This is a genomic window from Prosthecobacter sp., from assembly GCF_046154365.1.
GTDB lineage: Bacteria > Verrucomicrobiota > Verrucomicrobiia > Verrucomicrobiales > Verrucomicrobiaceae > Prosthecobacter.
The window spans coordinates 1-56,347 of sequence record NZ_JBJXFV010000026.1 but is presented as its reverse complement, the minus strand read 5'-3'; the positions used below and the strand labels follow the sequence as shown (position 1 = coordinate 56,347).

Below are 56,347 nucleotides of genomic sequence, written 5' to 3'. Positions count from 1 at the left end.
CTCCACTGTTGATGATGAGAACACTCACTTCTCCACAAAGCATCGGCACGTGGCGCATCGACCGATCACGACAGTCCAGCAGCAAGGCGTGCCCTGCTTTGGCAAAAGTCACCGCAAACTGATCCATGATGCCACAGGGCACCCGGGCAAACTCGTGCTCCGCGCGCTGGCACAGCAAAGCTTTATCCTCAAAGGCCAACGACCTCCCGCAAAGTGTCTCAATCAGAGTCGCTATTGCCAACTCAAGCGCTGCACTGCTGCTCAAGCCACCACCGCTCGGCAACGTGGCCGAAATCAATGCATCAAATCCGGGGATCTCCCAGCCGAGTCGTTGATATCCCGCCAGCACGCCCGCCGGATAGCAGGCCCAGTCCTTGCCCCCAGTAACAAGCACTCGACTCAGATCGAAAGTCACCGCATCGCTTGCACACTCGGATTGCAATACGGCCAGCCGATCCTGTCTCGGGCTCACAGTGATCTGAATGCTCAGATCAATCGCCATCGGCAGCACCAAGCCGTCATTATAGTCCGTGTGCTCACCAATCAGATTCACACGGCCCGGTGCCACCACGGTGAATCCCGTGGCGCGGCTGGTTGATGCTGGTGATGTGTCGCGCTGAAGTAACATGAGCATTGTTGGATGACTGTTCATTGAACGTCTTTACAGCGTAAAACCAAGGAGGTATCCGGGCAACTTTGGAAGAAATCCGGTCGAAGGGTTCCAATGATGTGCGAGGCTGGAATCTAAACCATGCCGAAGCCCCGCAAGCCCAAATCAATCCCCGCCGGCAGTCCGCCGCATGTCGCCTTGCTCGTCGAGACCTCCCTCGCCAGCGGACGCGACATCCTACAAGGTATTGCCCGCTATGTGCGAGAGAACGGGCCGTGGCTGCTCTATCACCAAGTCCGCAGCCTTGAAGACAAGCCGCCAGCGTGGCTCAAGGGCTGGAAAGGCCACGGTATCATCGCACGAGTGCAAACCCGCGCCATGGCCCGCGCCATCGCGCAGACCGGGCTGCCCGTCGTCGATGTGCTCGGCGTCATCGAAGACAACGGCTTTCCGCTCGTGCACGTGGACAACGAAGCCATCGGCACCCTAGCCGCCAACCATTTGCTGGAGCGCGGCCTGCGCCACTTCGCCTATCTCGGCATTCGCGGAGAAAACTGGTCCGAAGCCCGCCAGCAGGCCTTCAGCCAAGCCGTGTCAAAGCACGGCTGCACCGTCACCGTTCGCAACGAACCGCGCCATGAACTGGACGATGAATCATGGGAGGCGCATCAAACCAAACTTGCACACTGGCTCTCCAGCTTGCCGCGTCCCACCGGCATCATGGTGTGCAGCGACCAGCGCGGCAGCCAGCTCCTTGATGCCTGCCGCCGAGCCAATCTCCGCGTGCCCGAAGAAGTCGCCGTCATCGGCGTCGATAACGACGAACCGCTGTGCAACGTCTGCAACCCGCCGCTGACCAGTGTCCTGCCCGGCCACACACAAACCGGCTATGCCGCCGCCGCATTGTTGGACCGCCTCATGCGCGGAGCCAAAGTTCCGCAGAAGCCCACGCTCGTCCCACCCGTGAAGATCATCACCCGCCACTCCACCGACACCATCGCCGTCGAGGATGAGGCCGTCGGCCGCACCCTGTGCATCATCCGCGAGCACGCCAGCAATCGCATGCGCATCGACGACATCGCCGCTAAAATCGGCATCTCCCGCAGCGTCCTCCAGCGGCGCTTCCTCGCCTCACTGGGTCGCACCATCAACGAAGAACTCATTCATCATCGACTCAAAGTCGCGCAGCATCTCCTGCTCGAAACCAAACTATCCCTCCCCGAAATCGCCGAACGCGCCGGATTTCAACACGCCGAATACATGGCCAGCGTCTTCCGTTCCCGTCTCAGCCTCTCTCCCGCTGGATTCAGGCGGCAAAACAAGTAGTCGAGCCTGCTCATTTGATCATTTTGGATTCAAAGACCTCCAGTGGCACAACTCGCGGTGAGCCCAGGCTTCACGGACGTCGGGTTTGGATTTGCCGATGGATTCCCGGCTGATGCCACGCTCACGGGCCAGGGTGGACGTTGCTCAAACCCATCGCTTCCCGGAGTTCCTGCTAGCGCCTCGGCAGCCGCTCGCGGATGCGCTCGGCGTTGTCGTGGCGTCGTGGTTGTCCGGCGCGGTGGGCATGAGAGAGGCAGCTTGATTCGTTCATTTCATCGCCACCTTTGCGCTGAGCGGCACGAAGTATTCGAAGTAGCCGAGCATCATTTCATCGACGGTTTGGCTGCCCCATTTGACGAGCTTCGTCGAGTCGGAGTTGGCTTTGTTTTCGGCGCTGTTGTCATAGACAGCGGTGATGGTGAGGGTGCTGCCGCGTGGGATGAGCTTGGGCTGTTTGTAGTCGTAGCGGAGCTGCCAGTTGAAGTCGTAGCGCGGGATGTCGAGCAGGGTTTCGGTTTTGCCGTCGGCGTAGGTGACTTCGTATTTGAAGGCCTTCCCACGAATGTGCATGTGCGCCATGTAGCCGGTGATGGGGATGTCGAAGGGCACGCGGCGGGTCGATGTCTCGACGTGGTGCGAGGCTCCGGGCGGGATGGAGATTTTAGGGTTCGAGAGGGCGAGCGTCTTCACTTCATACTGCGGCGCGGTCTTGGCAAAGACGAGACCCATGCGCAGGCGTTCCTTTTTGGCCTTGCCGCTTGGCGTGTAGTGAATCTGGAAGCTGACGCGTGCTCCGGCGGGGATTTTGCGGGCGAAACCTTCGGGATACACACAAGCGCCGTTGCCGGGTACATAGATGGCCCAATAACCGCCTGCGCCTTCCTCGCGGTCGCGGGCATCGCTGCCTTTTTCATGCACCTGGACGATGACGTGATGCACCACGTCTCGAGCACTCGGCAGGATTTCATACGCGGCGACCCATTTGTCCTCGGCGATGTCGGTTTCGACGACATCGAAGGCGTAAGGCATGAAACCGTCGGCCTTGATGTCGTAGGCACGGCTCAGCGGGATGATGAAGTCGGGCGTGCCGATGCTCCATTCGGCGGGGTAAGTGCGTTTCGCGGGTGCCTCGGCCACGTTGCCAAGCGGTCGGTCGCTGGACTCGATCCACGCGAGCAGATCGGTTTTGTCCTTGGCGGAGAGGGAGCAATCATTGGCCCAGGGATTCGTCGTGGCGTCTTTGTCCAACGCAGCGAACCACGGCGGCATGGTGCCTTCGGAAATGACGCGCTTGATGACCTTGGCGCGGTCTTTGACTTCCTCAATGTCGTCGAGCGCGAAGGGCGCGATGCCGCCGTCGCGATGGCAGGTGACGCAGTTCTGCTGAAGGATGCGGGCGACATCGCGATGATAGGTCACGGGGGATGCGGAGGCGGATTTGGCAGCGTCGCCGAGATCGAGTTCGCAACCCGGCGCGGCAGTCGCGGCGATGTGCGACGACTCGTTCTTCACGAACGCGGCGATGGCATCATGCAGGTAGCGATGCTTTGGCGCGTCGAGGTTGTAGTTGATGCCATACTGATCATCGAAGGCACCGCGATATATAAGTGTGCGGGCGGCATCGAGCAGGAAGACTTCCGTGGTGGTGCGAGCCTGAAGCGCGGCGGTGAGGGTCTTTTCTTTGTCATGGATGTAAGGCGAGGTGAGGCCGTGCTCGGCGAGCTGCGCTTTGATTTCATCCGCTGTCTCGCTAGCAAACGGATTCACCAGCAGCAGCGCGAGGCCTTTGCCCGCGAGTTCCTTTTCCAGCTTCGCCACGCTGGGGATGTAGCGCTTGCTCACCGGGCAGGTGGCGCTGGTCATGATGATGACGATGCCTTTGCTGGTCTTCAACTCGCTCAAGCGATGCGCCTTGCCCGCGAGATCCGTGAACGGCGCATCCACAATCATGCGCCCGATGCCGACATCGCCCGCTTTGAGGATTTCCGGGCCGCTGGTGACTTTCTTCATGTCCTCCGGCGAGATCGCTGGTGCCGCCGCAGGCATCCCGCGACCACCGCCCGCGCCGCCGCGTGCCACGATCTTCTTTACCATCGCCAGCTCTTCCGCGTCGATCACGCCATCGGCATTCGAGTCCACACGATTGAACCACTGCGCCCCGGCGGATTCCTCGCGCGTGATTTTGCCGTCCGCATTCACGTCGAACTGCTTCACCATCGCGTCGATCTGACTGACAGCGGGTGAAGGCGGCGGAGTGGTGCCCGGAGTCGTGGTCGGCGCAGTTTTGCCGGAGACCTTGTTGTATTCCTCCAGCGAGATCGCTCCGTCCTTGTCGAGATCGAAACGGGCAAAAGCCTGCGGGCTAGCCAGCTCATCGGTGGTCACTTTGCTGTCGCTGTTCTTGTCGTAGCCGGAGAAAACCGCGTCAGCGGGCGCCGTGGTGGCTGGTTTAGTGCCAGAAGGTGTTTCACCAGGCTTGGCTGGCGTGGTGGGAATTGTCGTTGGCTTCATGCCGCCCGCAACTTGCGTGTATTCCTCCAAAGTGATCGCGCCATCCTTGTTCACGTCGAATCGCTCAAAGGCCTGCGCGTTTGGCAGTTCCTCCGAAGTGACTTTGCCATCGGTGTTCTTGTCAAAGCGCTGAAAGACGCCGCCGCTGGGCGATTGAGCAGAGGCGATAGAGAAGCCCGCAAAGGCGAGGAGGAGAGTGAGGGACGTTTTCATTGCTTGGCTGGAGTGTTGGAGTTCGCAGCGCGGCGGCTGACGCGTTCTTGATTGGTCTGGCGGATGATTTCGCGCTGCTCGGGTGTGAGCTGCTTCCACATGTCGAGGCCGTGGCGCTTGAAGGCATCCGTCACCTTTTGCGCGGACTCCTGCTGGATGGCGTTGAAGTCGGAAAGCAGACGGTCGTAGCTTTGGCGGAGAGCGGCTTGCTGCTCGGGCGTGGCATCGATTCGTGCAAAGTCCTGCGCCATGCGATGCTCGATCCAGCGTCGGGTCCATTCCTCGCTGCGCGTCCATGCGGGACGACCTGAGTTCACGCGGGCGGACATGGCGTAGCCGCAGAGGCCGCCGAGGCCGAAGAGCACGATGAGGCTGACGATGATTTGGGTGAGGAGTTTCGTTTTCATGGTGCGTCAGGGAGATGGGTTTCAATCATGAGTTGGGCGAGGAAGGCAGGTTCTGACTCCGCATCGACATCGGCGGCGAACTCCTCCCGCTGCGGCCACACGAGCCACGAGGCGGTGATCAAACCGACTGCGAGCGCGGCAAAGGAAGCCCGAGCCCAGAGCCGAAGCGCGAAGATCGACGGCTCCTCTCCGCGAGCTTCACCCGGAGCGAAGAGGGTGAACCAACTCGCGGCCCACGCACGCATCTGCGCCACGAACGATGGCTGCGGCGTGCGCACGATCACCGATGATGCCGCGAGAGACTGCGGCAAAGCCGCATCGAGAAACCAATCACGCCGCAAGGCCCCCCGCGCCTCCGGTTGGGCGAGTGCAGCAGTCAAAGCACGCATTTCCTCGGTGGTGAGCGAGTCTTCGCGCCAGCGGTGTAGCAAGTTTTGGAGTTCAGGATTCATGAGATCAGATCGTTTGGGAAAGTTTGCGCTCCACGCAGTCGGTGAGGGCCTGCCGCAGGCGGTAGAGCGACTTCGTCACCGCATCGAAGGACTGGCCGGTGGTCCGAGCGACCTCCTCGACTGATTTTCGTCCTTCGTAGCGCAGCGAAAGCATGTGGCGTGACTTCTCCGGCAGCGCGGCCACGCAATCATCCAGCGCCTGCTGCCGTCGCTGCCATTCGTCATCCGCGTCTTGGTCCGCTTCCGAGAATGCCGTCTCCACCTGCGCCAGAAACGCCTCCATCACCTCGCTATCGGCCACGACCTTCGCTGTCTGCTGCGTGCGCCAGTGCTTCAAAATCAGATTCCGGGCCACACCGCGACACCACGCAGGCTGATTCTCGATGGCGGTGCCCTTTTCCACCTCCACCGCCAACCGCACCCACACCTCCTGAATCACATCCTCCGCCGCATGCGCATCCCGCAACAGCCCGCTCACAAACGCGCCGAGCCGATGCCGGTCATGGATAAACTCGGCAGCCGCACGCTGGATGATTTCGGATTCACGGGACATTCAAAGGGATGTTCCATGAACCCGCGAAAGGTGGACAAAGTTTTTTTCGGAGATGTGGTCGGTCGCCACCAAGGGTGCATGATTGAAGGACTATAACTCCCAACGAAAGGAAAAGCTCCCTTCAGGGCAGAAGAGCTCGTTTTCACGCGGACAAGCAAATGTGAGTGTCCCGAAGGCCGCGCAGGGCTTCGGTGCGTTTGGGCAGTTCGGCGAGGTTTCCGTCTTTCAGGGACTCGGTGAACGCGTTGAACAGGCTCCAGACGCTACGGGCCTCAAAGCCATCACGACGAGGTTCTCGCCATTTATGAGGCACCTCCATTATCAAACGGTTGGAGCACAGGTTTTCCTCCGAACCCGTGCCCCCGCGTGGCCGGTGACGGAGGCTGGGCAAGTCCTCGTGGAAAGGCGGGGAGGAACTGGCCCAGCCTCCGGCATCGGTGACGCGGCCAAGGCTGGCCGGGGCAACGGCTGGTCTGCCATTCGGACGACGCAGGAGCCGATGCCAGACGGGCCGTTGGCGGTGGGGGAGGATTAACGTGCATGGGTGAACGCTGCCAGTGCGGGGTGAGAGGCGGAGCCTGTGGTGGGCTGGCAGCGTTCACTGATGCACCTCGGAGAGAGGCGGAGTGAGCCGGATTGAAGATCGAGCGAACTGGGGAAGGTCGAAAGTGAGGGGCGTTGCGGGGAAACCTCCCCGCTCGAAGGGGTAGCGGCGCTCAGTAGCCGTGGGGGGAAGGCTTGCCCCGCCTACTTGACGAGTTTGAATGTGGTGCCCGTGTTCGACTCGATCATTCCATTTTGGGTGAACTGGAAGATGAACTCAGTGCCAACCAATGCAGCCGCGCTTCGCTCACACAGACGAACAAATGCCGGGGTGCCCATGGTTCTATGCCAGCCTTGGGAGCCGACATAGATGCGAGCACCCTGCCGGTTGGGAAGCACGCCTCCATTGCCTTCATAGATGGCACGGCAAACATTAAGGACTTTCCCATCTGGTGAGAGTTCACGATACGTCCGATGCCAGGTGACGGCTCCTGCGAAACTGATCTGATCGGTGAACTCGATTTGTCCGAGGTCCTTGGCACGAGTGACTGCAACGAAGCAAGGCTTGGGAACGCTGATTGGCACGGCCTGTGGTTGCTGCACGGCACCCGCAGCCGGAGCCTTCGGTGGCTGCTTGCTGTTCGTCACATCATAGACCTTGGCCCGTTGCGACATGATGGAGAGCGTTTTTTCAGCCTCTTTCAGCCGCAGCGTCAGGTCTGCATGCCCCTTGTGCCATTCACCAGCTCCGTTCTCGTTGTAGAACTCGATCGTGTATTCCGCCTGCCAAAGTCCGCCTGCTTGGACGATTCGGATCTCACCAACGATCTTTTCGCTGCCGACCGGCCACTTGGCTCGATGCGCTTGCTCGTCGGCACCTATCGCATCTCTCGTCAGCAAGCCCTTGTCGAGGAAGTCCACCACCGTTTCATAGTCTGCGATCATGCCTTGAAGATCGCCTTTTGAGGCTTTGGCATGATGCTCAGAGACAAACGCCTTCACATCACTTGCCGAGATGGCTGGGGGAGGAGGCGGCGCGGGAGGCTGAGGTGGCGGTGCGACCTCTGTCACTTTCTGAGGAGGGGGCGCGTGAGGCTTCTCGATGGCCTTGGTCACAACCATCACCGAAGTGCCTTGGGTTAAGTCCAAAAGTTGCGGAGTATGAAGTTCGGGAAGTTTGTCCGGGAGCGGTGAGCTTGCCGGTTTGATCGTGGCCCACCATTGACGCGTGCTGTCAGGTTTCCACTCGGACATCTTGCCCGGTTCCCAATAGTGAAGGCTTGAGGCCACATCACTTGGCTGGACGTTGCCATCGTGGGTCTGAACGACGAAAACACCCCGGCGTCCTTTCCATTCCAGCAAGCGGACGAGCGCACGCAAATGATCGTAGTCCGGCCCCACGACTCGATCATTGAGCGGATTTTTCAGGGGGGCGTAGATCATCAGACAGAGCTGCTTTTCTTTGACTTGAGTGCTCCACCCCGTGTTTTCAATCTCATCGACTGGCAAAGGCATCTCCACCTCAAACACGAGGTCAGGGCAGGTTGTTAGCTTCATGAAAGTCACGTCGATCTTTCCATTCATGAGGCGCATCAGCTTCGATCCATCATTTGAGCAAAGAATTTTGTCACCTTCATCCACGCCGAAAGACTTGAGACCAAAGGCGAGGGGCAGGCTGGGGTGAGTGAAGGCACAGACGCTCTGGCCGGACAACTGCCAGGGGCCGTCCGGTTCGCGGCGCGACGGCGGAACCGCCGATGTGATCAGGGTGCGCACTCCGAGCTTCCAATGTGTCTGTCCCGGCCAAGGCTCCCTCGGGCCTTCCTTCCAAAGCCTTTTGCTGATGTCGTCGAGCTTCTTGTATCCCGCCGACTCTTCTAATGGCTGCAGCACGAGCTTGTCGAGATCGAAAACCAGAGGGGCTTCATCATCAGGGAAAAAGGCGAGTTCTCCATCCTGCCACCAGTGGAGATCACCTCCCGGCATGTCTCTTCCAGGCGGACGCGGTAACTCGATGGCCTTGCTTTCGCCAATGCGCACAATCCACACACGGCGCGACTTTCCTTCGCCAATGGTGCAGGCGATGGATTTTTGGTCTGGAGCCCAGGCTAGATTCCCATGTGGAAATGAAGGAACCGGAATGGAAGCAGTTTTGGTGAATCGATGAAGGTCGAAAATGCCTATCGCAGGCTGCGATCCAGCCGCATCTCCAAAGGCGAGCATCACGTCGTCCGGCGAGAGGGCAACGGGGCAATCCCTCTGAACTTGAGGGATGACTTTGGTGAAGTCCGGTTGGATTTCGCCGATCTTGGCGGACTTGATGTCTTTGGGCGGATCATAACGAAACGGCGGAGGGGCAGGTGGAGGTGGAGCGATGGAAGGTGCTGCGACCACAGGAGGCGGGTCAATCACCGGTGCTCGACCAAGGAATGAGATGGGAGACGCCAAAAGGAGGGCCGCCAGTCCGGTGACGCCCACTTTGACCCATCGCAGCCAGGGAAAGGTAGCTGGCACCTCATCAGCTGAAGCCGTCGCCCAATTCTTGAGCGCCACCTGACCGCCGATCAATCCTCCGACAAAGCCACACAGCACGCTCGGAAGCAGGGATGCGAGGCTGACTGCAAAGACAAGCCACATGCGCGACCGTAGCGCTCGATCCAGCGCGGCGCAGCTCGCCCCGCTGGCGTCCCACGTTGCCAACGAGGTAAGGACGGCTCCAGCCCAGAGCGCGCAGAAGACACCCGCCTGAATGCCGAGACGGCCCGCCTCGCCCGGTGCGTGAAATCGCGACGTGAACTACTTTCGGGCAAGAATCACGGTCACCAGCGCCGAGATCACCGACAGCGCCAATATCAAAACGAGTTGAAGCTGAGTGCCGGCTATGAACTCTGGTATGGTCACGATGAAACTTCTCCAGAGCGCCACCGAAAGCCCAGTGACTGCACCCGTGATGAGTGCAATCAGAGAGGCTTTGTCCGTGATGAGAGAGGGGCCTGAATCCTTCGCGGGTCGATGACTATCACACGGCTGCCAGTCCGACAACCGGAGTGTCAGCCACCAGTTGCTGCACTTTTGCGAGCATGGCCGGGGAAGGTTCCGCCACGCCGTGCTCCCATTCGCGGACATCTTTAGCGATGACCTGAATCCTCCGGCCAAAAGCAAACTGGCTCAACCCCATGATCCTCCGGGCCATCAAGACTTGGTCAGCCGGGGTCTGAACCGCACCTGGATACGAGCCAAGGAAACCGATGAGGCGGGGCCAAAAGGAGGCTGTCGGAGCTACCTCGTCACGTTCCCAGCGTTCATAATGTTCGCGCAAAGTGTTCAATCGTTCAGCGGTCTGCGCTTGGGTCAAATTCAAGACCAGCCTTCGAGACCGCAAATGCTGCCCCAAGGTTACCGGCCTGATTTTGAACCCCTTCTGCACAAGCTTTCGCAACCTGACGGCCATTCTGGAGGCCTTGAGGGTGAAGTAGCAAAATGGCAAAATAGGGTGATACTTACTTCGCGTAAAGTCGCGCGCTCGTATCCTTTTTGAGAAAGGCTGAAACAGGCTGTAAAAAGCCTGGGAGGATCAATTCAGGCCGGATGTCTGCCAACGGTCGCATGACAAAGTTGCGCAGATGCATGCGTGGATGCGGTAGGATCAGATCGGGGTTGGTGCTGATGACTTCATCCGCATAGAGCAGATCGAGATCAAGCGTGCGCGGTGAGTTGCGTTCACGTTGCGCCGGGCGTCCTAAGGCGAGTTCGACGGCCTTGAGATGCGCGTGAAGCTCACTGGGAGTGCAGGCGGCTTCGACTTCGATGACGTTGTTCAAGAACGCCTGCGTGCCGGGGGCGCAATCGACGGGATCGGTTTCGTAGATCGGGGAGCTGGCGGCGAGTTTGATGCCAGGAACGCTGGCGAGCAGCAACTCAATGCCGCGTTGCATATTCGCGGCGCGATCACCGAGATTCGAACCGAGAGCGATGCCGAAACGCATGGCGATGCGGTTATTTCAAACCGAGCACGTCCTGCATGTCATAGAGACCTGCGGGTTTGCCGACGAGCCAGCGGGCGGCACGGACGGAACCGTTGGCGAAGGTGTCGCGGGAGCTGGCTTTGTGAGTGAGTTCGACGCGTTCGCCGACGTTGGCGAAGATGACGGTGTGATCACCCACGACATCGCCGCCGCGAATGGCGTGAACGCCGATTTCCTTCGGCGTGCGGGCTCCTACGTCGCCGAAGCGGCCGTGGCGGCAGTCCTGGTCGTATTCGAGGCCGCGCACGTCGGCGAGGATTTCGACGAGTGTGCGGGCGGTGCCGCTGGGGGAGTCTTTCTTCATGCGGTGATGCATTTCGATGACTTCGAGGTCGAAATCGGGGCCGAGCAACTCGGTGGCCTTGCGGGTGAGCCAGAACAAGGTGTTCACACCGACGCTGTAGTTGGAGGCGAAGACGATGGGCAGTGTTTTCGATGCTGCGCGGATGGCGGCGAGTTGGTCGTTGGTGTGGCCGGTGGTGCCGATGATCATGCTTTTCTGCTGCTTGAGGCATTCGCCGAGCAGTTCATCGCAAAAATGGTGCGAGGTGAAGTCGATGACGGTGTCGCACTTGGCGAGGGCATCAGGCAGCGTGTCGCCCAGGTCGATGCTGGCACCCACGGCGACGCCTTGCGTTTCGGCGGCACGCAGGATGGCCTGGCCCATGCGGCCTTTGCTGCCGGTGATAAGAAGTTTGAGTTCGGACATGCGCTGGCGATAAAACGGGAGCGGGGATTATGCAAGCTGGGGCTGGACGCTGTGCAGCGGATCGAGCAGCAGCATTTCATCGAAGGTTTTGTTCGGCGAACGCGCTGCCGGGGGCCAGAACTGGCCGTTGCGGATGCGTTTCACGGCTTCGGCGGCGCAATTGAGGGCGGACTCGATCAGCGCTTCATCAAAGCCGTTCCATTCGAGAATGGCGGTGTCCTGGATGCTCTTGGGCAGCGCGAAGTAGGCGACGCGGCTCACGTTTTGGCCGCGCTGGCGCATGGCGGCGGCGTACAGCGGCAGTTGCAGGTCCAGCCACAGGGCACGCTTGCCTTCTGGCAGGTCGAAACACTTCCATTCATCGGCTTCGGTGAGCTTGGTGCGCGCTGTGATGGCCTTGAAGTGAGTTTTGTGCGGTTCATTCGCTTTGTCGGAGCTTTTGAAATCGACAATGCGCAGACTGCCGTCGGCGTGGCGCTCAACGCGGTCGATGCGGCCCGACAAACGAGCTTCGGCGATGAGGAATGGCGTGGAATCATCCTTTGTGCCGATTTGCAGCTCAGCTTCGATGCTTTGCCAGCCTTGCTGGCGATTGGTGGCCTCAATCGTCGCTGCATGACGCAGGCGCTGAAGAATGCTGTCCAATTGCAGCGTGATCAGCGGAGCCGGGCGCTGGCCGAACTGCGCGTGAACATAGTCGCGTGCTGCGGCTTCGAGGAAGTCGGCGATCTTTGCCGGATGCGTGCTGTCGCGCATGTCGGAGTCCTGAAACAGGCGATGAAACGCGTGGTGGATGATCTGGCCGAACTCGGCGGCATCCAGTTCACGCTTTTGAGTTTCGACGGCACTCATGCGTTTGGCATGCGTGAGATAGTAGCGGAACGGGCAGCTCAAGTAGTCGCGCAGGCGTGACGGCGAGATGGTTTCGAGCGGCTTGGTGAGCCAGTCGGGCTTCAAGGTCCAGGCGAGTGTGCGTGGTGGCTCAGCCTCGGACTGCTGGTCTTCTTCTTTGGGGAACAGATGTGCGACACGTTGCGGCAATGTCTTGTCGTCGCAGAGAAATAAGAGCCGTGAAGGACGCAGGGCGTCGCCATCTTCGCTCCACTGGCCGCAGAGAAGCTGCAGGCTGTCGTTGCGGCGTTGATGCGAAAGCGCGGCGAGGATGAAGGCATCACGCGCGAAGCGGGTGTTTTGGCACGGGAGGTTTAAAGCCTCACGCAAACCGTCGGGCAGAAACGGATGGCTGATGAAAATGCCGGGCACGTTTTCTTCATTCAAACCCGTGACGATGAGATTGGGCGACTTTTCCCAGAGCAGTTCGAGCCAGCCTTGCAGCACGAGGTCGATGTCGCCACGCGGCTCGGCGAGTCGGCTTTGCGACAGGCATTCGAGCGAGAGCGTGAAGGCGTCCTCGGCTTTGGGCTGCAAACCGAAGCGTTTGGCCTCGCTTTCGAGTTCTTCGGTGATGCGCAGCCATTCGGCGGCGAGTTCGGTGCGTTCGCGATGTCCGGGGGCTTCGGGAAGGAAGGTGCGTTCGCCGAGCAGCTTCAAGATGAGCGTGCGGGCCGCTTTGGCAGGCGGCAGGCGACGCAGTTGGTTCAACAGGTCGAGCGTGGTCTTGATGACGGCATGCAGGACGGGAAAATCAACGAGCGGCAGTTCCTGGGCATGCGCGAGCGTGACGGGAAGGTGATTGCTGGCGAAGTCATCGGCCTCCCGCAGCAAGGCGGCGGTGCTTTCATTCTTGGGAGCGATGGCGTTACGAAATTCTTCGATGCGCAGCAGTGCGGCGAAGGCACGCCATGAGCCGGAGCCGAGCAGAACGCGGAAACAATCGAGGACATGCCACAAGCCTTCGCGTTGAACCGGAATGCCGCCGGGTTCAAAGCTGCGCGTGTCTTCGAGCGTGAGTTTTTCCAATATGAGACTCCCGACTTCAGCATCGCACACACCGAGGGCGGTTTTACCCTGTGGCACGAGTGCGCGCATGAGATCGAGCGCTTTGGCTGCTTGCGACGAAGGATCGCGGGTGACGTGGATTTGCGGGTTTTCGATGGGCAGGCTGACATCCGCGTCTTCACCCCAAGACGAGGGCAGGGGACGCCCGCAATGGTCAAAGGTGTGCGCCATCGACTGCGGCGCATGAACGGCGATGGTGACCTGCAAGTCGTGTTCGGCACAACCCATGATCCAATGGTCGAGCAGCGGCGGCAAATCGGGTGAGGCGAGCACGACGATCCGCTGCACGCCTTCGGGCAGCACCGGTGCGCGGGCATGGCGGCGTTTGAGCGCCTGAGCATCGGCGATCTTGGCTTGCGCGAGTTCATCGAAATACGCGCGCTCGATTTTCGCCAGATCGTGCCAGCGTGCGGCATCGCGTTGAATCGCGGGCAGGGTGGCGGTGTCGGCGAAGGTGAGGCCGCCGGTGCCGAGCAGCATTTTCAATTCGGCGAGCATGCGCGCCGTTTCGGCCTGCCAGGACCAACCGCGTTCGGCAGGCAGCGTGGGAAACAAAGCCTGGAGTGAATCGAGCGCGACGCGTTCGAGCGCACGCTGCCAAGCCATCTGTGATTGCAGCGGTGTGGCGGCTTCAAAACGGCGGCTTTGCGGCAGCAGGGCTTGTTCGGGCAGCCAAAGATGCGGCACGATGGCAGCGGTGCCGCTGGTGTTGGTCGTTTGCGCCAGCGCTTCGCGCAAACGACGGCCCGCTTCGCCGTTGGGAACGAGAATGAGCGTGTCGCTGAGGTCGAGGGCGCGGGTTTGATCCCAACCCTGGCACAGAAAGTCCACAGCTCGTTCAAGGACCGGAGCGTCCCAGTTCCAGAAGAGGCGTTGGATGGTGTTGCTCATGCGCTTTCGAGTTTGATCAGGATGTCGGCGACGATCTGCTCGGGCGATTGATCAATGGAGACGCGGATCACATCCGGCGTCGGGTCCAAAGTCGCGAGCTGGCTCGTTAGCAGGCTCGGTGGCATGAAGTGGCCTTTGCGTGCGGCTAGGCGTGAGGCGATGAGTTCGTGGGTGCCGTCGAGCAGCACGAAGCGCAGCGTTGGATCGGCATCGTGAGCGCGAAGTTTGTCGCGGTAGATGGGTTTGAGGGCGGAACAGGCGAGAACGTAGATCGGCGTGAGGTGGCGCATGTCCTCGATGCGCTGGCGCAGCGTGGCATACCAGGGCCAGCGGTCATCGTCGGTGAGCGGGGTGCCGGTGGACATCTTGGCTTTGTTGGAAAGCGGGTGGAAATCGTCGCCATCCTCGAAGACGCCGTCGAGTTTCGCCGCGAGCAGATTGCCGATGAGCGACTTGCCGGAACCGGAGACGCCCATGACGATGATGGTTTTTAAATCAGAGTTCAGCATGATGCGGGAGAGGGGTGGTGAGGCTTGACGTGTTCCAATCGTTCATGGAGGATGCACGGCACCACTATGAAACGCCTGATCTTGCCCGCAGTCCTGCTGTTTGGAGTCGCTTTTGCCGCTGATGAAGTTAAACCGGCCGCAGAGGCGCCGAAGGAGATCGTGCTGTTCAACGGCAAGTCGCTCGACGACTGGGAGAGCGTCGATGTCGGCGGCAGTGGGGTGGTGGAGTTGGAGGGCGGGCTGATGATCATCAATCAGGGGGAGAACGTGAGCGGTGCCATTTACAAGAAGGCTGCCGCCTTGCCAATGACCAACTACGAGATCACGCTGGAAGCGAAGCGGCTGCAGGGCGTCGATTTCTTCGTCGGCCTCACGTTCCCCGTCGGTGATCTCAAACACTGCGCCACGCTCATTTGCGGCGGCTGGGGTGGCAGCGTGACGGGTATTTCATCCATCGACGGCTTCGACGCCTCCGACAACAACACCTCCAGCTATCAGCGTTACAAGGATGACGAGTGGTATGCCTTCAAACTGCGCGTGACGCCGAAAAACCTCAGCGTCTGGCTGGGGGACAAGCAGATCATTGATGAAGACATCGAGGGCAAAAAGATCGCCGTGCGCCCCGGCCCCATGGAAAGCTACCTGCCGCTCTCGCTGACGACTTTCAACACCACCGCTGCGATCCGTAACATCAAGCTCACTCCCATCACGGAGAAGAAGTGAGCATGCGATCACATGCCGGGTCACTGCGGTTCACGCTATGCCCAGCGTTGCATTCTTCGCGGCAGCGTCCTGGAGTGCTCCAGCCCTCTGGAGCTTTGCGCAGGCCTGTGGACGCTCAAAAGCGCCGGAGGGCCGGCGCACTCCAAGACGCTGCCGCGTTCAGCGTACTCGAATCGTGGCTTCGCCTGCTGGCTGTCGTGGCCTGCGGTGCCTTGATGTCGTGCAGTTCGGTGCTGCGCACGCAGGTTTCACGCGAGGAGACCGTCCTGACCGAACGCGAGAAGCGGCACATGGCCGGGCTGCTGGATGACATGGCCGCCGGCTGGGATGGCATGCAGCGGGGCAGGATCGCCGAACGGCGGCAGGCGGAGGATCGTTATGAGCACGCACTCACGGCGTTCCTGCGTGAGTGGGACCATCATCAAAGTCCGCGCTACTGGCAGACCGGCACCGTGTTTGCCTCGAAGCAGCAGAGTTTCCAAATTGATTTCGATCCGGTGGCGAACCAGCAGCGCGAAGTGCCGCCGGCACAGATCGACCAGCTCATTCTGCCGACGCGGTTGAAGCTGCAAATAGGCAATACGCAAGCCGGGCGTCCTGGCATTGGCGTGCCGCTTGTCGGTCACATCCGCCGCACCAGTGCGGTTAAAAAGGAGCAGCCGTTTCTGCCGCCGAACGGCGGCAATCTCACGCTCACCGCCGTGATGGAGTTGGACGAGCGTTCCGGCGGCGCTCCACGGCGCTGTCGGCTGCATCTTCACAACACGTTGAACGTTGCCACCGTGCAGGTGCGTCATGATGAGCGCCAGTTGGCCGCAAACTTCACCGCGTCCAAGCAGCTCGCTCTCTCCCGGGCCACACTCCTCCCGTTCACCCTCCTCGGCATGTTCTACCCCGAATGCATCCAAGGCACCAGCCAGCTCTACTGCATGGACGTGTATGATCCGCAGCGCATTCCGGTCGTGTTTGTGCATGGCCTGCTGTCCAATCCCCACATCTGGTTGAACGCCGTCAATGCCATCAACGCCGATCCTGAGCTGCGGGCCGCGTATCAGCCCTGGTATTTCCTGTATCCCACCGCCATCGACGTGACGCAGACGGCCACACGTTTGCGCAGTTCGTTGCAGCAGGCGCGTGATCACTTCGATCCTGATCACGACGATCCCGGCATGAACCGCATGGTGCTCGTCGGTCACAGCATGGGCGGACTACTCAGCCGCATGCAGACGATCGATCCCGGCGATAAGCTGTGGGACGCCATGTTCAGCAAACCGCCGCAGGCACTGAATGTCTCCGACGCGGTGCGTGAGCGTCTTGTCAGCACGCTGAAGTTCAAACCACAGCCGGAGGTGAAGCGCCTCATTTTCGTCTCCACGCCGCATCGCGGCAGCAATCTCGCCAGCAAAGGCATTGTGCGTCGTCTGGCCTCGCTCATTCGTCTGCCGTTCGATACGCTGCTCATGACGCGGCAGTTGATCACCGGCAATACAGACGCGCTCTCACCGCAGATCCGCGACTGGGGCTTTTACGCTTTCCTCAGCCTCGGCATGCTGTCAGAAAAGCATCCCTTCTATCAAGGCTTGAACGCCGTGCCGATTCCAGTGCCGCATCATTCCATCATCGGTCAGCTTGGCAGTAGCAGATGGTTCGGCAACTCCGATGGCGTGGTGCCCTACTCGAGTTCGCACCTCAACAGCGCGGCTTCTGAGAAGATCGTGCCCTGCTGGCATGGCGCCGTGGAGCGTCCCGAGGTCGTGCAGGAGATCGTGCGGGTGTTGCGCGAGCATCTGAGGGGGAAGGGAAGCCCACTGCGGTAAGTAACCATGACTGCATGCCGCCCAGGATTTTCTCGAATTCTGGCATCTTTTTCAAAACACCAAACCGAATCTGCCTGGCATTATTTCCAAATACCCAGACAGTATAATAGCGCTGTTGCGACGGCAAAGAAGCCCCAAGCAATATTCATTAACAAAACTGAGGTGGTGTGTTTTTGCTGTCCCCAATACTCATTCTGAATTGTCCGTGCTGCATTCCATAGAATCCAAAACAGAAAAACTGCGAGTAGATTGTGGAACCACCATTTTGAGTCATCGTTAGTTAAGGTGCCAAAGCTTTTTGGAGCCGTTGCAGGAGGTTTACAATCACCGCAGAACCAGATTTGTATTCCTTGGCTTGCTGGGGCTGTCTTATTTAATGAATACATGCATGAATGAACGGCATCTCGGTTGCAAAGGGCACACAAATGTCCCGTTGGAGATGCGGCTTTCCTAGATTCCAAAAGGGCTTCCTCCATGCGCAAGCTCGTTTGAAAAGGGCCATTGGGTGTAAAAAAGGGAAGTAACGAAATAATGATCGCCGCCCAAATCAGAAGAGAGAATGTTTTTCCAATAGTCATAATGCTGGTCAGAGCGTTGCATTAGCCTTACCTGCTCCATATGAACGTAAATGGTCAGTGTCGTCTTGTTTATTTGAGTCCTGAAACTTGTGAGAGTCAGATGAATCTGACGTGAAGGTGCGTTCTTATTGGAATACCCACATGAATCACCTCCCCTACCTCCTCCTCTGTGTTGTTTTGCCTATTTACGCCGCTGATTCCTGGATCTCCACGCAAGTTCCCGCCGAGTTCGCCGGTCAGTTCTCGCCGGGAAAGTCACCACTCACGTTCAATGATGGCAGCAAGGTGAAGAACGCCGCCGACTGGCAGCGCCGTCGTGCGGAAATCCTCGCTGACTGGCATGCCATCATGGGCGCTTGGCCTGCGGTGATCGAAAAGCCGAAAATCGAAGTGCTGGAGTCAAAATCTCGCGGTGAAGGCATCAGTCAGCAAAAAGTGCGTGTAGAGATCGCCCCCGGTCAGACCGGCGATGGTTATCTGCTGCTGCCATCAGGCCGTGCGCCGCATCCCGCTGTGTTCGTGCCTTACTACGATCCCGAAACGAGTGCTGGTTTGAGCGAGAAACTGCTGCGTGACTTCGCTTGGCAGCTCGCACGGCGTGGTTTTGTCACGCTGTCGATTGGATCACCCGGTGGTGATGCACGCCTGCCCGTGTTGAGTGCCGGTGCAAAGTGTCAGCCGCTGTCCTACCTCGGTTACATCAGCGCGAACATGTGGCAGGCGCTCGCCTCGTTGTCAGACGTGGATTCGAAACGCATCGGCATCGTCGGTCACTCGTATGGCGGCAAGTGGTCGCTGTTTGGCTCCTGCCTGTTCGAAAAATATGCCTGCGCCGTGTGGAGCGATCCCGGCATCGTCTTTGATGAGGCACGCGGCAGCATCAACTACCAGGAACCCTGGTATCTCGGCCTCGATCCCGCGCTCACACGCAAACCCGGCCTCGTCAGCGCCGACTGCCCACGCACTGGTGCCTACAAGGTGCTCATCGAACAAGGCCACGATCTTCAAGAACTCCACGCCCTCATGGCTCCGCGGCCCTTCCTCGTCTCCGGCGGTGCCGAAGACCCGCCGAAGCGCTGGGCTGCGCTGAATCACACCATCGCCGTGAATCAGCTTCTCGGCGTCACCGGCCGCGTGGCGATGACAAATCGTGAGAAGCACGATCCCAATGAGGAATCCAACGAGCAGATCTACCGTTTCTTCGAGTACTGGCTGCAGCGTGAGCAAAAATAAGGCGGAGGCAGCCGCGCGGGCTACCTCCGCCTGGAAGTGGAGATTGAATCACTGATTGTACGCCGCCTCGCCGTGCTCGGCGAGGTCGAGGCCCTGGTTTTCCTCCTCAGGCGTGACGCGCAGGCCGATGGTGAGGTCGATCACCTTCAGGATCGCGAAGCTGGCGATGCCGGACAGCAGGATCGTGTACACCGAGGCCAGACTCTGTGTCACAAGCTGTGAGCCGATGCTGAAATCGCCCAGGCCACCGGCGAAGGCCGTCGTGCCGAAGACCGCGACGAGGATGGTGCCGACGAAGCCGCCCACGCCATGCACGCCGAAGACATCGAGCGAATCATCGTAGCGGAACTTCTTCTTCAGCTTGGAGCAGGCCAGCCAGCACAGCAGGGCCGAGACGCTGCCGATGCAAATTGCCCCAATCGGCCCCACTTTGCCCGAAGCGGGCGTGATGGCGGCCAGACCGGCGATGGAGCCAGTAGCGATGCCGAGGGCGCTTGGCTTGCCGTTACGAATCCACTCGATGAGCATCCACACCACCGACGCTGCGCAGGCGGAGAGATGCGTCACGACGAGCGTCATGGCTGCCGCTCCATTGGCGGCGAGCTGGCTGCCCGCGTTGAAGCCAAACCAGCCCACCCACAGCATGCCCGCGCCCGTGATGGTCAGCGGCAGGTTGTGCGGCATCAATTGGGCACCGGGGAAGCCTTTGCGCGGCCCCACCATCACGCAGGCCACCAGCGCCGCCACACCAGCGGTGATGTGGACGACAATGCCGCCCGCGAGATCGATCACGCCCGTCAGGCCAAAGAACGCGCCCGCTTTGTGCCACACGCCGTAGCAGCAGGGCACATAGACGACGAGGCTCCAGACGATGCTGAAGACCAGGATGGCCTTGAACTTCATGCGCTCCGCGAACGCGCCGATGAACAGGCCCGGCGTGATGAGGAAGAACATCATCTGGTAGGCGAAGTGCAGCAGCTCCGGGATCGTCGGGCAGTCGGCGCGCACCGAGGTCGTCGTCACGCCGCTGAGGAACATCTTGCCGAAGCGGCCGATCACCGGGCAGCCGTCGGAAAAGGCCAGCGAGTAGCCCACCGCCAGCCAGACCAGGCTCAGCACGGCGGTCAGCGCAAAGCACTGCATCAGGATGGAGAGGATGTTCTTCGCCCGCACTAGGCCGGCGTAGAACAGCGCCAGTCCGGGGATCATCATAAACAGCACCAGCGCCGTCGAGACGAGCAGCCAGGCGGTGTCCCCGCTGTTGATGGTGCTGCCGTCGGCGGCATGGGCGGAGGTGGTGGCGAGAACGAGCGCGGCCATCACGGAATAGCTCCGCGAGGCCCCGCTCCCGATGCGTTTCAGCAGGGGATGGGTCATGGTTGGTTGGGCGGCTGGTAGGTTGGGAGCCGCCGATGCTAGGCGGCGCTGTTCCGCCGGCAACTGGCAAGATGGGGTGTTGCTCGCGTGCAGGCGGTCAAGGCTCGAGAAACAAACTGCCAGCCTGTTTCACGTTCCCAACAGCTCCCCATACGAGAAGTCCGACACGCGCATGCGCACGCGGACTTTGGCTCCTTCGTGCAGCGGAAAATCAGGAATGCCTTTGCCGATGAAGCCCCAGATTTCTTTGCCGTTGGGCAGGAGGGCGTGGCAATTGCGGGCGTCGATCACTTGGCGAATGGTGGCGACGGTTTCGACTTGGTCGGGGATCTCGATCACTTCGTCACGGGGATGGCACGGCGTGCGGTGGGTTCGCTGCTGGCGGGTGCTTTGCGGTTCCAGTCGATCTTGGCGGACTGGAATAAAGTACGCGTGGTGATGAGATCGACGGCACGTTGCAGCACGGTGTCGGCGGGCTTGGGTTCGTCCTCGGGCAGCGATTTACCGGCAGAACGGCGGATGTAGGAGTCGAGTTCGGGATTCTGACTGGCGACGAGCGCCGCTTCGTTGAAACGGGCGCGGGGCTGGTCGGTGATGGTGCTTTTGACGCCTTTGTCATCCGTGGCTTCAAAGGCCTGGCGTTTGGTGGTGGTGAGGAGGGTGACGGGGAAGTCGGGTTGCAGGCCTTTCTTGAAGACGGAGCTGTCATCGGCCAGCAGCACCTCGGCGCGGGCGAAACGCAGCGACCATTCGGCATCGACGGGCACGGTTTCATAACGCACGGCACCGCCGCGTGTCGCTGCGCCGATTAAGAGCGCCTGTTTCCGCTGCCGCAGCACGGCGGCGATGGTTTCGCCGAGGTTGTTCGTCTCGTCATCGACGAGGACGAGCAGCGATGGCGACCACACCGGTTCACGCGCATTCGTTTCAGTCTCGGCGGCGGTCTGGTTCATCTGCTTCATTTTGAAGAGCGCTTCGTTCTTCGGCACAAACAGGCTCAACATGTCCGCTGCGTCATCAAAATCACCGGGCGGGGCAGGGGAGCGCAGGTCGAGGATGAGATGCGCGGCCTTGGCCGCCACAAACGCCCGCAGGTGCTTCTCCATCTCCGCCGTTTCGCGTGCAGTAAAGTCACGCGGGCGCAGATACGCGATCTGCGGCGTGATCAGCTCGCCCTGCACGCCGGTGAGTGCGCCAGATTTGGCCTCACTGATGCGTGGCACGAGTTCGGCACCAAAGTCGAGGCGTTCGAGCAGGCCGGCGAGGGCGGCGCGGTTCAAAACATCGAAGGTGAGGTCGCTGCTGCGGATGTACTCCTTTTGCAGCAGGCGAAACGCCGTCTGGATGCCCGTCTGGCTGATGTCCTTCGGCTCCGTGGCACGGGCGGCGCACACGGCGGTGGTGAAGGTCAGGATGAATGCGAGTCGTCTCATGCGCCGGTCTGTTGCAGATGATTGAGAGCATGAACGCGGCCTGCGCCAGCACTTTGCCACACGAAATGCTGCGCGATGGCCCGGCTGACGAACTGTTTGGCCTGCGCCACGGCTTGGTTCAGCGCAAGACCATGCGCGAGGCCGGTGGCGATGGCGGCGGAGAAGGTGCAGCCCGTGCCATGCGTATGAACGCCCGCTGTGCGCGGTGCAGTGTGCCAGGAGAGTTCACCCTGATGGCAGAGCACGTCGGCGGCATCGCCGCGCAGATGGCCGCCTTTGACGAGTACAGCGGTGCCAAAGCGGGCGCTGAGATCACGCGCGCAGGCGGCCATGTCGTCGAGACTCACAACCTCGCGTTCCCACAACACGCGGGCTTCATCCATGTTCGGCGTGATGAGTGTGGCGAGCGGCAGCAGTTCGGTGGTGAGTGTGCGCACGGCTTCGTCTTCGAGCAATTTGCCGCCGCTGGTGGCGACCATGACCGGATCGACCACGAGCGGGATGCGGCCATGCGCGAGTTTTTGCCATGTTTTAGCCACAGCATGCACCTGAGCGCTGCCGCCGAGCATGCCGGTCTTCGCGGCGGCAATCGGGAAGCCGCCAAACAGCACGCGCATCTGATCCACGATGAATTCGGCGTCCAGCAACCGCACCTGCGAGACGATGCCGGGCGTTTCCGAGACCACGCTCGTCAGCGCATTCAAAGCGTAGCCGCCGAGGGCCGAGATGGCCTTCAAATCAGCCTGCACGCCCGCTCCGCAGGAGGAATCGGAGCCTGCGATGGTGAGAACGACGGGAGGGCTGGTCATGGTGGGGTTTGGCGATGGTACGAGCCGGGCAACGTTTTGCAAACTGCCTGTAGCCACCTTCGCCAGAAGATGGAGCGGCGCTGCGCGAAGACGCCGGGCGTCCATGCTCTGGCGAGCATGGCTACGGGATTTTCCAAACCCTAGCTTGTGACAAACCATGCATGAACTAAACTGCGCTCATGAATTTCGACACCCTGCCAGGACTCACGGTCACGGTGGACAGCATCGCCTACGATCCCACGCGGCCTGCTCCTCCGGACCGGCCGCACCCGTTTGTGTATCATCTTTCGATCCACAACGACTCCACCGACATCGTGCGCATTTTTGGTCGCAAGTGGATCGTGCGTGACACCGATGGCGACACGATGGTGGTCGAAGGCGACGGTGTGGTCGGCCAGTTCCCGAATCTCTCGCCGGGGGAGGCGTTCAGCTACAACTCTTATCATGTCATCAAGTCGGAGAGCACCGCGACAGGTTCGTTCTTCGGCACCACGCCCGATGGCCGACGCGTCTGCACACGCATTCCGCCGTTTGAGATGCAGCCGCCGCTGATTGGTTGATGGCGGATAGTTGATAGCCAGAGCGGAGATGAACCGATGGCAGATGGTCAGTATCAGGCCATCAACCATCAACTCAAGACCATCAACCACCCTCATTCCTTCTCGCACATGATGCGGAAGCCAACGCTGTCGAGATGGATGTCGTAAGGGTCGGGGCCGCGGAACGAGGCCATGAGACGTTTTTCACCGCCGGTGCGAAAAGCACCGCCGCGTACGATGCGCAGCGTGTTGTTTGGCGGATCATACCAGCCATCAACCCACTCCCAGACATTGCCAGCGAAGTCGAAGAGGCCGTTCACATCCGCCGGATAACTGCCGACGGGCGCGGTGTCGGCGAAGCCATCGTCGATCTCCAGCCATTTAGCGTCATAGGTGGCGCGATATTTTTTACCGAAAGCTTCGTCGCAGAAGTTGCCAACGCTGTTGGACAGCGGCGCGATGCCCCAGTGATAGATGCCGGTGCTTGCAGGCTGCTGTTTCGGGGCCACAGCGGTGTTCTCCTTCAATCCAGCGAGCACGCTCCATTCAGCGTCAGTGAGCAGGCGATATTTGCGGCCTTCTTTTTTGCCCAGCCACTCGCAGAAGGCCTGTGCCTCGGTGAAACTTAGATTGATGGCCGGATGATCGGGCGTCTGCGGAAAGCCAGGCTTCTTCCATTCGGTATTCGTCGCGCTGGCGAAGGATTGGTAGTCCTTCACCCGCGTTTCATAACGGCAGACCAGTGCGTTGATGCTCCCGACACGCACAAACGGCATCTCCAGGCTGTTGGTGAATGCTGTTTCGACTTTGGGCGTCTGCGCATACGCGCTTAGCGCCAGCAGCAACGTGAAGATGGGAAACGCAGGCTTCATGGCTTATTTCTTCGCAGGTGCGGGTTTCCATTCCCAGCTCTCGCCGAAGAATCCGGCATCACTGATGCCACCAGGAGCTTGGCTGGTTTTGGGTTTGGTGAGATCGATCACGGCCCAGTCCGGCAGCTTTGCCACCTGGCGGGCGTTGTTGAGGTAATCGTATTCGCGGTAGGTGAAGCCGCTGTTGATGACGACATACTTCGCCGGATTGAGCGGGTTCGGATAGATCAGCACGGGAGCGTTGGTCGCGGCGTCATAGGTCTTGCCGTTGGCGATGAGTTTGTCCTTGGACCACTGGATCGGCAGCTTGTCGGCGATCTTCGCGAGGACCGCGTTGCTTTGCGGATCGCCCCAGAGCACGAGGTTGTTGGCGGCGATGTCCGCATCGCTGATGGCGGCATCGTCTTTAGTCGGTGCGTCGCCACGGAACTGCCGCCGCCATTCAAACTGCGCGCGTTCGAGTTCCGCTTTGGCCCAGGCATCGACTTTCTCGCTGAAGCCTGCTTTCGTCGGTTTCACGAAGAGGAACGTGTCCATGAAAGCGTCGTCGATCGGGCCTTCGAGGCCGTGCTTCTTCACCAGCTTATCCGCATCCTCGATGCCGAGCGACTGTGACCACTTGCTGTCCTTGAGTTGAAAATGTACGAGCCAGGAGCGGTCGAGTTTTGGGCGCGTGACTTCGAGCACCTGGCCGTCGATGACCACCGTTGGCTTGTAGAGCAGCGACAGCGGGCAATGACCGGAGGGCATGTCGAGCGTGAAGGCGCTGATGTTTTGCAGCTTGATCGTTACTTCGGATGAGCCGGTGATGCGTGCGTGGATGCGACCGCGCACCCAGTGTTCCTGCAAGGCATCGACCGTGACCCAGAACATGCGGTTGTAGCGCAGGAACCAGGTGGAGAGATGCACTTCCTTTGGCGCACGGTCACGGCCGATGGCGGCGATGTTCGCAAGGCGCTTCTCGATTTCGATCAGTGAGTCGGGATGAATCTTGTGCCCCGTCTGTGGACCGATGATGTGCAGTAGATCGACGTTCTCACCACGCAGTGTCCGCTCCATGATGTCGGCGGCCTGCTTCTGTTTGTCGATCTCGCCGCTGTAGGCCACGGTGGGGCAGTTTTCGAGGTTCAGGGCGTTGTCGGTCGCGTTGTACCAATGCCAGAGCTTCTGCTGATACCACGGCGCACCGCTCACATCTTCGTTTTGGAAGCCGCCGAGGAATTCCGGTGTTTCGGAGAAGCCTGCGCCTGGATTTGCGGCACACCACTTGTCCGCGTAATTCACCGCGAACTGCCACGCAGCAGCACCGCCCATGCTGAAGCCGCGCACGATGACGCGGTCTTCGTCGATGGCGTAAAACTTGGTGGCGTGGTCGATGGCTTCGATCAAATCGATCTCGCCCGCGAACTTGTTCGCGCAGCAGTAGCGGCCATACGGATGCAGCACGAGCGCACCCTTGGGGGCGATCTGGCCGATCTGTTTGCGGCGTTGATCGAGGAACGCGAGTTCGCTCAGCGTTTCACCACGTCCATGACACCATGCATCGAGACGCACAGGCGCTCCGACGTAGCTGTCAGGAATGACCATGCCGTAAGGCTGCACGGAGCCGTCGATCTTCGAGCGATAGCCGCGTACGACGAGGCCCTTCTGCTTCGTCCACGGTGATTGGCCGGTTTTGAACTGCTCGGCACGCTGCAAGCCTTCGGCGATCAGTTCATCCGCGCTTTTCAGCTCGGTGAGCTTGTGAACTTCGTTGTAACGCAGCGCCCAATCGACAGCCTTGTGGTAAATCTCGATGTCGGGTAGCAGATCGGCAAGCTGCGGGTGCTTCGCTTGTGCTTTGGCGGCGTCATCAATCGCGGTGCGAAGTTTTTTCAAACCTTCCGTGAGTCGCGCATGATCCGCATCGGGCACTGCGACGCCTGGAGGCGGCACGGGGCGCACGTCGGCGGCTTGATTGTCCTTGGGGCCGTCGGCGAGGGCGGAACTGACGGCAACGAGAGTGAGGAAGAGGCGCTTCATGGTTGGAGAAGAAAGGGGGCTATTTCTTGCGGGAGGCTTTCGGTTTCGCGGCGGCGAGCAGCGGCACGTTGTGAATTTCAAAAGGAGCAGCCGTGGCGCTGTCGAACTCGGCGGCGGCTTCGAGACCGATGCGGGCGATTTCTTCCGCCGTCTTGCACTTGTCATACGCGGCCTGCATGGCACCGAGCGCGTAGTCGCGGCCCGAGCCGGCGGCCCAGAACTTGTGGAACTGCTGTGCCGAGCGATACGAGTAGAGGGCGAAAATGCCGTGCTGATTTGCGGCGAGACCATAGAACTGGGTTGTTTCGTATTCCTCGCCTTTGTCCGGCATCGTGGCCATGAAGTACTCGGCCTTCATCCAGTGATGCGCGTGCCGCAAGGTTTCAAAGATGGCCTCGCATGAGGAAAAATCACGCGGGCGCTCGGGATTGGCGAAGTAGCTGTTCATCACCACGAGACTGGCCGACGTGCCGGTGAGGCCGATGAAGGTGTCGCTGATCTTGGTGATCTTGGTTTTGTTGACGACATGCTGGGCCTTCTGCCGCAGTGAGCCGAGACAACTAAGCGTGTCAGCGCCGATGCAGGCGACGCCATTCTTTTGGGTAACAACGATGGTGGACATGAGGGCGCATGACTAGCGGTGGCGGTGTGTCCGCGCAAGCGGCGGTACGGCAGCCATCATCGCTCCGCGTGATGAGCACAGGGCTTGCGCCGTAGCGGCGCGTGGACGTGGTTCGAGGATCGGTCGTGCCAATAAAGCGCTCGGCTCGTCACGCGGAGCGATGACGGCTACTTTCGTTTATCCACGCCGAATCTCCGAGCCCTTGAAGCGGATGCTGAAGCGGAAGACTTTTTTCTTGCGGCATTCGATCTTGCCGGTTTGCAGGTCAAACCGGTCCGGGATCTCAATCAGGTGAAGATCTGCCGTCGCGTGGTAGCCGCGCTCGGAAAAAATGTCGATGAGCATCGCCAGCGCCTCGGTGTCATGGAAGAGCTTGTCTTCGGAATTGATGTCCGCACGGCCGGAGATGGCGTGGCGAACGATGATGGGCATCATCTTCTCCTCGATGAACTTCACCACGGCCTGCATGAGGTCCGGTTTCTCGACCTTGTAGGCATCCAGCCGGCGCACGAGATCCTGCCGGGCATGACGCACTATCTCGCTGGCCAGCGGCAGATCGCGCAACTGGTCAAAGGTGCGCGGATCGAGTTCCAGTGAGCTTTGATACTCCAGCTCCTTGACGATGTTGTCCTGCACCAATTCCAGCGGTGCCTGGGCATTGATGAAGTGGTAATGGAAGATCGACTTCAGCGAGACCAGCGCGTCGTAGGTCTTCTCTTTGAAGACCTTGTAGCGATTGCGCGCCAGTTTGGGGTCGAAGTCGGTGGCACGCTCTTCCCAGAGTTCGCCGAGCCCGGAACTCCTGACCTCCTCATTGTGCGCGAGGACTTCCTGCCCGCGTTTGAGCTGCCGTGCGATGCTCTCAGTCTCATCGACGAAGAGGACCATGATGTGGAAAATGGGCTGCTTGAAATGCGCGGCCTCGGGTGTTTCGGAAAAATCACGGCGCAGGCGGATCATCTCGTCGAACAGCATCTTCAAGCACTCCACCTGCACCTTCGTGCGCGGGAAGCCGTCGAGGATCGCGCCGTTCTGCTGATCGGGTTCGAGCAGCTTGCGGATGAGAATGCTCACCACTTCGCGGTCGCCCACCATGCCGCCCTGGGACTTGAGCTTCTGCGCTTCAGGACTGTCGAGCAAGGCGCTCACCACGATCGGCTCGGCTGTGATGCCGCGCACTTCGCGAATGAAATCCGTGTTTGTGCCTTTGCCAGCACCTGGAGCGCCGCCGAGCAGGATCAGTTCCTTCGGAAAGCGCAGCTTCTCACGCCCGTAGTCCGCTTCGAGCTGCTTCCAGACGTGATTGAAGATGAGCTGGGCATCTTTGATTTCCAGGTCTGCGGGAGCTGCGGGTTTCGGGGCGGGTTCTGGCGTGGCGGGCTGCATGGGGAAGGGTTATCGGCTCAAGCTCACGCCGTCAAATAGGCATCCGTTTGGCGCGGCAGCGTTTTGGAGTGCGCCGGTCCTCCGGCGCTTTCGAGTGTCTGGCGGCCTGCGCAAAGCTCCAGAGGGCTGGAGCACTCCAGGACGCTGCCGCGTGCCTCGTTAGCCTTTCAACGTCATCAGATACGCGAGCAAATCGGCCACCTGCTGATCCGGCAGCGTGTCGAGCAAGCCTTCGGGCATCAAACTGCGGCGGATGAACTTGGTGCTGCGGATGTCTTTCTTGTCGAGCCGGCGATCCTGCAATCCGGGCATGCGGATGATGGTGGCGTCCTTGTCCTCGCTGACGAAGAAGGCGTCGATGAGGTCGCCGTTTTTCATTTCGACGCGGAAGATGCGGTAGCCGGGCTCCATGGCGGCGTTGGGGGTCAAAATGTTGCGCAACACGGCCTCCAGGCCCATCGCGCCAGCGCCGCTGAGATTCGGGCCGATTTGACCGCCCGCGTTGCCGATTTGATGGCAGGCCATGCAGAGGGCGCTGAGGACTTTGCCGTTGGTGGCGTTGCCTTTGGGGGCTAGCGCGGAGAATTTGGCGAATTTGGTGTCGAGGGCCTTGGCCTGCTCTTCGGTAAGCAGCGGCGGAGTGTCGATGGTTTTGGCGATGCGGGCGCCTTTGCCGAAAGTGTCACCGGCCTTCGGATAGGTCCTATAGGTCTCATTCGACTTATAGGACCTATCAAAGCCGCCACGAATCTCCGTGGCGCTGCGGGCGGTTTTCCAGACCCGAAACTCCATCATGGCTCCCTCGGTGCCGCCTTTCGGGCCACTCCAGCCGATGCGGCAGTTTTCCCATTTGGCGGGTGCAGGTTTGGTGCTGGTGGCGTCAAGTTCGCCGTTTTGGTAGATGCGGATAAGGCCTTTGGCGTCGCGTGTCACGGCGATGTGCGTCCACAGGTCGGGCGTCATCGGTTTGGTGGCGACGCAGACATCGTGGAGTTCACGGCCGCCGAAGACGCGGAACTTGGATTGATGGAAATTCATCTCTGTGCCGCCGGGTGCGCCGAGGATGTCGTCTTCGTTGCCGATGTTCGGCGCGAGACGCACCCAAGTCTCGACGGTAAATGGGCCATCGAGCGTGATCTTGGAATCGACCCATGCGGTGTCCTGGCCGTCGAGCAGCAAGACCTCGCGGAAGATGCCGCCGAGTTGCTGCTGAAGTTTTTCGAGCGCGGGATCGTTGCCAAGCACGGTAGCGAGGCGTTCGACGGTGGGGCCGTCGAGGTCGGTCTGTGGCAATGTTTTGTCTAGCAAGGCGGTGACGATGGTTTTGGCACCGGTTTTGCTGCTGGAGAGGGCGTTGAGCGCGTTGTGGCGCTGCGCAGGCAGAAGATCGGGGTAGAGCACGAGGAGCTTCGTAGCGGCATCGGATGCGCGTGAGGCGGCGAGGGCTTCGAGTGCGGCATCGCGCACGACGGGAGGGCTGATCTTGATCAATGAGACAAAAACGTCGGTCGCATCGCTGTGAAGCTCCTTCAAGGCACGCAGTAAGGCGACAAAGTCATTGGGATCGCCTGAGCGCGTGCCTTGGCTGTCGAGAGTGAGCGAGAGGTCGCCGCCGCTGATGGCGATGGAGGTTTTGAGCGGTTGAACCAGATCGTTCTCCAAGGCGGTGAGCTGGAAGCCGCCGATGAGTTGCAGAGCCAGGTTGCGGATGGGCGCATCAACGCTCCGCAGCATGCTGCGAGCTGTTTCAGTGAGCAGCGGCGCGATCTGGTCGGCATCGAGCTTGGTGCGCTGCGCCAGCAGCTTCTCGGCGACGGCGGCGCGGGATTTTTCGTTCGTGAGGAGTGCTTGGAGAGCCTCGCCGACACCAGGTTCGGCGGGGAACTGGGCGAGGCGGAGGAGTTCCTCGTCATTCGGGGCGCGGTCGAGCTGTGGGAGCAGTTTCGCGACGCGGGAAGCGCTGGCCTTCGGCTCCAATGCGAGCGAGGCGAGCACGCGGGCCTCGACGGGCAGTTTCGCCGCGGCTTCGGAGTCGAGGAACTTCGCGACGATGCCCGGATGACGCTCCAGGAACATGCGGACGAGGAAGAGCTCGAACTCGCGGTCATAGGCCTCGCGCACGGGGATTTGTTTTGGGCCGCGAGAGGATGCGGTGGTGGGGCCGTTGGGGAGGCTGGGTTTGGCGAAGGCGAGGAGGGTGGAGATGTTTTGATCGGACAGATTCCGACCGATCTGACTGATCTGACCGAACTGAGTGCTGGCGAGATAATCCTGAGCGGCAAAATGGGACTGCGGGAGCTGTTTGCGGTCGAGAAGCGTCTGCCAGGCCAGATGTACCTTCGCGACGGGCTCTTTGCCGAGCGACGTGATGAGTTCATCGGTGCTGAGCTTGGTGAAATCAGCCACTTCGGCCTTCGCGGCTTTTGGCTTCACCCTCCAGATGCGTCCCCGCGTCTTATCCCGATCTGGATGCGCTCTCGGCACTTCGTTGTGGGAAATGATCTTGTTGTACCAATCGACGATGTAGATGCAGCCGTCGGGGCCGTTGGTGAGGGCGACGGGGCGGAAGAAGGGATCGTCGCAGGTGATGAGGTCGGGGAGCTGGGCGAGCTTCCAATACGCGCCGTCGCGATGCATGGCGATGGTTTGAATCTTGGACGTGATGGGATTGGCGACGGCCATGGTGTGCGCAGCCTGTTTGTCTTTGAGCGAGCCGCTCTCGATGAGCGCGAGACCGCTCAAACCGGTGCCGCCCATGCGGAAGTCGGCCTGCGGCGGGAAGTCGGGCTGGTAGCTCTTCTTCAAGGCCTCCATACCACCGGGGTAGTAGGCGTATTCGTGGAAGGGCATGACGGGGTAGCCGTAGTCGTTGGCTTCCTGGATGAAGGTCTCGCCTTCGCCGGTGATGACGAGGCCCCAGATGTTGTTGGGGCCGATGCTGGTCATTTCAAACTCGGTGCCATCGGGCCGGAAGCGGGCCATGCCGCACTTGGGGTAATCGACGACGACATCGCTGCCGGGTTTGTGGACTTTGCTGTTGTTGAACAGGCCCTGTGCCATCCAGATCCAACCGCCGGGGGCGCGGGTGAACTGATGTGGAAACAAATGCGAGTCCTGCACGCCGAAGCCGGTGAGGATGACTTCATGTGTGTCGGCCTTGCTGTCGCCGTTGGTGTCTTTGTAGAGTTTGAGATCGTGACCGTGCTGGACGTAGCAGGTGTCGCCATTGCCCCAGGGCAGGATGCCGAGCGGAATGGCGAGACCGTCGGCAAAGACGGTGGGATTGGTGAGTCCACCCGCGGGAATCGGTCCATTCACCGACTCCCGCGGATAGACGAGCACCTTGTCCTTGCCTTTGCCGGCATACACCGCCTCGGCAGCGGCGGGATTTTCATTCGCATCGACCGGATACTCGAGCGCGGTCTGCGTCCACAGGCGGCCACGTTGGTCGAAATAGACGCTGACGAATTTGCCGAGGCCTTCGCTCTCCTGCACGACAAGTTCGATTTCGTAGCCGTCGGGGAGGTGGAAGAGCTTTTGCTGCTCGGCGGCGCTCTTGGCGGTGCCTTCCACATTGTTGTAGGAGGTGTCGCGTTTTTTGCCCTTTTCGTTCTGAAAGGCGGCTTTGGGCTTGGGGTGGCCGACTTTTTCCCAAGTCGGGATTCCGGGTGTGGCGGGCAGTTCCTCAATCGTCACGTCTTTGACCTGCACGAGACAAACGCCGCCGCTGTGCACCTGCGGGGCGATGTGGCCGTCGAGCGCGATGTTGGGGTCGGTTTCGGTGTAGTCGATGCAGAGGACGCCGTTGATCCAGGTCTGGATGCGCGGCCCCTCGGCGCGGATGCGGTATTCGTTCCAGCCGAAGACATCGATGGCCTTGTCGAGCGCGGCCTGCTGCTCTGGCGTGGGTGCCCAGATGACCTTGTTGCGGCGGTGCTCGTCGTAGATTTTGCCGAACCAACCCGCGCCGCAATCGATCTGGTAACCGCTCATCGCGCCGCCATCGGCCCGCACGCTGCGGATTTGGATGCCGCTATTCAGCAAGCCCGTCTTCGGATCGCCGCTGACTTTGATTTTGAGCTTCAGCTCGAAGTTTTGATACGACTTCTTCGTGCTGATGAAGTCGTTCTTCTTGATCTTCTCCGTCGTGGAGCCGCCGGTGATGAGGCCGTCCTCCACACGCCACATGGCGGGATCAAAGTCCCAGTTTTCGAGCGTTTTGCCGTCGAAGATGGCGACGGGTTCCGCGTGAAGTGCGGTGGATGCGATGAGTGCGAGGAATAGTAAGGATGGGCGCATGGTTGAATTAACGGTTGGAAGGAATGAGCCTAGCAGGATGGCATGCACGGTGTCATGCCCGAAATGCACCTGTGCGTGACAGCGCTGGCGGCTGCGGTTATGTGGATGGCATGAATTGGCGAATCGGAACGATCCTGCTGCTCACAGCGGCCAGCTTGCTGGCAGAACTGCCACTCTTAAAAGAAGGTGCGGAACTCGCGCTCGATGAGGACTGGTCACACGGCATTGATTTGAAGCAGTGGTATGTGATGCGTCGGCACTGGGGCAACGGGCATCATGGTGTGGTGCCGGAGAATGTGCGGATCGAGGAGGAACGTGATGTTGCGGGCAAGACGCGGCACGTTTTGGTGTGTGAGGCTCATGGAGAACGCTACGACGGGCCGGTGAAGGGGTTGTGGAATCGTGGGGATCGCGTTGGCGGCGTGATCGTGAGCAAGGCGTTCTTTGCTTCGGGGCGATTTGAAGTTTCGATGCGTGTGGGCGGCACGGATAAGATGGACGGCGGGCCGGATGATCCGACGCGGCCCATCGGCACGATCCCGGCGATCTGGGTTTATGCGGGATGGAATACGCACGTGAAGCCGGAGCTGGCGGATGGTTATGTGGCGGAGAATCCGCTGTATCAGCCTTACTTGCAGGAGTGGGGACGCGGGAATGCGTTTTACTGGTCGGAACTCGATTTCCCGGAGCTGGGGAAGAAGGGGGGCTTTGATCACGGCCTCTACAACACCTTCCTGCACAAGCAGACGGACAGCCGGGTGTTCCCGGTGCAGGTGGCGGATGGGAAATTTCATACTTACACGGCGGAGTGGCGCACGACGCTCGTTGAGATGAAGGAATTGCGCGACGATCAGGTCATCGAGCATGAAGGCCGCTGGTGGGTGCGCGATTTGAAAGTGCCGTTTGGGAGTTACTGGGGCAATCCGTTGAAAAAACTCGGCCCGAATCGCTACGCGGCGCATCAGGGCCTCATCGCAAAGCATTGGATCGATGGGAAGTTCGTCGGCGAGAACACCAAGTTCGTGCCCTGTATCGCGGCGCAGCTCAGTCTGGGCGTGTGGCTGCCGGATTGGGCGGGTCCGGCACCGTGGAAGGTGTCGCGCGTGAGTTTCGACCGCGTGCGCATCTGGCAATACAACGATGAAGGTGATGTGAAGGGCTTGCTGAAGAACGATCAGCCGGACAACATCGGCACAGACGGCGATTTGATGAAGGTGAATCCATGAGCGCGACTGACGAACTGATCGAAACCACCATCGACGGCCCGCGCACGCGGCGCTGGGTGGTGGAGGCGCGGGAGTGTGTGGAGATGACGACGCATCGCATTGCGAAGCTGGGCATGGATGAAGCGCTGCCGCCGTATCGAAGGGTGCGGATGAAGCCGGAGGGCAGTTTTGTGCTGGCATGCGTGAGCGGGGAAGGGGAGATCATGCTGGATGGGCGCTGGCAGCGGGTGAAGCCGGGTATGGTGTGCCTCGCACCGCCGCGAGTGTTGAATGCATTTTATGCCAAGAGCCGTGAGCGCTGGTGTTTTGCGTGGGTGCGTTACGATGAGCCGAGTTTTGTGACGCCGGTGGTCGGTGCGGCATCGCCAGTGATGCCGACGGCGCATGCGGACGAGATCGTGCGCATCATGACCGGCCTGCGGGCCGAGTGGGAGGGTGAGCGTGAGGCGCGGTTGATTCATCACTGGCTGGAGCTGCTGCATGCAACGATCCGCCGAATCGCGCAGCCGTGGTGGCGGCAGGAACCGCGTGTGGCGAAGCTGTGGGCCGATGTGGAGCAGGATTTGATGCGGGACTGGACGCTGGCGGAGCTGGCACATCGCAGTCATTGCAGCCCGGAGCATCTGCGGCGGCTGTGTTTGAAAGAACTGGGCCGCAGTCCGATGCAACACCTGACGTGTTTGCGCATGGAGCAGGCACGTCGCTTCCTGGAAACGGAGAACGACAAGCTGGAGGTCGTCGCCGCCAATGTGGGCTACGCGAATGGGGCGATTTTTTCGCGCGTGTTCAAGCGCTGGGTTGGCGTGGCACCGGGAGAGTATCGCGGGAGAGCGTGAATCAGCCAAGCATGCCGCGCATCGCGGTGCGGTGATGTTTGGCGTCAAAGAGGGCTCGGATGGGCAGGACTAATCCTTTGATCGCAACGCATTCGACTTCACCGGTGCGCGATTTGAGGCGGAGTTCGTAGCTCTTGGATTTGGTGAGGACGTATTGCTCCAGCGTTTTCGTGGTGGGGTCGATGATCCAGTATTCCTGCACGCCGTGGGCCTGATAATCGCGAAATTTAACCCCGCGATCACGGCTGGCGGTGCTGGGAGAGAGAACCTCGCAGGCAAAGTCAGGCGGCGGGAACTGCATGGTGTCCGGGCGAATGGTGGCGGACTTCTTGCTGCCAAAAAAAACGACATCAGGCTCATAGTCGTTGCGCGGGAAGGTGCAGAGGGTCTTTTCATCGAACACCATGCCGAGTCCGCGTGTGTCCACGTAGTTGTTCAGCAGGTTGGTCACACGCATGCGAATCATGGTATGAATGGCGGTGGCGGGCGAGTGCATGATGACCTGGCCGTTGATGAACTCCGCCTTCATGTCGGGCGTGATTTCTTCATAGAACTTCAGGCGGAGCTGGCGCTCAGTCTTGAGCTGCTTCTGAAGGTTGCTGACGACCTCGGGGAGCGACGGGTCTTCGAGCAAGGCTGGATAATCGGCGATCATGATCACGGATTATAATACGCTGCTCAGGCTTGTCACGCGGCCATCTGATTCAACCCGTCGTCCGCAATCCCGAAGCGATGGCGTTGATGGAGATCAGCAGGTCGGAGACCATCGCGTCGGCGGCTTCGGTTTTGCCGGCGGCGGCGAGGGCACGCCAGTCGCGAAGCAACGCGATCTGCTGGTGGTGCAACACTTTGAGCGGTTCTTCGCGAATGTTCAGCGTGTAGGCGAGACGCGGGCGGCGTTCTTCGAAGGTGCCTTGGAACAGGTCGTCGATGATGCCTCTGGTGGTCTCGTATTCGGTGAGGATGGTGCCGAGGAAGCGACCACGCACGGCGGTGTCCTCCACGAGAGCGGCGTAGGCACGCATGAGGCCGGTGTTCGCGCTGACGAGGGAGCTTTCGATGTTGGTGAGGACGTAGCGCAGGAACGCAGAGCCGGGAATGGCGGCGGCGAGCGTGGCGTAGCTCTTGGGATCGTCGGTCTTGAGTTTTTGCAGGGCACTGCCAGCGCCGAACCAGCCAGGAAGGTAGAAGCGTGATTGCGTCCACGAAAAGACCCAGGGAATGGCGCGCAGATCGTCGAGCGAGGCCTGGCCGGTGCGGCGGGCGGGACGTGAGCCGATGCGTGAGTTTTCCAGTGCATCGATCGGCGTGGCCTGACGATAGAACTTCATGAAGTCCGGCGCTTGCAGGAAGGCGCGATACGCGTCGCGGCTGGTGGAGGCGAGGGTGTCGAAGAGCGCATCAAGCGCGGGATGCGCACGGGATTCGGTGTTGCGATGACGCGCCGTCGCTGCGGTGGTGGAGGCCATGAGCAGCTCGGTGTTGTAAACGGCGGAGCCGATGTGGGCGTATTTTTGTGCGATGGTCTCGCCCTGCTCGGTCATGCGCATGCCGCCGCTGAGAGAGCCATGCGGCAGCGCTTCCATGAACCAATGCGTGGGGCCGGCACCGCGTCCGACGGTGCCGCCACGGCCGTGGAAGAAGATGGGACGCACGCCATGGCGGTGGATGGTGGTGGACAGCTCACGCTGCGCACGATGCAGGGCGCACTGGCTCGCGACGATGCCGCAGTCCTTGTTGGAGTCGGAGTAGCCGACCATCATTTGAAACACGGGCGTGCCGCCGTTGCTTTGCGCGGCGAGGCTGCGTTTGGCGACGGGATGCGAGAGGAAGGCTTCGACGATGCCGGGGCCGGATTCGAGATCGCCCATGGTTTCAAACAACGGCACGACGGGCAGCGGACAGACGAGACCTTCAGCGCTCCAGGTCATGAGTCCGGCCTCACGGGCGAGCACATAGACGACGAGCATGTCTTCGACGCAGCGGGTCATCGAGATGATGAGCGAACCGAGGCCAGCGTTGCCATACTGGGCGCGGTGATCAGCCAGCACGCGGAAGCAATCGAGCACGGTGTCAGCTTCGGGGCCGGCGGAGATGCCAGGGGCGAGGAAGGGACGTGGGGAGGCGAGTTCGCGGTCGAGCAGCGCACGTTTTTGCTCGATGGACCAACTCATGAAGGAACCGCCGTCCAGCAGACCGGCGGCACGCAGAAGTTGATCGAGTGCTTTCTCGTGGAAAGCGGAGTTCTGCCGCACGTCGAGCACGGCGGAGTGAAAACCGAAGGCGGTGAGGTTGCGACGGAAGGGAACGATTTGTTCTTCGACGACGGCCTTGGAGCCGACATCGAGCAAGGTTTGCGCGAGGGCGTCGATGTCAGCCCGCAGTTCACTCGGCTGCACATAGGCAGCGGGTGAGGCGGGTTTCTCGATGGCCAGCATCACCTTCGCGCGCATGAGGTAAACGGCGGCACGCCATGGCTCCTCTTTGTTGCGCTCCAGAATGTAGGCGAGATCGATGCTCGGCTCGTTTTTTAGCTGTGCCGTGAGGGTGGCAATCAACTCCGTGAGATGCGGCGGGGTGATCTGGAACAGCGAGCTGAGCGGCAGATGGAAGGCGAGGGCTTCGAGCGCACGGCGTTGCACGCGCAGGGCGTTCTTGCGCATGACCTGCAAGGCATGACGTGTGACATCGGCGGTGACGAAGGGATGCCCGTCGCGGTCGCCACCGATCCAGGAACCAAAGCGGATCAGCGGCGGCAGGGAGTCGATCTCCGTCACGTCGTAACCTGCGGCCTGCCAGGCTTCGCGCAGATGGGTGTGGGCACGGGTGAGCGCCTCGGGAAACACATCGCGCAGGTAATGCAGCGCGTTTTGCAGCTCGGCTTCGATGCTGGGGCGGGTGACGTGGATCTCGCCAGTGCGCCAGAGATTTTCGAGCTGGGTCTGAAGCTGGCTTTGCAACCGCGCCTGCTCACGCGGCGTGTAGGCCGGGTTCTCATGGCGGTTCATGAGGCTGTAGATTTCGCGGTGCAGTTCGCGCACGGTTTCGCGTTTCGCCTCGGTGGGATGCGCGGTGAGCACGGGCTCGACGCAGACATCGCGCAGCGCGGCCAGGATGTCGGCCTCGTTGAGGCCAAGGGTGCGCAGTTGCTTCAAATTGTCCGCCCACAGGCCCTTCTCGGCCTCAGGACCGCTCTTTTTCTCGCGCAAACGGCGAATCTGCGAGGCGGCGCGTTCCTCGACGACGTTGAGAAGCTGAAACGCGATGGAGTAGGCCTGACCGAGGGAGCGATTCGTTTGCTGCGGCACGCCGGTGCCGACCCAGGGCAGGCAGTCGGCCAGTTCCGGCTCCCCAAGCTGTCGCAGCACCTTGGCAAAGGCCTCCATGAGGTAATGCAGGTCGTCTTCGAGAAGCTGGAAGCCGTGGTGGCGGAGATTGGGTGGCGGTGTTTCGGACATGGCTGGATGGGACGACTTGCAAAGCAGGAAGGATGCCTGATTGGGGAATGACCTGCACGCATTGTTACACGAAGCGTTGCAGACGGGCGAATGTCGAATGCCGAAGGACGGTAGAAAGATCAAGTGGCAATCAACCGAGAGAGAGGATTCCCTTATGAGTGATGAAATGCTGGCGTATATGAGAATTCCAATCATCATCGCGGCAACCAACCACTGCCATGAACTACCGATCTCGCGCTGTTGTCCTGCTCGTTGCTTTTGTGACCAATGTTTACGCCGTGCCACCGCCGGAGCTGACGGCGTTGCAGCAGCAGTATGAGTTTCTCGTCGCTGAGCGAGTCACCACTCCCTATGACACGGGAATTGAAGCATTGAACGCCAAGTTTCTGGTTGCGCTCACCAATTCAGGAGATGAGGCCAAAAAGGCGGGCAAATTGCCCGAGGTGCTTGCGCTTGAGGAGGATAAGAAGCGGATTAGCAGCAAGATGCCACTGCCAGAGAAGGACGACGAAACGACGCCCGAGACTGTGAAGAAGCTGCGGAACGTATTTCGCACGGAGTCGGCAAGAATTGCCTTGCAGCGTACCGCCGCCTTCGCGGCGCTGGTGCCTGCTTACATGGCGAAACTCAAGGCTTTGGAAAGCACGCTGACCAAGGGTGACCGCCTGGCGGAGGCGAAGGAAGTCATGGAATATCGTGAAGGGTTGGGAACTGCTGTCGTTCCGACATTCGTCGGAAAAGAGTTCACCAACACCCTCGGTATGAAATTTGTGCCGGTGAAAGGTGCGGATGTATTGTTCTGCATCCATGAGACACGACGTCAAGACTATGCCGCCTATGCCAATGAAACCACTGGCGCTGATAGTTCATGGAAGAGCCAGGAGCGAGATGGCATTCCAATCAGTGTCAAAGACGACGAACCCGTGGTCAGTGTGAGTTGGGATGATGCGCAGGCATTCTGTTTATGGCTCAGCAACAAAGAAGGCAGAAAATATCGTCTGCCGACCGATAAAGAATGGAGTCTTGCCGTTGGTATCGTTCCCCAGGAGAAGTGGTCGCAGGGTGCCACGCCACAAAGCCGCGCTGCCGAGGCAAAGGAAGAATTTCCATGGAGCGCTGACTACCCGCCGAAGACGAAGGACAAAGTCGGGAATTACGGGGACAGCGCCTGGAAAGAGAAGTTCCCCAAATGGCCAGTCCTGGAAGGCTATAGCGACAGCTTCCCAACGACAGCACCAGTCATGAGTTTTAAGCCAAACAAAATTGGGCTTTATGACTTGGGTGGCAACGTGTGGGAGTGGGTTGAGGACTGGTATAATGTGCAGCAAACAGAGCGGACCTTGAGAGGCTGCGCTTTTGACAACAGCTCACGCAATGATTTACGCTCAGGCTGGCGTCATCATTATGGGCCTGCCATTCGTCGCAGTAACATCGGCTTCCGGGTGGTACTCGAAGAGAAGGCTCCGTAGCCAGCGAGGCGGGAAAAACGAGTTGATGACCCAACGGTTGCGCGGCTTACTGCCTGCATGATCTCGATGACGGCCATCAAGCGTTACTGCGATGACATCGCTGCTGCCTGCAAGCCGCAGCGGATCATCCTGTTTGGCTCGCATGCCTATGGCAAGCCGAACGAGGACTCGGATGTGGACGTGCTGGTGGTGCTGCCGAAATCGCGGCGGGTGATGCGGGATGCGGATGTGAAAATCCGGCTGAAAGCACGCGCCAGCTTTCCCGTGGACATGCTGGTGCGGGGCGAGGCCGAGGTGGAACGACGGGTGCGCGACCGTGATATGTTCATGCTGGACGTGACGGAAAACGGGAAAGTCATGTATGAAGCCGTCAACGCGTGAGTGGATCAAGAAGGCCGAGGCGGACTACCAGCTCGGCCTGGTGCTGTCGCGGCGGCGCAAGGTGACGTTTCACGACCACGGCTGTTTTCTGTGTCAGCAATGCGCGGAGAAATACCTGAAGGCACGGATGGAGGAAGCGGGCATCCGGTTTCAGAAGACGCACGATCTGGACAAACTGCTCCAGGATTTGCTGCCGGTGGAGCCGCTGTGGGCGGCGCTGCTGCCTGCCTTACTGGGCTTGAATCGCTATGCCGTGAAATTTCGTTATCCTGGCAGTGAAGCCACGGCCCTGGATATGAAGGAGGCGATCAAGGCGGCCAAAGTGGTGCGCAAGGAAGCGCGGCTGGCGCTGGGCTTGAAGGTCTGAGTTGTTCTGGGTGATCCTGAAGCTGACTCGCGGCGAGGATGCTTGAGCACGTCGATCAATCAAAGGCTGGAAGCCCCTGGCCGTTGTCAGGCAGGATGCCTGACCTCCGGCTCAATTCAATCCGGCTTCGGCGAGACGTTCCTTGAGGTCGCTGGATAAGAGAGCCTGGGTGATGGGGTCGATGCGGCCTTCCATGAACTGGTCGAGGTTGTAGAGGGTCAGCTCGATGCGGTGGTCGGTGACGCGGTTCTGCGGGTAGTTGTAGGTGCGGATTTTTTCCTCGCGGCCGCCACTGCCGATGAGGTTGCGGCGGTTGGCGGAGTATTTGGCGGCTTCTTCCTGCTGCTTCTTTTCCAGAAGGCGTGAGCGCAGGATGCTGAGGGCTTTTTCCTTGTTCTTGATCTGGCTGCGACCGTCCTGGCAGCGGACGATGGTGCCGGTGGGGATGTGCATGACCTGCACGGCGGAGTCGGTGGTGTTCACGCCCTGACCGCCTGCGCCGGAGGAGCGGCAGACTTCGATGCGGACTTCGTCGGACTTGAGTTCGAAATCGACCTCCTCTGCCTCCGGCAGGACGGCGACGGTGGCGGCGGAGGTGTGGATGCGGCCCTGGGCCTCGGTGGCGGGGACGCGCTGGACGCGGTGGACGCCGCTTTCGTATTTCATGACGCGATACACATCATCACCGCTGACTTTGACGATGACTTCCTTAAAGCCGCCGACTTCGGAGGGGCTGGTGTCGAGGGACTCGACCTTCCAGCCGCGGTTTTCCGCGAAGCGGGTGTACATGCGCAGGAGATCGGCGGCAAAGAGCGATGCTTCATCGCCACCGGTGCCGGCACGGATTTCGAGGATGACATCGCGGCCTTCGAGCGGATCAGGCGGCAGGATGGACTCCTGGATGGATTTTTCGAGATCAACGAGGCGCTGTTCGAGCACGGGAATTTCGGCGGCGGCCATCTCGGCGATTTCGCGGTCATCCATGGACTTGGCCATGTCGCGATTCTCCGCCAGCTCGGTCTGCGCTTTTTCAAACGCGGCCCAGTCGGCGAGGAGTTTTTGCAGGTTGCGATGCTCGCGCAGCAGTTCGCCGGCCTTCTTGGGATCATCGAAGAAGTTCGGGCGGCCGATGACGTCTTCGAGGTCGGCAAAGCGGGTGCGTTTGCCGGCGATGACGGCGGAGTAGTCCATGCGTGGGAAAAGCTGAAATTAGGAAAGCAGAAAGCTGAAACGGGAAAAGAAAAACGGTGCCCAGCACGAAGGCGTGGGCACCGTTTGGCTAAAAAGAGACTGTCGAGAGCTAGGCTTCGGCTTCGGCGGCCACAGGAGCGGCGGCTTCGAGCTTCGGAGCGGTGCGGCGGGCACGGACGGAACCGTAGCGCTGGGCGAACTTGTCCACACGACCGGCGGTGTCGATGAAGCGCTGCTCACCGGTGAAGTAAGGATGGCAGGCGGAGCAGATACCGATACGGAGGTTCTGCACGGTGGAGACGGTGTGATAGACGGTGCCGCAGGTGCAGGTGATCGTCGTTTCGGCGGACTTGGGATGGATGTTTTCTTTCATGGTGGTGAGATCACGTGACCGGGCGAGGTGCGGAATGCTGCTTTCGCCGGGGCGTGGGGCGCGGACGGTAGTGGCTTTTGCAGGAGGGTCAAGGGGGAGTTGGTCAAGGCGTCAAGAGGTCAAGGTGGTGATAGCAGGGAGGTGTGGGGTGCGTTACGAGGCGACCATGAATCGACTTTGCCTGTTCCTCGTTCTTTTCGGTACCTTCTCTCTTTACGCGGCTCCGCCGAATGTGGTGGTGTTTTTGGCGGATGATTCGGGGTGGGGGGATTACTCGATCAATGGCAATACGAACCTACAGACGCCAAACATCGACTCATTGTCGAAGGCGGGGGCGAGTTTTGATCGCTTCTTTGTGTGTGCGCTGTGTGCGCCGACGCGGGCGGAGTTTTTGACGGGGCGGTATCACTCGCGGGGCGGCGTGCTGGGGGTCTCAACGGGGCAGGAGCGGCTGAACACGGATGTGAAGACGGTGGCGGATCATTTTCTCGCGGCAGGCTATGCGACGGGGGCCTTTGGCAAATGGCACAATGGCAGCCAGTGGCCGTATCATCCGAACGCGCGTGGGTTTCAGGAGTATGTGGGCTACACCAGCGGCCATTGGGGCGAGTATTTTGATCCGCCGCTGGAGCACAACGGGCAGATGTTCCGAGCGAAGGGTTTCATCGTGGACGTGCTGGTGGGGAAGGCGATGGAGTTCATCGAGACGAACCGTGCGAAGCCATTTTTCTGCTACATCCCGCTGACGACGCCGCATTCGCCGTTCAGCGTGCCGGACGAGCATTGGAACAAGTTCAAGGACGCGCCGGTGACGATGCGTGGTGCGGATGGCGAAGCGGAGGACATCAACGTGACACGCACGGTGCTGGCGATGATGGACAACATCGACATGAACGTGGGGCGCGTGTTGAAGAAGCTCGATGAGCTGAAGATCGCGGAGAACACGATCGTGGTCTATTTCAGCGACAACGGGCCGAACAGCGTGCGCTGGAATGGCGGGATGAAGGGGAAGAAGGGCGTGACGGATGAAGGGGGCCTGCGCTCGGTGCTGTTCTTCCGCTGGCCGGGCAAGATCCGTGCCGGGATGACCGTGCCGCACATCGCCGGGGCGATCGATTTGCTGCCGACGCTGACGGAACTGGCCGGGGTGCCGGTTCAGAACGCAAAACCGCTGGATGGAAAGAGTTTTTCATCGCTGCTACGTGGGGCGAAGTGGGAGGCGGTTGCGCGCAATCTGATGAATTACAACGGCGGGCGATTGAGTGTGCGGACGCAAACGCATCGCCTGGATGCTGCGGGTGGTTTGTTTGACATGATTGCCGATCCGAGTCAGACGAAGGACATTGCGGCTGAGCAGCCTGAAATAGCGACGAAATTGGCCGCAAAGGGGACGGCGTGGCATCAAGAGGTGTTTGGGAAGCCTTATGCCACGGCCCCCGCCCCAGCGGGCAAGGGGAAGGCCAAGGGCAAGGGAGGAGCGAACTTCGCTGACAACCGGCCTTATCCGGTCGGTTATGCCGAGTTTCCGATCACGATGTTGCCCGCACGAGATGGCGTGCCGCATGGCGGCGTGCAGCGCAGTTCGGGCGCGCCGAACTGCTCCTATTTTGTGAATTGGAAGACGAAGGACGATTTCATGACCTGGGACATTGACGTTCACACGGCTGGCGCATACGAGGTGAGCATCGAATACGTCTGTCCCGAGGCGGATGCCGGCTCCATCGTCGAGCTGAGCTTGGGTGCGGCCAAAACGACTGGCAAGGTCACGCCGGGCTGGTATCCGCCGTTGATCACTGGTCAAGACCGGGCATCGCGCAAAGGAGAGAGCTTTATGCGCGATTTTCACACGCTTTCGCTCGGTACGATCAAGCTGGCGGCACAGAGAGGATTGCTGACGCTGCGGGCGGTGGAAATTCCCGGTCAGAGCGTGGCGGAAGTGCTGCGAGTGACGCTCACGCTGAAATCTAAGTGAGGCTTGGCACATTTCCTGATTCCATGCTGGCGTTCGTTTTGCCAACCGGCTTTATTTTATCTCAACCATCGCATGAAATTCACCGCCATCCTCTCCGCCCTGATCGTCACGCTGCTGCTTGTTGCCTGTGGCTCCGTTGAACTCGCCAAGTCAGACGCACCATCCCTCGTGGTCGATCAGGATGAGGAACGGGTATGCGGCCAGGGGAAGATATTGTTCCCCGCAGGGGAATACCGGGCGGAGGTGGCTGCGGCGAACGGCATTTACTACAAGGCACCCAAACGCATCCGTACGCTGGGTGTCCTGATCGGGCGCTCCGAAGAGGGTGGCATCTTTGTGGCGAATGCCACCGGAAATCCGCAGGCGGCTTGGTTTGGCGATCCGCGTGACAACGTGGACGAAAGGCCTGGTACGCTGTTTGGCGCGATCGGCTGGAGTGCCCCGAAATTGTGGCCCTACACGCCCCGGATTCCCTACACGTTGAAGAAATAGCGTCCATCTGACTCGAAGCAGGGGGGAGGGCTGGCGTAAGCAATTTGTCAGTGACGGGGGTTTTGGTTGCGCTGAATGTTATAAAAACTATAATTCAGGGTACATGAGCAGCCGTATCATCACTTGGTCCCTCGCCTTCGCCGTCCTGCTGGCGGGAGGCATTGCCGCGATGAAAGAAGGCTGGCTCAACGGCTGGAAAATGCGCCTCGGGGAGCTGATGACCAGCCCTGGTGCGCAATACAGTCCGGCGCGGTTCCGCATCGACCTCGGGGACCAGTTCAATTACTCACGGCTGGCCGAAAAAACCCCGATGCTGCGCGTCGATCCTGAAATGGAGGCCTGGCTAGAGCGGGAGTTTGCCAAAATTGACACGAGCGACCTCAACAAAGTCACCGAACTGGTGCAGGAAGGCATGCCACGTTACTACCGTGTCTCCGTCTGCTCCGCCAGCAGCCCGAGCCTGCGTGAGCTGGTGCAGCGCTTCCATGAATACTCCCACCGTGCGCAGCCTGAGATGACGCACATGGCTGTGGCGCTGCGGCCGCGTGCCAGCGGGTTGATGCATGAAGCGCTGCTGGTGCTGGGCCAGCGGCTGCGTGATTTCACGCCGGAGGCGTTGTCCAAGTCGGGGGACGAACCCTTTTTCAGCACCTGCGTGCATTGCAAACAGCCGCATTTCATGAAGCTCTCCCGCGCCCAGCGCAGCATGGCGCTGGAATGCCCGAAGTGCCGCCGCAAGTACGCGGTGATCGCCGCCGACAGCGGCGGGAATTTCCGCTACGTGAACGAGTTTCTCACCGGCTATGCGCCATCAGCGGTGTTTGCGAAAAACCAGTCGCGGGTGCAGCAGCTTTTCACGATCTGGGCCGCCGTGCATGCCAACTGCCGTTACGCCAACGATCCCGGCGCGAAGGCGGGCACCAGCTTTGCCAAAAAAGAGCAGACTGACTGCTGGCAGTTCGCTGATGAAACGCAGCGCTTGCAGCATGGCGACTGTGAGGACTCTTCGATCTTCCTGGCGGACTGGCTGATGTCGCGTGGCTTTCAAGTGCGTGTGGCCTTGGGCCGCTATGGCGATCTCGGCGGCCATGCGTGGTGTGTGGTGAAGATCGACGACAAGGAATACCTGATCGAATCGACCGAAAGCCGTCCTGATCCGACCGATCCGCCGCTCGCCAGTCGAGTGGGTAGCCGCTATGTGCCGGAGGTGCTGTTCGACCGCTTCGCGATGTATGTCCCCACCAGCCCGAACCGTGCCTGGAAAGGCGACTACTGGTCCGCCAATACTTGGACCCGCATCGAGCCGCGCACCGAACTGGGCGGCGATCCGATCCTGGCGCGTACGCCTGTTGGATCACCGCTCAAACCGGGGGCCAAGAATCTCCTCGAAGCCGCTGCAACGGCCGATGCCTCGCGTCTCGCGCGCACCACTTTCGCCAGCCCTGCTTCACCGACGTTTCTGAATCTTGGTGATATGCCTGCGGGTGCCAAGGAGTGGAGCAAGTCGTTGATCCCGCTGCGCAGGCCGTGAGGCAGCGACGGCACGATGGAATGTGGATCGCGGGTTGACGCCATCCCGTGCCGCGTTCAGCATGATGCCCACATGCTCGCCAGCATCGCCATCCTCACGTTGTTCGGCATCTTTCTCATGATGCTGGAGACTTTCCTGCCCGGCTTGATCGCGGGGATTCTTGGCACGATCTCGATTCTGGCCGCCGTCTGGCTCACGCTGATGTCGGACGATCTGGCGGGGTGGAGCACCGGCCTGCGGCTCACGCTTGCACTGGGCATCCTGGTGTTTTCGGCGGCGACCCTGCTGGCTTGGATGCGTTGGTTTGCGGCGAAATTTTTTCGTCGTGCCTTGACCCTTACCGCCAGCATCGACACGCCAGCCGCCGTCACCGCTGCTCCAGGGGCGCAGGGCTTTGCACTCACCGATCTGCGTCCGCTGGGCCGTGCGGAAATCGCCGGCCAGCGCTACGATGTGCGCTGCCAGGACGGTCTGGCCGCCGCCGGCGCACCGCTGGAAGTCATCGCCGCCGAACCCGGCAATCTGCTCGTTCGTTTAATCTCACCCTAACCCAACCTCAAACTCACCCACCACCATGCCTGAACCAGTCTGGATCTTCATCTACGGCGTCGTCATCATCGTCCTGCTGATCGTTTTTTTGATCGTCGCCAAGTTCTTCAATCTCTGGCTGCGGGCCATGATTGCCAATGCGCCGGTCAGCATCACCACGCTGCTCGCCATGTGGCTGCGCGGGGTGCCAAACGCGATGATCGTTGATACGCGCATCACGGCGGCCAAGGCGGGCATTCCCATCGGCACGGACCAGCTCGAGGCGCATTACCTCGCCGGTGGGGAGGTCACGCACGTCGTGCTCTCGCTCATCGCCGCCGACAAGGCCGGCATCCCGCTCGACTTCAATCGAGCCTGCGCCATCGACCTCGCTTGCAAAGGCACCACCAAGACCGTGCTCGAAGCCGTGCGCACCAGCATCAATCCCAAAGTCATCGACTGCCCGCATCCCGACATGGGCCGTGGCGGCAAGATCGACGCCGTCGCCAAAGACGGCATTTCTTTGCGCGTCCGCGCCCGGGTGACCGTGCGCACGAATCTCGACCGCTTCGTCGGCGGTGCCACCGAGGAAACGGTCATCGCGCGTGTGGGCGAAGGCATCGTCACCTGCATCGGCTCCTCCGCCTCCTACAAGGATGTGCTCGAAAATCCCGACAGCATCTCCAAGCTCGTGCTGCACAAAGGTGTCGATGCCGGCACCGCGTTTGAGATTCTCTCCATCGACATTGCTGACATCGACGTCGGTGAAAACGTCGGTGCGAAGCTCCAGACTGAGCAGGCCGAGGCTGATAAAAAAATCGCCCAGGCCAACGCTGAAATGCGCCGTGCCGCCGCCGTGGCCCTGGAGCAGGAAATGTCCGCGCGCACCCAGGAGATGCGTTCCAAAGTCGTCGAAGCCGAGGCGCAGGTGCCACTGGCCATCGCCGAAGCCTTCCGCAACGGCCAGCTCGGCGTCATGGATTACGCCAAGTACAAAAACGTCCTCGCCGACACCGACATGCGCACCAAGATCGCCGGTGATTCACCTGCGGCGAAGTAGTTCAATGTTCGTTGTTCAATGTTCCAAGTTCCTCCATTGCTGCTGAGCGCCGACTTTGATCCGTTTCAAGCGGCGATCATCGTCATCGCGTTGCTGGCTGGTTTCGTGAAATGGCTGTGGGAAAGCTGGCAGCAGCGGCGTGAAGCCGCCCCGCCGCAGATGACCGAGGAGCAGCGCCAGATGCGCGAGGCCGCCTGGCTCAAGCAAACCGGCCAGAGCGCACCGCCTTTGCCACCACCGCCCGCAGCTCCCTCGCCCTGGGATGAACTGCGCAAGGCCTGGAAGGAATTGCAAGAGACCGCCAAACAGGCGCAGGCACCTGCTCGTCCGGTGCAGCCCGCTCGTCCGGCAAAACCTGCCAGCAGACCGCCCCCGGTGCCGCAGCAGCGCCTGCAATCTGGCCGTGCTGCTGCTCAGGTGGTGCAAACGCCGCTCCCGGTGGTGGCCGCCGTCGCAGCTCCGGCAGTTGCTGCCAAAGAAGCCTACGATCCGCAGCAGACCACCACTCACTCCGTACTCGCCGCTGTGCAGAATCTGCGGCGCGATCCAGCGCTCATGCGGCAGGCGATTTTGATGCAGGAGATACTCGGACCGCCAAAAGCCTTGCAAACCTCCCGCGATCTCGCTATCTAGCGCCCGCTTCTTTGAGACATGCCGGCGTGGTGAAATTGGTAGACGCGCTAGACTCAAAATCTTGTATCCGTGAGGATGTGTCGGTTCGAGTCCGACCGCCGGTACCACTCAAAAGAAGTTCGCAGGAGTCAGGGAGGAGCAACGTTATCAAGCTCATGCAAACACCGCGCGCCGCCCCAGTCTTCATCGCCGCCCTTGCTTTGATTGCGTGCGTTGTCTGGGCGGTCGAAAACGAAGCCCCTGGCGGCAGGCCGACGAATTTCGGCATCAAGGACGGCTCCCTGCCCGAAGACCCGCGTGAGTACCGTCGTGGCGGTTATGGCAACGAGTATCCCACCTGGCCGGTCAGCAAGGAACTGCCCAACGATGTCTTCACCTTTGCCCGCATCCGTTACAACTCAGGCTCCGGCGGCCGCGGCTGGGGCCGTGGCAACCGCAAGTGGTCCACGGACTATCCCGACTCCGACATGAACATGTCGTACCGCCTCCAGCAGCTCACTTCGCTTCAAGTGAACCCAAATGGAGCCGTCGTGGACATCGTCCCGGAGCAGATGCGCCATTATCCCTTCACTTACATGATCGAAGTCGGTGACATCGACCTCACCGACGACGAGGCCAAAACCATGCGCGAGTACATGCTCAACGGCGGCTTCATCATGGTCGATGACTTCTGGGGCACGCGCGAGTGGGACAACTTCGAAGTCGCCCTCAAGCAGATCTGGCCCGACCGCAAGATCGAGGAGATCCCGCTGGAGCACGAAATCTTCCACATGGTCTTCCCCATCAAGGTGAAGCCGCAGATCCCGCACATCCGCTACGCCGAATACGTCATCAACCAGGGCATCACCTATGAGTTCGACAAACCTGGCTCCGAGCACGTCCACTACCGTGGCTATTTCGACGATAAACGCCGCCTGATGATGGTCATCTGCTGGAACACCGACACTGGCGAAGGCTGGGAGCAGGAAGGCACCGATCCGTGGTACTTTCGCGAATTCTCCGAGAAGTACGCCTACCCGCTCGGCATCAACATCATCTTCTACGCGCTGACGCATTGAAAAGTTCTGAGTCCCGGCTTCAGCCGGAAAAGTTTCCGTCGAAACCCGGCGTGACCAATCACGCTGTCGGTTTTACCCGGTGCTCGAAGCACACACCTCAGGCATCCACTCCGCGGTTCAGAAGCTCTTTGCGGGCTTCTTCGGCGAGGTGGGTGTAAGTGGCGCGGATTTTATCGAGTTCGTCCTCCTCCAGTTCTTCTAGGTCCAGCAGCGCATTGTGGGCGCCATCGATGGAGCGGATCAGCTCGTCCAGTTTGACCTGCACGGCCTCGGCGTCGCGGTTTTGCGTACACTGAATGAGAAACACCATGAGGAAGGTGACGATGGTGGTGCCGGTATTGATGACAAGCTGCCACGTGTCGCTGAAGTGAAACAGCGGGCCAGTGACGCTCCAGATCAGGATGATCGCCACCGCCAGCCCGAAGGCGGAGGGCCGACCGCTGGCGCGTGCGGTCTTTTTGGCAAAGTGGGAGAACCAGGAGGTGGGTTTGGTGGGCTTCATGATCTGGGAACGGGCGTGATTCCTGCGTGGCAACGTCCAAGGTGTCGCGGTTCTCTCCCCCGAGCACCGAACTTGCACCGGATCAAAGGCTCGGCTCGCAGGGGTAGGACCGTTGATGAAGCGCATGGGCGCTTCATTTTGGATGAAGTAAATAAATGCCGAGCGATCACCCGCTTGACGACCGTTGACGCGGAAGTCCGCGTTCAGGCGAACGTGGCTACAGCCGCCGCAACCCATCCTCCGTCATCGGCGTCGGGATGGCTTCGTCGATGGCATCAATGCGGGCCAGTGTCTCGGCGCTGAGCACGAGATCGGCAGCCAGCAGGCTTTCTTCAAACTGGGCGACGGTGGTGGCGCCGACGATGGTGGAGGCGACGAAGTCATGCTGCTTGCTCCAGGCGAGTGCCAAAGCGGTGACACTGATGCCGAGGTCGGCGGCGATGACTTGGAGGCGGGCGGTGGTTTCGAGGCTGCGCTCGTTGACGAAGCGGGCGGCCATGCGCTTCTGACGCGGGCCGCCGTTTTGGATGTAGTCGGTGAAGCGTGCGCCTTGGGGCAGCGCACCGCCGTTGTACTTGCCGCAGAGCACGCCGCCGCCGAGCGGGGAGTAGGGCAGGAGGCTGACGTTTTCCTTGCGGCACACCTGCGCGAGTTCGCTCTCGCAGCGGCGGTTGATGAGAGAGAAATTGTTCTGCACGGAGGCCATGCGGGCGAGGCCGTGCTTCTCGGCCTCCCAGAGGTTCTTCATGACGCCCCAGCAGGTCTCGTTGCTGCTGCCCCAGGCGCGGATCTTGCCCTGGTCGATGAGATCGGTCAGCGCACCGAGGGTTTCGGCCTGCTCCATGCCGTGGTCGGGCCAATGCGTCTGGTAGAGGTCGATGTAATCGGTCTGGAGGCGGCGCAGGCTGTCCTCGCAGGCCTGGAAGATCTGGCGGCGGTCCAGCGCGGTGAAGCCGCCGCGAATCGGTGGGCGAAACCAGCCGTGGCCGGGCCCGGTGACCTTGCTGGCGACGATGATCTCGCCCCGCGTGCGGCCCTTGAGCCACTTGCCGACGATCTGCTCGGTCACGCCGAAGAGTTCGGCGCTCGGCGGCACGGGATACATCTCGGCGGTGTCGAAGAAGTCGATCCCCGCGTCGATGGCGCGGTCCATGATGGCAAAGGAGGTCTTCTCATCGGCCTGGAGGCCGAAGGTCATGGTTCCCATGCAGATGTCGGTGACGACGATGCCAGTGCGGCCGAGGCGGTTGCGTTTCATAAGACGCGGATGCTAGCAGGGGATGGCGGAGAGCCAAGGGCGAAGAGCGAAGAGGGCTTCAGGCATGAATCGGCCGCTGTTCATGCATGGCTCGTGTCTTTTCAACAACAACTGCTAAAGGAACGGGGAGTCCCCGATTTGAGACTGCCCTGCCGCGACAGCGGCATCCATGAAGCGAAGCCTAACCGCAGAGCCGATGAAGGCGGCAACTATCTGGATCAAGCTGCATCACGGAGCCGAGACGAAAGTCAAAGCTCCATGATCTGACTGGAACCGCCCGGTGCAGCCGACCGTAGGGAGACAGACAGCCGTCAGGCTGCCCGCCGGGCAAGCGAAGCGCCGTCAAACCCGCACGCCGGGTGGTATGGGAGGGGCGGCAGGCGCAATCCTGTCACCTCGACCCGATTTAGACTGCAATGAAATTCCAAACTCCATAAACAATAATCGCCAACGGCAACAACCCGACGCTGCCAAGCAGCAGCCAAAAATGAAATGGGTCTCTTTGACGAGTGACTTGTCGGCGCGCAAGTCCTGAGTAGTACCTACCGACATAAGCGGTGTGAACAAGACCAAGCCCAAAGGCCAGCCCAAAGCAGGCAAACGCGCCAGACACCAACTGAATATAAATGACTGGAGGCGATGAGTCCTGAGGCCACTCATGGAGACTGGAGTAAATGACCGCACTGATAAAACCGCCGATTGCGCCGAGAAGACCAACCGCACACAGAACCTTCAGCCATTCGGGAGATGTTTGTTTCACAGGCATCGTGTCTATGCAGTCTAACGATTGAACTCAGCCACGCCGGACCGATGACGTGACCCACGAAAGCGGAACTGAGTGCGCCAACCGGCGTTGGCTGCAGTGAACTGGTTAGCAGTGCGATTCTTCATCATCCTTTTCGTGTAAACAAACATGAGGGTGGATCGGAACTACTTCGCTGCGGAGCGCTCCAAACAGCACCGCAATCTGTTCAGAACCCAACCCTCGGGAAAGGAGAAGCTCGACGATAAAGGGATTCAGTGCTGTCGTGCAGTAAAGATCCTTCCGTCTCGTGTATTTCTCCATGATCCCGATCTCGGTGATGTCTTCCCAACGATACTTCTTCGACCCGTATGAAAGCCCGTCAGACGTGATCAACAGAACCGTCTTCGCGTTCTTGACGATCTTAGACAGGAGAAACAACCCACCACCGAGAAATACGAAGATAAAAAGCAGGGCGCAGAGCGTGCCCATCATGTGAGTCATGACCGTTTGCAGAATCATCTGCGGGATCCACATGATGGCTAAACAAAGTCCAACCGAGGTCAGAACTAGGCTGCAAACTATCGTAGCAGGACGCCTGGCGGAAAACTCTCCTGTAAAGTATGTCTTCACTGCTAACGTTGTTTAGCCATACTAAACTGTGGGCGAATCAGATTCGTCCACAGTTTTTTGTGGATTAACCGGGTTGGGGTGCGGTCAAAGGGGCTGTTCACGAAACGAAAGGATTTTGATGAATGCGCCGAGCGAAGCGAAAAAATTGCCCGAGGTCAAGCCTGTGGTGCGGTGAGTCGTCGAAGCGGCGTGTCGGGGTCAGTCCGGTACGGTGCCGGTGTGGGTTACACTCTTGAGCCTCCCTCACACGACCGTTTTTTGCAGGCCCGGAGCATCTCCGGAGCTGTGATTTGCCGCAAATTGCACGGGAGGAGCACGCCCGGGGCTGCGATTGACGGCAAATCGGACAGGAGGAGCATGTCCGAGGCTGCGATTGATCGTCAATTGCACGTCCGAGGTATCACCGAGGCTACGATTGACCGTCGTTCACAGGCCCGGCGCACGTTCGGGGTCGCGCGCGACCATATTTTCCAGAAAAGGAGCATCGCCGAGCCTGCGATTTGCCTTCGTTTGCAGGCTCCCGGGGGCAGGGCGCAAGCAATGAGGAATCGGGGGCGCACAACGAGGGGACTCTCTCATGACAAGCCGATTAGGCTTGTCGGGGGTGCCCTCGGGCCTGTAAAACCAGCAGCTCCGGCCATGTGGCCGGGCTTTCCTGATGAAACGACCCCATGAAGCCCTGCTGGCCCGCCGACTGCTGGAAACCCATGAACGCGGCTACGGCTTCGCGCTGTTTTACCGCCGGACTTGGAAGTGGTATCTGCTGCTGGGGCTGGTGTTTGCGCTGGCCCTGACGTTTGCGGCTGAGGCGGAGTTGTGGCCGCTGTTTTACGGCTTCGTGGGCTGTGCCTGCGGGGTGCTGCTGCGGGACATCGGCTGGGTGCGGGCGATCCGCAAGAACTGGCCCTTCAGCGACAAGGTCACGGACTGGGAGAAGGTGCGGCGGATGGCGGAGGGGACGGAACCGGGTGCGTCTGAGCCGGAGGACGTAGCACGAGGGGAGCGGGAATGACGAATGAGGCGGGCGCGTTTCATGCGTGGGTGCTAGCAGTGGATGGCTGAGAGCCTAGATCTCAGAGAAGGCTCGACAAAAGGCGGCTTTTTCCGGTAGTGTGCGGCGCATGAGTCTTCTTTCCAAAACCATGCTTCTTGCCCAAGAAGCGCCGCCGCCTGGCTGGCAAATGAGAGAGCGACGTGAGGTCTTCGAGCGTAGGACGAAGACGATTCCGTATCTGGAAGCGCTTCAATCAGGAGGTGCGTTGTATATCTCCGCCCATGTCTTGATGGTGCTGTGCTTTGTCCTGGCGGTCCGTTCGTTTTTCCGCCGGACATCGGTGCAGATTGCCGCTTTGATGGGCTTCGCGCCCTTTTTCTTTGCCTCTCTAGCGATGCTCATCAGCGTGGTCCAACTCAAGGATGCGAGGACTTCGGAATACTGGTTTTATCTTGGTTCTGGACACAACCCTCCAGGGCTTGGCATTTCAGAACTGCGGGGCATTCCAAGGCCGCTGTACATTGGAATAGCACTCTCCCTGTTTGTTCTACTGCTTCATTTGGCGCGGCATTTCCGCTCAAGGCGCAGAACGTAGTCAGCGCATGTGCTTCAGATTGAAGTTGGCGACGGGCCGGGCGGCGGGGTCACTTTTGTGTGAGCCACTCCCAGGAGGTGAGCTGCTGCTGGCCTTCGAGTGAGCGGTAAACGAGGGCTTTGGCGGTGCGCGGCTGGCCGCTGCTGGTGAGCTTGAGGGTGAGGCGGTAGTTCATGCCGGCGACGACCTGGCTTTCGACGTGGGTGATTTTGACGAGGGTGAGCTTGAGGGCGTCTGCTTTGGCCTGGGTGCGGACGGCGAAGTCAGCGGCGCTCTGAATCTCCGGGGTGATATGCGTCACGGCCCCGAATCCGCCGGGGGTGGGCGGCTCTGCTGCCGTGCTGTCGAGGGTGGTCATGAGAAGGCTGGTGGCAAGGGTGACGAGGGTGAGGGGCTTGAGGTTCATCGGTTGGGCGTGGGGTTGTCCGCAGATTCGACGAAGGAATCCGTCTTGGCAAAGACTCAGACATCCTGAGCTCGGGCGCTGCTTGAACCGTGACAAGACGAGAGCGCAAAAATGATTTCGGATTTGGACCCTGCCGGGCATTGTTGGGCGGCAATTAATACTGGAGGGCAGGGCGAGGGTTCATCAGCGCTCTAGTTCGGGCGGTGCTGGCCAGCAGGTGGGGGCTCACCAATGCGTCGAATCGCCGCCATGCTGCTCGAAGTGCTTGCCAGACTTTCTGACTACCACTTTTGCCGCTTTTGCGCTCGGCTCGCGCGGCTTTGGCCTTGGCCCGGGCGGCTTGCAGGATGTTCCACCCGCAGGCTTTCCCAATCACAGCATGACTCACCGCGACGAGTCCTCTGACTCGCAGTTGCTTGATGCCGGTGACTCGATCCAACCCTCGGTTCAGGCTCTCGATGCCTGCTCGTCGCCGGTATTTCCCCCGCCATTCTTCACTCTGCTCGCGCTTGCGCCGCTGGGCGGTGCGCTCAGCTTTGCTCGGTCCGCTGGTTGCATTCTCGCTCGCACTTTCGCTTGCCTGCACCTCTGCCACGCTGGCTTCCTGATCTGCTGTTGGCGCGGTCGCGTCTGGTTCTGCTTTGGGCCGACGGCCTGGCACCGGGCTGATGAGGTCAATGCCGTGCGCGGCGCTGTGCTCGACGTTGGCATCGCTGCCGTAGGCGGTGTCGGCACTCATTTCATCTGGCACGGCGGCCATGGCTTGCTGCGCGGCGATGACTTGTGGCACGGCGGCGCTGTCGCTCGCTCCGGCACTCTGCGGGATGCACACGGTGATCATTTGCACGGGATTGCTCTCAGCGCTGGTCTGCGCGAGTTGCACTTGGTAGCCGCTGCCTTTGTGTCCGTCGTATCCGGCACCGTCATCGGATGGGTTTTGCATGGTGTGGCTGCTGTTGCCCTGCGCGTCGCAGCTCTTGGTGCGCACGCTGACTTTGCCGAGTTTGATCTCGCAGTGCTCTGCAAAGATGCGCTGCATGGCGCGGTAACTGCTGCGCGTGTTGATGGCGGTGTCATCAGCGAAGCGCTCGATGAGTGCGTGCATGTCTTGGGCGACTTGTTGCCGCGCTTGGGTGCGACCTTCAGCGCTGCCGCCGGCTTCGCCAAAGAGCCGCGCCTGGCTCACTTCATAGCGCTCACGCAGGTCGGCATCCAGTGCGTTGTAGCTCGCTGCGGCGTGCCGTTTGAGGCTGGCGAGGAAGCGTTTGACGGCGGTGGCCATGAGCTTGGTGCGGCCAAACACGGCCATGTCACTAAAGAGGTGCGTGCTGTCGAGCCGTTGCTTGGTGATGCTGATGTTGAGCTCTTCGATGAGCTTGGTGGTGACTTGCGTGAAGATGTCGCCCACCAGTTTATCCTCACGCACCAGCTTGCGGTAGGTGTCGAGGCTGCGCGGGCAGAGATACTGGTGGTCGCGTGCAAGGTTGAGCGCGTAGTGCAGGTCATTGTGATAGCTGTAAGCTTCCGCCGCCGTGTCGATGGTCCAGTTTTTGAACTCCATGATGAGGGTGAGCGCGGCCATGGAGTAGAGTTCCTTGGTGGGGCGGCCGAGTTGTGGATCGAAGTGCTGGCCCAAGTCCGCTGCGGGCATGAGCGCGAGCACACTGCGGCGGAACACGCCCTGCCAGCCTTCTTGCAGATGGCGCAGGGCATTGGGCGTGAGATGCGTGGCCCACCATGCGGTGCCATCAAGGACAGCCGAGTTTCATTCAAGTGATTCGGGAGCATGGATGAGCCTCATTGAATCAGGATGAGCGGGCATGAGTGGTTCCTGGTTCATCGGCTGGATTCACCAGCCTTTCTCTGCGGCGTTCCTGGCTCTGCGGTGTTCATTCACTGCGGACGGTTCATCCTTCGCAGTCTTGCTTTCATCCTTCGCAGTCTTGCTACGGAGAATGGAACGGAGAATGGAACGGAGCACCGGAACGCCGCATGGGCTTGTGGGGCAGGGAGTAACTTCACGCTCGCGCCGCATTCTGGCGAATGCGCCTACGGCCTGTTGTCGTAGGCTCGTTCGCCAGAACGAGTCTGGGGGAAGTTAGTTCTGCTTTGTTAGGAGGTTGAAGCCTTCGCCGGAGCAACTTTTTCCCGTTTGCGTTGGCGTTTGAGGGCGTTGGCTGCCGCACGACGACGTTTCTCGTGGCGACGCTCGATGCGCTCGATC

The 56,347-nt window shown here is 60.3% G+C and carries 50 protein-coding genes and 1 tRNA gene (1 of these 51 cut by a window edge); 20 read left to right on the top strand and 31 right to left on the bottom strand.

Annotated features, from left to right (window positions below; translation table 11 throughout):
• A protein-coding gene (gene galK / locus ACKVY0_RS03515) for a galactokinase (RefSeq protein WP_409213409.1) crosses the window boundary here: on the bottom strand, nt 1-628 show its 5' portion. It extends 515 nt beyond the left edge of the window; only the first 628 of its 1,143 coding nucleotides appear in the window; the start codon lies at nt 626-628; its stop codon lies beyond the left edge, outside the window.
• A gap of 123 nt (nt 629-751) precedes the next feature.
• On the opposite strand from galK, the gene ACKVY0_RS03510 reads away from it, so the two are divergent.
• Nucleotides 752-1,936, top strand: coding sequence for a substrate-binding domain-containing protein (locus ACKVY0_RS03510; RefSeq protein WP_409213408.1), 1,185 nt, complete (start codon nt 752-754; stop codon nt 1,934-1,936).
• A 267-nt stretch (nt 1,937-2,203) separates the two neighbouring features.
• On the opposite strand, the gene ACKVY0_RS03505 is transcribed toward ACKVY0_RS03510, so the two are convergent.
• The 10 genes from ACKVY0_RS03505 to ACKVY0_RS03460 form a co-directional block, all read right to left on the bottom strand.
• Complete coding sequence (locus ACKVY0_RS03505; protein WP_409213407.1) at nt 2,204-4,660, bottom strand: redoxin domain-containing protein; 2,457 nt, start codon at nt 4,658-4,660, stop codon at nt 2,204-2,206.
• The gene (locus ACKVY0_RS03500) at nt 4,657-5,067 is read right to left on the bottom strand and encodes a hypothetical protein (protein ID WP_409213406.1); all 411 of its coding nucleotides are present in this window, start codon (nt 5,065-5,067) and stop codon (nt 4,657-4,659) included. Before ACKVY0_RS03500 ends, ACKVY0_RS03505 begins: the two co-directional genes overlap by 4 nt.
• Entirely contained in the window at nt 5,064-5,519 is a 456-nt protein-coding gene (locus tag ACKVY0_RS03495) for a hypothetical protein (protein WP_409213405.1), read from the bottom strand. Before ACKVY0_RS03495 ends, ACKVY0_RS03500 begins: the two co-directional genes overlap by 4 nt.
• A gap of 4 nt (nt 5,520-5,523) precedes the next feature.
• Nucleotides 5,524-6,072: a sigma-70 family RNA polymerase sigma factor gene (locus ACKVY0_RS03490; RefSeq protein ID WP_409213404.1), complete on the bottom strand. Its 549-nt coding sequence runs from the start codon at nt 6,070-6,072 to the stop codon at nt 5,524-5,526.
• 747 nt (nt 6,073-6,819) lie between these two features.
• On the bottom strand, nt 6,820-9,009 hold the full coding sequence (locus tag ACKVY0_RS03485) for a hypothetical protein (RefSeq protein ID WP_409213403.1): 2,190 nt from the start codon (nt 9,007-9,009) through the stop codon (nt 6,820-6,822).
• Between the two features lie 625 nt (nt 9,010-9,634).
• Entirely contained in the window at nt 9,635-10,102 is a 468-nt protein-coding gene (locus ACKVY0_RS03480; RefSeq protein ID WP_409213402.1) for a helix-turn-helix domain-containing protein, read from the bottom strand.
• Between the two features lie 13 nt (nt 10,103-10,115).
• On the bottom strand, nt 10,116-10,601 hold the full coding sequence (gene folK, locus ACKVY0_RS03475) for a 2-amino-4-hydroxy-6-hydroxymethyldihydropteridine diphosphokinase (RefSeq protein WP_409213401.1): 486 nt from the start codon (nt 10,599-10,601) through the stop codon (nt 10,116-10,118).
• Between the two features lie 10 nt (nt 10,602-10,611).
• Nucleotides 10,612-11,349: a 4-hydroxy-tetrahydrodipicolinate reductase gene (gene dapB, locus ACKVY0_RS03470; RefSeq protein ID WP_409213400.1), complete on the bottom strand. Its 738-nt coding sequence runs from the start codon at nt 11,347-11,349 to the stop codon at nt 10,612-10,614.
• A gap of 27 nt (nt 11,350-11,376) precedes the next feature.
• The gene (locus ACKVY0_RS03465) at nt 11,377-14,199 is read right to left on the bottom strand and encodes a PD-(D/E)XK nuclease family protein (protein ID WP_409213399.1); all 2,823 of its coding nucleotides are present in this window, start codon (nt 14,197-14,199) and stop codon (nt 11,377-11,379) included.
• A complete protein-coding gene (locus tag ACKVY0_RS03460; protein WP_409213398.1) occupies nt 14,196-14,708 on the bottom strand; it encodes a gluconokinase in 513 nt (170 codons plus the stop codon). The genes ACKVY0_RS03465 and ACKVY0_RS03460 overlap by 4 nt, the downstream gene beginning before the upstream one ends.
• A 66-nt stretch (nt 14,709-14,774) precedes the next feature.
• Here ACKVY0_RS03460 and ACKVY0_RS03455 point away from each other — a divergent pair, with 66 nt between their 5' ends.
• Nucleotides 14,775-15,431, top strand: a complete 657-nt coding sequence (locus ACKVY0_RS03455; RefSeq protein WP_409213397.1) for a DUF1080 domain-containing protein — start codon at nt 14,775-14,777, stop codon at nt 15,429-15,431.
• A gap of 107 nt (nt 15,432-15,538) precedes the next feature.
• Complete coding sequence (locus ACKVY0_RS03450; RefSeq protein ID WP_409213396.1) at nt 15,539-17,248, top strand: esterase/lipase family protein; 1,710 nt, start codon at nt 15,539-15,541, stop codon at nt 17,246-17,248.
• An 80-nt stretch (nt 17,249-17,328) separates the two neighbouring features.
• On the opposite strand, the gene ACKVY0_RS03445 is transcribed toward ACKVY0_RS03450, so the two are convergent.
• Nucleotides 17,329-17,826: a hypothetical protein gene (locus tag ACKVY0_RS03445; protein WP_409213395.1), complete on the bottom strand. Its 498-nt coding sequence runs from the start codon at nt 17,824-17,826 to the stop codon at nt 17,329-17,331.
• Between the two features lie 141 nt (nt 17,827-17,967).
• Between ACKVY0_RS03445 and ACKVY0_RS03440 the strand changes: the two genes are divergently transcribed.
• The gene (locus ACKVY0_RS03440; protein WP_409213394.1) at nt 17,968-19,059 is read left to right on the top strand and encodes a dienelactone hydrolase family protein; all 1,092 of its coding nucleotides are present in this window, start codon (nt 17,968-17,970) and stop codon (nt 19,057-19,059) included.
• 48 nt (nt 19,060-19,107) lie between these two features.
• On the opposite strand, the gene ACKVY0_RS03435 is transcribed toward ACKVY0_RS03440, so the two are convergent.
• From ACKVY0_RS03435 to thiD, 4 genes are all read right to left on the bottom strand, one after another.
• Nucleotides 19,108-20,436, bottom strand: a complete 1,329-nt coding sequence (locus ACKVY0_RS03435; RefSeq protein ID WP_409213393.1) for an ammonium transporter — start codon at nt 20,434-20,436, stop codon at nt 19,108-19,110.
• A gap of 129 nt (nt 20,437-20,565) precedes the next feature.
• Nucleotides 20,566-20,775 carry a hypothetical protein gene (locus tag ACKVY0_RS03430; protein WP_409213392.1) on the bottom strand — a complete coding sequence of 70 codons (210 nt, stop codon included), beginning with the start codon at nt 20,773-20,775 and terminating at the stop codon, nt 20,566-20,568.
• Entirely contained in the window at nt 20,772-21,869 is a 1,098-nt protein-coding gene (locus tag ACKVY0_RS03425) for a S41 family peptidase (protein ID WP_409213391.1), read from the bottom strand. The genes ACKVY0_RS03430 and ACKVY0_RS03425 overlap by 4 nt, the downstream gene beginning before the upstream one ends.
• A complete protein-coding gene (gene thiD / locus ACKVY0_RS03420) occupies nt 21,866-22,678 on the bottom strand; it encodes a bifunctional hydroxymethylpyrimidine kinase/phosphomethylpyrimidine kinase (RefSeq protein ID WP_409213390.1) in 813 nt (270 codons plus the stop codon). Before thiD ends, ACKVY0_RS03425 begins: the two co-directional genes overlap by 4 nt.
• Before the next feature lie 179 nt (nt 22,679-22,857).
• On the opposite strand from thiD, the gene ACKVY0_RS03415 reads away from it, so the two are divergent.
• Nucleotides 22,858-23,238 carry an ApaG domain gene (locus ACKVY0_RS03415; RefSeq protein WP_409213389.1) on the top strand — a complete coding sequence of 127 codons (381 nt, stop codon included), beginning with the start codon at nt 22,858-22,860 and terminating at the stop codon, nt 23,236-23,238.
• A 92-nt stretch (nt 23,239-23,330) separates the two neighbouring features.
• Here the strand turns inward: ACKVY0_RS03415 and ACKVY0_RS03410 are convergent, their stop codons facing one another.
• The 5 genes from ACKVY0_RS03410 to ACKVY0_RS03390 all read right to left on the bottom strand — a co-directional run bounded on the left by ACKVY0_RS03410 (nt 23,331) and on the right by ACKVY0_RS03390 (nt 32,418).
• Nucleotides 23,331-24,089 (bottom strand): formylglycine-generating enzyme family protein, encoded by a 759-nt coding sequence (locus ACKVY0_RS03410; protein ID WP_409213388.1) that lies wholly within the window; start codon nt 24,087-24,089, stop codon nt 23,331-23,333.
• A 3-nt stretch (nt 24,090-24,092) separates the two neighbouring features.
• The gene (locus tag ACKVY0_RS03405; protein WP_409213387.1) at nt 24,093-26,111 is read right to left on the bottom strand and encodes a prolyl oligopeptidase family serine peptidase; all 2,019 of its coding nucleotides are present in this window, start codon (nt 26,109-26,111) and stop codon (nt 24,093-24,095) included.
• A gap of 19 nt (nt 26,112-26,130) precedes the next feature.
• Nucleotides 26,131-26,733, bottom strand: a complete 603-nt coding sequence (locus ACKVY0_RS03400) for an MFS transporter (protein ID WP_409213386.1) — start codon at nt 26,731-26,733, stop codon at nt 26,131-26,133.
• Between the two features lie 177 nt (nt 26,734-26,910).
• Nucleotides 26,911-28,119 carry a nucleoside monophosphate kinase gene (locus tag ACKVY0_RS03395; protein WP_409213385.1) on the bottom strand — a complete coding sequence of 403 codons (1,209 nt, stop codon included), beginning with the start codon at nt 28,117-28,119 and terminating at the stop codon, nt 26,911-26,913.
• A gap of 159 nt (nt 28,120-28,278) precedes the next feature.
• Nucleotides 28,279-32,418: a PVC-type heme-binding CxxCH protein gene (locus ACKVY0_RS03390; protein ID WP_409213384.1), complete on the bottom strand. Its 4,140-nt coding sequence runs from the start codon at nt 32,416-32,418 to the stop codon at nt 28,279-28,281.
• A 110-nt stretch (nt 32,419-32,528) separates the two neighbouring features.
• Between ACKVY0_RS03390 and ACKVY0_RS03385 the strand changes: the two genes are divergently transcribed.
• Together ACKVY0_RS03385 and ACKVY0_RS03380 are read left to right on the top strand one after the other, a co-directional pair.
• Entirely contained in the window at nt 32,529-33,644 is a 1,116-nt protein-coding gene (locus ACKVY0_RS03385) for a hypothetical protein (protein WP_409213383.1), read from the top strand.
• Nucleotides 33,641-34,480, top strand: a complete 840-nt coding sequence (locus tag ACKVY0_RS03380) for an AraC family transcriptional regulator (protein ID WP_409213382.1) — start codon at nt 33,641-33,643, stop codon at nt 34,478-34,480. Before ACKVY0_RS03385 ends, ACKVY0_RS03380 begins: the two co-directional genes overlap by 4 nt.
• Before the next feature lies 1 nt (nt 34,481).
• Here the strand turns inward: ACKVY0_RS03380 and ACKVY0_RS03375 are convergent, their stop codons facing one another.
• Together ACKVY0_RS03375 and ACKVY0_RS03370 are read right to left on the bottom strand one after the other, a co-directional pair.
• Nucleotides 34,482-35,135 carry a Uma2 family endonuclease gene (locus tag ACKVY0_RS03375; protein WP_409213381.1) on the bottom strand — a complete coding sequence of 218 codons (654 nt, stop codon included), beginning with the start codon at nt 35,133-35,135 and terminating at the stop codon, nt 34,482-34,484.
• 49 nt (nt 35,136-35,184) lie between these two features.
• Nucleotides 35,185-37,938 (bottom strand): phosphoenolpyruvate carboxylase, encoded by a 2,754-nt coding sequence (locus tag ACKVY0_RS03370; RefSeq protein ID WP_409213380.1) that lies wholly within the window; start codon nt 37,936-37,938, stop codon nt 35,185-35,187.
• 218 nt (nt 37,939-38,156) lie between these two features.
• Here ACKVY0_RS03370 and ACKVY0_RS03365 point away from each other — a divergent pair, with 218 nt between their 5' ends.
• From ACKVY0_RS03365 to ACKVY0_RS03355, 3 genes are read left to right on the top strand one after another with little or no spacing between them, the layout of a single operon-like run.
• A complete protein-coding gene (locus tag ACKVY0_RS03365) occupies nt 38,157-39,407 on the top strand; it encodes a formylglycine-generating enzyme family protein (protein ID WP_409213379.1) in 1,251 nt (416 codons plus the stop codon).
• A 57-nt stretch (nt 39,408-39,464) separates the two neighbouring features.
• Nucleotides 39,465-39,788, top strand: a complete 324-nt coding sequence (locus ACKVY0_RS03360; protein WP_409213378.1) for a nucleotidyltransferase domain-containing protein — start codon at nt 39,465-39,467, stop codon at nt 39,786-39,788.
• Nucleotides 39,769-40,155 carry a HEPN domain-containing protein gene (locus ACKVY0_RS03355; protein WP_409213377.1) on the top strand — a complete coding sequence of 129 codons (387 nt, stop codon included), beginning with the start codon at nt 39,769-39,771 and terminating at the stop codon, nt 40,153-40,155. The genes ACKVY0_RS03360 and ACKVY0_RS03355 overlap by 20 nt, the downstream gene beginning before the upstream one ends.
• Nucleotides 40,156-40,266: 111 nt before the next feature.
• Here ACKVY0_RS03355 and prfA read toward each other — a convergent pair whose 3' ends face one another.
• On the bottom strand, nt 40,267-41,346 hold the full coding sequence (prfA, locus tag ACKVY0_RS03350; RefSeq protein ID WP_409213376.1) for a peptide chain release factor 1: 1,080 nt from the start codon (nt 41,344-41,346) through the stop codon (nt 40,267-40,269).
• Nucleotides 41,347-41,455: 109 nt separating this feature from the next.
• Entirely contained in the window at nt 41,456-41,719 is a 264-nt protein-coding gene (gene rpmE, locus ACKVY0_RS03345) for a 50S ribosomal protein L31 (RefSeq protein ID WP_409213375.1), read from the bottom strand.
• Between the two features lie 166 nt (nt 41,720-41,885).
• Here rpmE and ACKVY0_RS03340 point away from each other — a divergent pair, with 166 nt between their 5' ends.
• From ACKVY0_RS03340 to ACKVY0_RS03305, 8 genes are all read left to right on the top strand, one after another.
• Nucleotides 41,886-43,691, top strand: coding sequence for an arylsulfatase (locus ACKVY0_RS03340; RefSeq protein ID WP_409213374.1), 1,806 nt, complete (start codon nt 41,886-41,888; stop codon nt 43,689-43,691).
• Between the two features lie 72 nt (nt 43,692-43,763).
• Nucleotides 43,764-44,183, top strand: coding sequence for a hypothetical protein (locus ACKVY0_RS03335; protein ID WP_409213373.1), 420 nt, complete (start codon nt 43,764-43,766; stop codon nt 44,181-44,183).
• 103 nt (nt 44,184-44,286) lie between these two features.
• On the top strand, nt 44,287-45,714 hold the full coding sequence (locus tag ACKVY0_RS03330; protein WP_409213372.1) for a hypothetical protein: 1,428 nt from the start codon (nt 44,287-44,289) through the stop codon (nt 45,712-45,714).
• Between the two features lie 72 nt (nt 45,715-45,786).
• The gene (locus ACKVY0_RS03325) at nt 45,787-46,263 is read left to right on the top strand and encodes an NfeD family protein (protein WP_409213371.1); all 477 of its coding nucleotides are present in this window, start codon (nt 45,787-45,789) and stop codon (nt 46,261-46,263) included.
• Nucleotides 46,264-46,288: 25 nt separating this feature from the next.
• Nucleotides 46,289-47,302: a flotillin-like protein FloA gene (floA, locus tag ACKVY0_RS03320; RefSeq protein WP_409213370.1), complete on the top strand. Its 1,014-nt coding sequence runs from the start codon at nt 46,289-46,291 to the stop codon at nt 47,300-47,302.
• Between the two features lie 18 nt (nt 47,303-47,320).
• Nucleotides 47,321-47,935: a hypothetical protein gene (locus ACKVY0_RS03315; protein WP_409213369.1), complete on the top strand. Its 615-nt coding sequence runs from the start codon at nt 47,321-47,323 to the stop codon at nt 47,933-47,935.
• Between the two features lie 20 nt (nt 47,936-47,955).
• Nucleotides 47,956-48,042 (top strand) — tRNA-Leu (locus ACKVY0_RS03310).
• A 48-nt stretch (nt 48,043-48,090) separates the two neighbouring features.
• Entirely contained in the window at nt 48,091-48,993 is a 903-nt protein-coding gene (locus tag ACKVY0_RS03305) for a DUF4159 domain-containing protein (protein WP_409213368.1), read from the top strand.
• A gap of 97 nt (nt 48,994-49,090) precedes the next feature.
• Here ACKVY0_RS03305 and ACKVY0_RS03300 read toward each other — a convergent pair whose 3' ends face one another.
• From ACKVY0_RS03300 to ACKVY0_RS03285, 4 genes are all read right to left on the bottom strand, one after another.
• Nucleotides 49,091-49,495 carry a low affinity iron permease family protein gene (locus tag ACKVY0_RS03300; protein ID WP_409213367.1) on the bottom strand — a complete coding sequence of 135 codons (405 nt, stop codon included), beginning with the start codon at nt 49,493-49,495 and terminating at the stop codon, nt 49,091-49,093.
• Nucleotides 49,496-49,712: 217 nt separating this feature from the next.
• Nucleotides 49,713-50,753, bottom strand: coding sequence for an aldo/keto reductase (locus tag ACKVY0_RS03295; protein WP_409213366.1), 1,041 nt, complete (start codon nt 50,751-50,753; stop codon nt 49,713-49,715).
• Between the two features lie 406 nt (nt 50,754-51,159).
• Nucleotides 51,160-51,513, bottom strand: a complete 354-nt coding sequence (locus ACKVY0_RS03290) for a hypothetical protein (protein ID WP_409213365.1) — start codon at nt 51,511-51,513, stop codon at nt 51,160-51,162.
• Between the two features lie 111 nt (nt 51,514-51,624).
• Complete coding sequence (locus ACKVY0_RS03285) at nt 51,625-52,032, bottom strand: hypothetical protein (RefSeq protein ID WP_409213364.1); 408 nt, start codon at nt 52,030-52,032, stop codon at nt 51,625-51,627.
• Between the two features lie 754 nt (nt 52,033-52,786).
• On the opposite strand from ACKVY0_RS03285, the gene ACKVY0_RS03280 reads away from it, so the two are divergent.
• On the top strand, nt 52,787-53,140 hold the full coding sequence (locus ACKVY0_RS03280; protein WP_409213363.1) for a hypothetical protein: 354 nt from the start codon (nt 52,787-52,789) through the stop codon (nt 53,138-53,140).
• A 109-nt stretch (nt 53,141-53,249) separates the two neighbouring features.
• The gene (locus ACKVY0_RS03275; RefSeq protein ID WP_409213362.1) at nt 53,250-53,717 is read left to right on the top strand and encodes a hypothetical protein; all 468 of its coding nucleotides are present in this window, start codon (nt 53,250-53,252) and stop codon (nt 53,715-53,717) included.
• A gap of 49 nt (nt 53,718-53,766) precedes the next feature.
• On the opposite strand, the gene ACKVY0_RS03270 is transcribed toward ACKVY0_RS03275, so the two are convergent.
• On the bottom strand, nt 53,767-54,123 hold the full coding sequence (locus tag ACKVY0_RS03270; protein WP_409213361.1) for a cystatin domain-containing protein: 357 nt from the start codon (nt 54,121-54,123) through the stop codon (nt 53,767-53,769).
• Between the two features lie 154 nt (nt 54,124-54,277).
• Nucleotides 54,278-55,801: a transposase gene (locus tag ACKVY0_RS03265; RefSeq protein WP_409213360.1), complete on the bottom strand. Its 1,524-nt coding sequence runs from the start codon at nt 55,799-55,801 to the stop codon at nt 54,278-54,280.
• Between the last annotated feature and the right edge of the window lie 546 nt (nt 55,802-56,347).

Bases quoted from the DNA above. Each gene is read 5' to 3' on its own strand.
- ACKVY0_RS03510 (WP_409213408.1), top strand. From the start codon at position 752: ATGCCGAAGCCCCGCAAGCCCAAATCAATCCCCGCCGGCAGTCCGCCG.
- ACKVY0_RS03505 (WP_409213407.1), bottom strand. From the start codon at position 4,660: ATGAAAACGTCCCTCACTCTCCTCCTCGCCTTTGCGGGCTTCTCTATC.
- ACKVY0_RS03500 (WP_409213406.1), bottom strand. From the start codon at position 5,067: ATGAAAACGAAACTCCTCACCCAAATCATCGTCAGCCTCATCGTGCTC.
- ACKVY0_RS03495 (WP_409213405.1), bottom strand. From the start codon at position 5,519: ATGAATCCTGAACTCCAAAACTTGCTACACCGCTGGCGCGAAGACTCG.
- ACKVY0_RS03490 (WP_409213404.1), bottom strand. From the start codon at position 6,072: ATGTCCCGTGAATCCGAAATCATCCAGCGTGCGGCTGCCGAGTTTATC.
- folK (WP_409213401.1), bottom strand. From the start codon at position 10,601: ATGCGTTTCGGCATCGCTCTCGGTTCGAATCTCGGTGATCGCGCCGCG.
- dapB (WP_409213400.1), bottom strand. From the start codon at position 11,349: ATGTCCGAACTCAAACTTCTTATCACCGGCAGCAAAGGCCGCATGGGC.
- ACKVY0_RS03465 (WP_409213399.1), bottom strand. From the start codon at position 14,199: ATGAGCAACACCATCCAACGCCTCTTCTGGAACTGGGACGCTCCGGTC.
- ACKVY0_RS03460 (WP_409213398.1), bottom strand. From the start codon at position 14,708: ATGCTGAACTCTGATTTAAAAACCATCATCGTCATGGGCGTCTCCGGT.
- ACKVY0_RS03455 (WP_409213397.1), top strand. From the start codon at position 14,775: ATGAAACGCCTGATCTTGCCCGCAGTCCTGCTGTTTGGAGTCGCTTTT.
- ACKVY0_RS03445 (WP_409213395.1), bottom strand. From the start codon at position 17,826: ATGACTATTGGAAAAACATTCTCTCTTCTGATTTGGGCGGCGATCATT.
- ACKVY0_RS03440 (WP_409213394.1), top strand. From the start codon at position 17,968: ATGAATCACCTCCCCTACCTCCTCCTCTGTGTTGTTTTGCCTATTTAC.
- ACKVY0_RS03435 (WP_409213393.1), bottom strand. From the start codon at position 20,436: ATGACCCATCCCCTGCTGAAACGCATCGGGAGCGGGGCCTCGCGGAGC.
- ACKVY0_RS03425 (WP_409213391.1), bottom strand. From the start codon at position 21,869: ATGAGACGACTCGCATTCATCCTGACCTTCACCACCGCCGTGTGCGCC.
- thiD (WP_409213390.1), bottom strand. From the start codon at position 22,678: ATGACCAGCCCTCCCGTCGTTCTCACCATCGCAGGCTCCGATTCCTCC.
- ACKVY0_RS03415 (WP_409213389.1), top strand. From the start codon at position 22,858: ATGAATTTCGACACCCTGCCAGGACTCACGGTCACGGTGGACAGCATC.
- ACKVY0_RS03410 (WP_409213388.1), bottom strand. From the start codon at position 24,089: ATGAAGCCTGCGTTTCCCATCTTCACGTTGCTGCTGGCGCTAAGCGCG.
- ACKVY0_RS03405 (WP_409213387.1), bottom strand. From the start codon at position 26,111: ATGAAGCGCCTCTTCCTCACTCTCGTTGCCGTCAGTTCCGCCCTCGCC.
- ACKVY0_RS03400 (WP_409213386.1), bottom strand. From the start codon at position 26,733: ATGTCCACCATCGTTGTTACCCAAAAGAATGGCGTCGCCTGCATCGGC.
- ACKVY0_RS03395 (WP_409213385.1), bottom strand. From the start codon at position 28,119: ATGCAGCCCGCCACGCCAGAACCCGCCCCGAAACCCGCAGCTCCCGCA.
- ACKVY0_RS03390 (WP_409213384.1), bottom strand. From the start codon at position 32,418: ATGCGCCCATCCTTACTATTCCTCGCACTCATCGCATCCACCGCACTT.
- ACKVY0_RS03385 (WP_409213383.1), top strand. From the start codon at position 32,529: ATGAATTGGCGAATCGGAACGATCCTGCTGCTCACAGCGGCCAGCTTG.
- ACKVY0_RS03380 (WP_409213382.1), top strand. From the start codon at position 33,641: ATGAGCGCGACTGACGAACTGATCGAAACCACCATCGACGGCCCGCGC.
- ACKVY0_RS03375 (WP_409213381.1), bottom strand. From the start codon at position 35,135: ATGATCGCCGATTATCCAGCCTTGCTCGAAGACCCGTCGCTCCCCGAG.
- ACKVY0_RS03370 (WP_409213380.1), bottom strand. From the start codon at position 37,938: ATGTCCGAAACACCGCCACCCAATCTCCGCCACCACGGCTTCCAGCTT.
- ACKVY0_RS03365 (WP_409213379.1), top strand. From the start codon at position 38,157: ATGAACTACCGATCTCGCGCTGTTGTCCTGCTCGTTGCTTTTGTGACC.
- ACKVY0_RS03360 (WP_409213378.1), top strand. From the start codon at position 39,465: ATGATCTCGATGACGGCCATCAAGCGTTACTGCGATGACATCGCTGCT.
- ACKVY0_RS03355 (WP_409213377.1), top strand. From the start codon at position 39,769: ATGAAGCCGTCAACGCGTGAGTGGATCAAGAAGGCCGAGGCGGACTAC.
- prfA (WP_409213376.1), bottom strand. From the start codon at position 41,346: ATGGACTACTCCGCCGTCATCGCCGGCAAACGCACCCGCTTTGCCGAC.
- rpmE (WP_409213375.1), bottom strand. From the start codon at position 41,719: ATGAAAGAAAACATCCATCCCAAGTCCGCCGAAACGACGATCACCTGC.
- ACKVY0_RS03340 (WP_409213374.1), top strand. From the start codon at position 41,886: ATGAATCGACTTTGCCTGTTCCTCGTTCTTTTCGGTACCTTCTCTCTT.
- ACKVY0_RS03335 (WP_409213373.1), top strand. From the start codon at position 43,764: ATGAAATTCACCGCCATCCTCTCCGCCCTGATCGTCACGCTGCTGCTT.
- ACKVY0_RS03330 (WP_409213372.1), top strand. From the start codon at position 44,287: ATGAGCAGCCGTATCATCACTTGGTCCCTCGCCTTCGCCGTCCTGCTG.
- ACKVY0_RS03325 (WP_409213371.1), top strand. From the start codon at position 45,787: ATGCTCGCCAGCATCGCCATCCTCACGTTGTTCGGCATCTTTCTCATG.
- floA (WP_409213370.1), top strand. From the start codon at position 46,289: ATGCCTGAACCAGTCTGGATCTTCATCTACGGCGTCGTCATCATCGTC.
- ACKVY0_RS03315 (WP_409213369.1), top strand. From the start codon at position 47,321: ATGTTCCAAGTTCCTCCATTGCTGCTGAGCGCCGACTTTGATCCGTTT.
- ACKVY0_RS03305 (WP_409213368.1), top strand. From the start codon at position 48,091: ATGCAAACACCGCGCGCCGCCCCAGTCTTCATCGCCGCCCTTGCTTTG.
- ACKVY0_RS03300 (WP_409213367.1), bottom strand. From the start codon at position 49,495: ATGAAGCCCACCAAACCCACCTCCTGGTTCTCCCACTTTGCCAAAAAG.
- ACKVY0_RS03295 (WP_409213366.1), bottom strand. From the start codon at position 50,753: ATGAAACGCAACCGCCTCGGCCGCACTGGCATCGTCGTCACCGACATC.
- ACKVY0_RS03285 (WP_409213364.1), bottom strand. From the start codon at position 52,032: ATGTGGATCCCGCAGATGATTCTGCAAACGGTCATGACTCACATGATG.
- ACKVY0_RS03280 (WP_409213363.1), top strand. From the start codon at position 52,787: ATGAAACGACCCCATGAAGCCCTGCTGGCCCGCCGACTGCTGGAAACC.
- ACKVY0_RS03275 (WP_409213362.1), top strand. From the start codon at position 53,250: ATGAGTCTTCTTTCCAAAACCATGCTTCTTGCCCAAGAAGCGCCGCCG.
- ACKVY0_RS03270 (WP_409213361.1), bottom strand. From the start codon at position 54,123: ATGAACCTCAAGCCCCTCACCCTCGTCACCCTTGCCACCAGCCTTCTC.